This window comes from Pelatocladus sp. BLCC-F211 (assembly GCF_041928655.1).
Classification (GTDB): Bacteria; Cyanobacteriota; Cyanobacteriia; order Cyanobacteriales; family Nostocaceae; genus Pelatocladus.
The window spans coordinates 1-57671 of sequence record NZ_JBHFLM010000030.1 but is presented as its reverse complement, the minus strand read 5'-3'; the positions used below and the strand labels follow the sequence as shown (position 1 = coordinate 57671).

Below are 57671 nucleotides of genomic sequence, written 5' to 3'. Positions count from 1 at the left end.
ATCAGATATGAATTGTAAGTTGTACCATTTTGTAGACCGAATTCAATATCAAAGCGATCGCGATCCCAATCAAGCGAACGAATCGCTGTTGTGTTAGGAGCGATTTCGACAGTTTGTATAGTAAGTCGTTTATGTTGAGGGTTCTCTGTAAGAGCTACCATTAGTCGTCTCCAAGCACAAATCATCAGTCTGCTTTTCTGACTCTATTTTGCTCATAATTATTTTTGTAAAGTTGTTCAAAATAGTCTTTTTGGAAAAATTCAATTTGTAGCTAAAGTGTCTGTTTTTTGGCATAATTAATAACCGAAAAACTATAGTTACTTCTCTGTTTTTTGAGCGTAAATTATAGCAGAGAATCAGTGATTTATTCTATGATATTTTCCTACATAAAAGTAATCAAAATAATGTTGCTGCTCCAAATTTTGTAACGAAAATCATCATTTTGGCAACCGTTGTATCTAATTTAAAATTTTGGTGGAAATAGAGAACGGGAAACAGGGAATAGGGAATGGGAAAACAATGTGTGTATTAATTATGTCTGAGTATTTAAGAGTTATTTAAACCCATTTAAATGCAATACCCGTGAATGGAATTCTCAAACCGCCTTTGAAGTCAGAATTTATAAATCTTTTTTCAAGTCTCTAATTTCCGATTGATCGGTGGAGTTTTTTTCGTTTAAATTTGCACATTTTGATTTTGACAACACGGAGATTAAGAAGGTTTCTTCTCTTAACCTGAATTTACTTACCGCGTTGCACATCTAGTGGATTTTATGGTGCAATTCATAGTTTTCCTCATTTTTAAGCAGCAAAATTTCCATTAGTTACAATTAGAAAAGTTCGTTGCTCAAATTGTTAGGGTTGATGCATAAGCAGGTGTATATCAAGTGCTTCTTCTGTCCTTAATAAACTTTTGCAAGACAACCCTTTAAGGAAATTATCGTGTTGAAGAGGAAAAAGGCTTAACTTATTTATGCAAACAGCAGTCTGTACTTTATATGAAGGTGATTACCACTACGGTGTCGCAATTTTAACTAATTCTATATACAATCATGGCTTTCGTGGTATAGTTTGGGTCGGGTATCGTGGGCATTTGCCACCTTGGGCTAAACCACTAAAAGATGAACAAGAGTATCAAGAGTTTTCTGTGGCAGAAGCTTGTGCAATCCGTTTTGTAAAGTTAAACACCTCAAAACATTTCGGTTTTTATAAACCCGATTTCATGTATCAATTGTTAGACAAATATTGCCCAGAAGTTAACGCCTTATTTTATTTTGACCCTGATATTGTAAATAAGTTTAGTTGGGATTTTTATCAAAAGTGGGTAAGCCGTGGCATAGCTCTGTGTGGTGATATGTGGTATCATGTCCCAGCAGATCATCCGAGGCGCTTGGCTTGGAAAGAATTTGCCAAAAGTAATGAATTTGTTTGCGAACGTCAGTTAGATCGCAATTATAATAGTGGCTTTATTGGTGTTCCTCAAAAGTATAAGTCTATCCTTTTACTGTGGCAGAAACTTATAGAAATTGGAGATGCAGCACGACACTCGGACATCAATGATGTTTTTTCTACGAGAATATTTGATAATTATCCCTATCTTGATGGTGACCAAACTTATTTAAACTTAACACTAATGTTGACTAATTATCCACTAAGTACAGTAGGTCCTGAGGGAATGGACTTTCTGCCTGGTGGTAATATCATGTCTCATGCGGCAGCTTGCATCAAACCGTGGCGGAAAAAATTGATTATTGATGCTTTGAGGGGTAGTCCTCCTAGCATAACTGATAAAGTATATTGGCGACATACTCAAACACCCATTCAAGTTTATTCACAAGCAACATACTCATGGAATAAATTTGCTCTGCGTTGTGGATCTATGATTGGCCGTTTCATGCGTCGCCCGCCAATTTAATCAAAAAGCTGATGAAAAAGTTGTTGATTTATAACTTTAGTTCACGGCTTGTTACCTCCTTAACAACAGTCAGAAATTGCTGCATTACTGGTGTGATTTCTTCTTTTTTCCACACCACAGCTGTTTCTACGAACGGTGTTGTTTGAGCGATCGCTCGATACACAACACCCTGACGTTGCAGATTTTGCAACGAAGCAGGTACAATTGCTATTCCCATTCCAGCCGAAACTAACCCAATTATTGTTTGCATTTGAATAGCTTCTTGAGCAACTTTTGGTGTGAAATTAACTTCCTCACACAAAGCCATTATTTTGTCGTAAAGTCCAATTCCCAAATGACGCGGAAATAAAATAAACAATTCCTCCGCAAGCGATCGCACTGCAATTTTTTCTTGTTTAGCTAAAGGATGATTTGCAGGTAAAACCACAACCAAATTTTCTTGCTGAATACACTCCCAAGCAAAACTATCATCTTCTAAAGGTAAATGTACAAAACCAACTTGAAGACGATGATTTTGCAAAGCCTTTTCTTGTTCTGGTGTCGTTAACTCCTGCAATATTAATTCCACCCCCGGAAACTGCTGGCGGAAAGCTTGCAAGATAGCAGGTAAGACATCATAAGTTACAGAACTAATAAATCCTACCCGCAATTGTCCTGTTTCACCCCTACCAGTGCGCCGTGTTAACTCAATCGCCTGCTCAAGTTGCGCCAGCAGTTGATAAGCTGACTGTAAAAATACCCTTCCTGCTTCCGTCAACTGTACCTGTCGCTTAGTTTTGCGAGCAAACAATTCCACCCCTAACTCAGTTTCCAGTTGGTGAATTTGCTGACTTAAAGGTGGTTGCGCTATGTGTAATCGTTCAGCAGCTCGGCTGAAGTGTAGTTCTTCCGCCACAGTAATGAAATAGCGCAGATGTCGCAGTTCCATCGTTTTAATATTTTAAAAGTTTCAATTATCAATAAATATATATTGGACATCTGAAAAATATCTACATATGATACTCATACAAGAGTTAATACTCCCGTCAAAATACTCATAAAATCTCTAATTTTTCTCTGTGTTATCTGTACCTTTGTGGTTAAAAAAATATCTATTAATCGCAAGTCCTAAAATAAAACACTGAGAGAACAGGAAGCGACGAGTCAGTTTACTCAACTTCTTTTTATATTCTTCACGGGGAAGACCAGTGTTTAAGTATTCAAAATGTAGGATATACCATAATTCAAAAGCTTCATTAGAGTAAGCAACATCAAAGCCCTGAACTTTAGCATTTTGTATTGCATTATTAAAGTCTTGTTTAGACCATGAGTCTCGATCAAATACACACCAAATCTGATCATATTCATCTTGGCTGTGTAGCTCTTTTGCTTTCTCTACCAAGCGGCTAGGGTTTGCACCTATCCCATGAACAGCGATAACTAGTCCTGGAGTACGAAAGCTTCTAAAGTAGTTAGGTTCAGTCTCTTCCCCTTCGCAGACTATCAGAAACCTTTTTCTCAACTCTCGAACATCAACCTTTCTGCGTGAGTAACCTCGATAAGAAGCTCCTCGTGAGTGTTTATTATTGTGTTGTAAATTCCTCTTATTCATGAGAGATGCTCATCAACTGACGCAAATCTCCTATGAAGGGAATAGCACCATATCTACCCTTGATATAGTTAGTTTCAAAGGAAGCATCGTTGCGAACTTTATATTCAACTAAAGAATATAAATCTGTTGCACCATATAGATTTTTCTCAACAAACCAAATTTGATCTCGGCGAAAAATTGTATTACTTAGTAAATTAGTATCATGGGTCATGAAGATTAATTGGGCATTCTTAGGATTCGCTTCTTGAGAATTGAATAACTCAACAATAGCCCGACTTATTAAAGGATGAAGCCTAGCATCAAATTCATCAATAATTAACACATTACCTTCTTTGAGGGTATCTACGAGAAGCCCAGATATGGCAAAAATCTTTTGTGTTCCTTCTGATTCTTGATTTTCTAAATCAAATAATTCCAGAGAAATTTGATTTCCACTTTGGTCATACTTTGGATGGGCAGTTCTGACTGTTCTTACTTTCCCATTTTTACCCAAACTTATAACGAATTCTTTCAATTCCTCTGGCATTGCTTCAGGAAGAATATCGGGAGATAATTTACTTTCTGTAACTTCAATCTCCTTAATACCCAAATCCAACTTTTTAATTAGTTTAACAATTTCGTCCCTATCTTGATTTTTCAATAGACAATTTACTGTGTAACCACGGTATCCTCTATCATCAAGCCCAGAAATAAGGTTCAATCTTTGATTAAACCAATCTAAAAATTTTTCAGCTATTTCAACATTAAACTGAGCGCAAACTGACAAAAAAAGTGCATTATGTCTAGTTTTTTGTTGTATGCCATCAGCCTTGAATCTTTTGGAAGCCCAAGACCTAATATCATTTTCATGACGTTCAAAGAGTTTTGTTTCTCTTGAAGTTGGTACATAATACAGCCATTCTGAAATTACTCTGTCACGAGTTACTTCAAAACCATATCTGTACTTTCGCTTATCCATTAAGAAGGCAATTTCAAAAAAAGATGGCTCATTTTCAGTTTCCGTACTTAAACTAAATGACTCTACGGATATTTTTTCTGTACTTTGAGTTTATTTGGAAGAATTGACTGTAAACCATGCCATAAAACCGAGTGCTTTAGCAAGATTACTTTTGCCACTAGCGTTTGCTCCATATATGGCCGCACTTTTAAGTAAATGAAGTTCCTCGTTAACCTGAAATACATTATTTTCATCGAGATTCTTATCTTTAGACACAATGTTTGCAGCCACCATACTAAAGGTGACTATTTGCTTAAATGATCTATAATTGCCAACACTGAACTCGATGAGCATGGTAGCACTTGATGCTTAAAAAATATATTTGTGATTTTTTCGCAAGTATTTAACTTAAGGATAGCAAATATTGACCTGTGAATGATAGCACATAGAATGCTTTAAAAAGCGATCGCACTCATACTAATTTAGTAGTACACATCACATTACTACTTACAGTCGATACGCGACTAGATAAAATCGAGGTATTTTTTAAACGGACACCAAGCACATCAGAATTATGCCTAAGAATTTGAATAGAAGAACATTCATCATGGCATCCCTAGCAACAGGTTTCGCTGTCGCAACTCATCCTGTGACTGCTCAAACAATCAAAACAAGTCCCACAGGATTAGTTGCAGGTGAAGTCAAAATTCCTGTTGCTGATGGTACTATTCCTGCTTACCGGGCTATACCTGCTTCTGGTACTAACTTTCCAGTTGTCTTGGTAGTTCAGGAAATTTTTGGTGTTCACGAATATATTCAGGATATTTGCCGTCGCTTTGCCAAATTGGGATATTTAGCGATCGCCCCAGAATTATATGCTCGTCAGGGAGATGTTTCTAAACTCAATGATATTCAAGAGATTATTAGTAAAGTGGTGTCAAAAGTTCCTGATGCTCAAGTATTATCTGATTTAGATGCAACCGTTGCTTGGGCAGCAAAATCAAAAGGCGATGTGAACCGTCTCGGAATTACAGGTTTTTGCTGGGGTGGAAGAATTGTTTGGCTTTATGCAGCCCATAATCCTAAGCTGAAAGCTGGAGTTGCTTGGTATGGACGTTTGGTCGGTGAATCTACACCACTTCAGCCTCAATATCCCATCAATGTTGCAGCCTCACTTAAAGCCCCTGTACTAGGATTGTATGGAGGTAAGGACGAAGGTATTCCCCTAAGTACAGTTGAAAAAATGCGACAAGCTTTAAAAGCAGCCAAACAACCATCTGAGATAGTTGTTTACCCAAATGCTCCCCACGGCTTTCATGCTGATTACCGTCCAAGTTACCAAAAGGAAGCGGCTGAAGATGGTTGGAAACGTCTCCAGGCTTGGTTTAAGGAACATGGGGTAGTTTGAGGTTGAGATGGAAGGCGATCGCTTGTTCAAAGGGGTGTAAGCGCTTGTACCATCAAAGAAGTCTTGGTCAATAAAGAACTATGGTAGGAAAAACAACACGGCGCAATTTCTTAATGACCAGCGTGGCTGCTGCTGGTGGTATTGTGGGAGCAAATGCCTTGGAAAAAGATACTTCCAACCCTACTAAATTACCAGCCCTGATGCCAGAACGAGTGCTAGGACGCACAGGGGTAAAAGTTCCCATTTTCGGTTTGGGAGGCGCAAGTGCAAAAACACCATTAGACAAACAGGATCGAGAACGTGATGCTGTGGATATTATTGAAAAAGCACTCGAACTCGGTATTCGTTACTTTGATACTGCTGCCAGTTACGGGACAAATGAAGATTATTTAGGCAAAGTACTGCCATCTTATCGGCAAAATGTGTTTTTAGCTACTAAGACAGGTAAAAGAGACCGAGATGAAGCATGGCGAGAACTAGAGAGTTCACTGAAACGCCTCAATACAGATTATCTTGACTTGTGGCAATTGCACCATGTCTCTTACGCAGAAGAAATAGATACTTTATTTAGTAGTTCTGGTGCTATTAAAGCTTTAGAAGAAGCTATGCAGCAAAAAATTGTGCGATTTGTAGGTATCACCGGACACCGTGACCCACAAATTATAGCCGAAGGACTACGTCGCTTTCAATTCCACACAACTCTGATCCCTATCAATGCTGTTGATAAACACCATTCACATCCGTTTATTCCTGTTGTTCTACCCCTAGCACAGCAACAAAACTTAGGTGTGATTGCAATGAAAGTTCCTGCTTACGGGAAGTTGTTTCAACCAGGTGGTTTGAAAAATATACAGCAAGCTTTAGGATATAGTTTGTCTCAACCAGGGGTTCATAGTTGCATAATTTCAGCTGATAGTGTACAACAGCTAGAAGAAAATGTGAAAGCAGCACGTTCTTTCCAACCCTTAACTTCTAACCAACTTGCAGCAATTGAACAACGCACTGCCAGTATCTGGAAAGATAGTACATTTTATCGATCTTGGGACTAGTGGTCTGGCAAGTCAACGCAAGTTGGTTTCGTAGTGTAGACGCGGTAGCGGCTTCCCATACCCCGTAAGGCGTTCCTGTAGGGTAGGGTACGCTTAAGCACTCATAAAGGGCTAAAATCCTAACTACGAAGCCATTCTAAAATTCGATTCCATGCCCACCAAGGATCAGGATCTTGTGCTTGGTATTGACAATCTCTACTGCTGATGTAACCTACATGACCACCGTAACGGGTGAGTAATAAATCTATCATGGGATTAGCAGCACAGGCTGATTGTAAATCAGGTACGATCGCTGGATCAAAAAGAGGATCATCTTCAGCATAAATAATCAAAGTCGGTTTTTGCAGATTTGGTAGTAACTGCAAAGCACTGCTGGTGTCATAATAGGCTTCCACTGAGGGAAAACCCAAGCGTTCTATGACTAATTCTTCGTCAAAACTCCAGATACTATTTACTCGTGCGATCGCTTCTGGGTCAATACTATCAGGATGATCTGCATAAATTTGCCACGCCAGTTTTTTGAGATTACGCGCGATCGCCTTTTCCAGATAGCGACCTAAAGGATGCTTAACTAAATAGGAAAGCGATCGCCGAGAATCCAGACTGGGACAAATTACCGCCGCACCACCAATTTCTTTTTCCTCTAAACCCAAACTCTCTAAATCTAAAAATACAGAAGTCTTCTCTCCCCCAACTCCCCCATGTCCCCCAACTCCCCCCACCGCCCACAGCGCCAATTGTCCCCCTAAAGAATATCCCGTGAACCAATACTTTCCTGGACATCCCATAGCTTTAGCCGCCGCAGCAATACGGATAAAATCTTCACCTTCGTACAAGCCATCGCTGGTCAACATCGGCGATAATTGGGCTGTCCTGCCGTGAGCGCGCCAATCAAATAACACGACTGCATAACCTTGGGCGTAGGCTTTACGTCCTAGCAGCTTGAGAAACCATTGATTCTCTAACTCACCTGTAATACCATATGTTCCTATGATCGTACCGCAAGCGTTTTCAGGAATAGCTATCCAACCAAAAATCGGTACGCTCTGTCCACCGATAAAAACCTGTTCTTGATAGGGCGGCTCTGAGTATTTCGTCGTTTGTTCCCAGTTACGCCCAGCAAAAAGGGCGGTGTAGAGAGTCATGGCTACACCGTTTCGCAAAAAATATGGTGGATTGTATGACCAGTAACACATTCGCTTTAGGATTTAGTATAGCTTGGACTTATTTTTAAAATCTTTGAATTTTAATCTTTATGTTAGATTTAAAATATTTTTTATAATCTAATGAAGCATCTTTGTATTTCCCAAAGGTTCTTATTTATCCTTAATAAGTAGTAATTATTTTTTAATAATGCCGAGGATTCTAGTCATAGACGATGACCCAGCAATTTCAGAGTTAGTTGCCGTCAACTTAGAGATGGCTGGCTACGACGTCAGCCAAGCAGAAGATGGAATCAAGGGTCAGGCGCTGGCTTTACAACTCCAGCCAGACTTGATTATGCTCGATCTGATGTTGCCTAGAGTAGACGGATTCACTGTTTGTCAGCGCTTGCGGCGAGATGAGCGTACAGCTGAGATTCCTGTGTTGATGTTGACAGCACTCAGCCAGACTCAGGATAAAGTAGAAGGCTTTAACGCTGGCGCGGATGACTACCTAACGAAACCGTTTGAAGTTGAGGAAATGCTGGCGCGGGTGCGTGCTTTACTGCGGCGTACTGACCGGATTCCCCAAGCTGCAAAGCACAGTGAAATTCTCAACTATGGGCCTTTGACCCTCGTTCCTGAACGGTTTGAGGCAATCTGGTTTAATCAAACAGTCAAACTGACTCATCTAGAGTTTGAGTTACTTCACTGTTTGCTTCAGCGACATGGCCAAACTGTTTCCCCAAGTGAAATCCTCAGAGAAGTTTGGGGATACGATCCAGATGATGATATTGAAACCATTCGAGTCCACATTCGCCACTTACGAACCAAACTAGAACCAGATCCTCGCCATCCCCGTTACATCAAAACAGTATATGGCGCTGGATACTGTCTGGAGTTGCCTAGTGTTCCCCAATCAAGTGAAGGTGTCTCTACATCAAAAGTCGATTGATCTTGTTAGGACTATTGTGTAAATGTTGTTAAATTAGTGTTGGAATTGGCACTCGTATGTTGTCATCACTTCAAGAGTGCCAATGAGATTTTGCGTGTATCAAAACTTCTAATTAATTGGTGCGATCGCATCACACCGGGGTCTAAATTAGCGATGATTCCAGTATCTCCTTGTTAGCCTACCAATTTACTTTTTGCTAACCCTGCTTTTGATTAGGCTATGCATGACAGCCACAGCCTTGATGACCACAACCCTCTCCATTGGGATGACCATTCGCACAGCTTTCTCCACAATAAGGCTTGCCATCTTTGATCACAGCATCAGTTAGAGAAACTATACAAAGGCAAGATTCACAAGCGCATTTCATCTGAGTCACAGTTGTCATAGCAAGCACCAAAACAAATTTGCTTTCAAGTCATTAATATATGACACCTGAACATAAATTCAGGTATTAACTTTAGATATAGCAGGAAAATCTTAATAATTTGGATAAAAATGTAGTATAAGTTAATAAAATTGAGAATAGCTAAAATTTATGCACCATCATCAATAACAGTATTTCTGAATTTACTTGTCGGTATCGATTTATTAATTGCTTTCAATCGCTACTTTCTATAAGCAATAAATAGGCAATATTTTGTATGATCAAAACTCATTGTTTGAAATCATTACTTTACTGAGTGTAAGCATTCGGGTTCCATTTTTCCATAAAGCGATCAGGATTTTTGAGTTCAGTAAATCCAAATTGACGGTAGAAATCTTGAGCATCTTTAGTTGCAAGTAACCATCGACGCAATCCTAGTAATTCTGGATGGGAAACAATTGTTTCGAGCAGCCACTTGCCTAACTCCTGACCACGAAAAGGTTCTAAAATAAATACATCAGCGATATAGGCAAAAGTAGCATAATCTGTTATTACACGAGCAAAGCCAATTTGTTGCTTACTTTTGTATAGACCAAAGACAAGCGAATTTTGAATGGAACGCTTCAGAGTTTGAAGTGGCAACCCTTCTGCCCAGTAAGAAGTCATTAAAAACTGATGTATAGTATTAATATCTAAGCGATTTATATCTGTACTGATCGAATATTCGCCTTGTTGCCACTCTGTAATCATAGGTTGATTGACATAGATTTATTACCTACTATCTTAGTATTTTACGCAATATATATAGGTTAAAATAAAATAGGTTAAAAGAAAAAGGTAAAAGGGAAAGGAATTGAAAGAACAGCGTTTACCCTTTTACCTTTTGTCTGAAATAAATGTGAATGCTCAAAGAAAACTCTAGGAAGAATTATTGATTGTTATTTGGTGCTGGTGTTGCGGGAGCAACTTTTACTTTTTGTGCATCCACACTTTTCACACCTTTAATTTGTTGTGCTAGAGCGGGAACTTTATTTAGTTGCTCTTGAGTAGGAACTGTTCCAGCTACTTTCACAACGCCATCTTCCGCATCAACCGTTAATTGGCTAGCTGGTAAATTTGCTTCTAGCTTTCCGCGAACTTCGCTTTCTAGATCATCATCATCTCTATCTGCATCACCGCCAGTCGTATTATTACGTTGCTCTCTGGCGCGAATATCTGACTCAATTTGGTCTTTACGAGTTTGGCTGGTAGCGTCTTGTTGGTTTTGTTGAGCTGTTTCTTGCGCTGGTGCGTTAGCGTTTTCACTGGTATTATCAGGAGCATTTGTGCTGGTTCTAGAGGGTGGTTCGCAACCTGCTGCACCAATAACCAGAACACCACCAAGCAAGAATGGAATGAGTTTTTTCATTTGTTTTTCTCAACTGAAAATTTTTTTTGCAATTATTTTGATCTGTGTGCAAGGTTGAAGAGCAAACTTAACAGTTAGAGAGCATTATCACGACGATCAACAATAACTACCTTGGGATCATTGTCAACAACGTTTGTACGATCATAAGTAGGAGTAGTATCAACCTCAGAAGTTGCAGGATTTACATAACCACCGTGAGCATCAGCAACATCTGGTGCATTATAGATACCAAACTCCTCGATCCCCCGATTTATGAGAATACTTTCAGCGCGGCGGATTTCTGCTTCTGTACCTTCTACCATGACTAAATAATCACCACGAGAAACGCGCTCATTGTAAACTCTAGCTCGTTCTTCAGGGATTCCCAAACCAACTAATGCGCCTAATAACCCGCCAGCTGCTGCACCAATACCAGCACCCGCAGCAGTTGTAGCTAAGGTTGTGGCTAATTCGCCTGCTAGTAGAATTGGCCCAACACCGGGAATAGCTAAAGTACCCAATCCTACGAGTAATCCCGTCAAACCTCCTAAAATACCACCTGTAACTGCTCCCGCAGCAGCTCCTTCATCGGCTTTATTACCGACACCTTTTTGTGTGTCAACACCAGCAACATCACCAGTGCGATCGCTGTCTTTAACAATTACAGAAATTTTATTCATGTTAAAGCCAGCATCTCTCAGTTCTGTGAGCGCATGTTCAGCTGCGTTACGGTTAGAAAAGACTCCAACTGCACGTTGATGTTTTCCCACAACCATTTTGTACTCCTCCATAAATTAAGTAATAAGCTTGTTTGTGATTACTACATACTGTTTTGCCTTGTTTTGAGAAGATTTCCATCGTTCTCAGGTGTAAGCAGTTGATCTATCAATAGAGAGGTTGTTTTAGGAAGATGAGAAATAATCACCAACCATTGACTATTGACAAATGACCAATGACCAATGACAAATGACCAATCATCAACGGAAATTGCGCCTGTATTGTTCGGTTATACGACTTTCGTTATGGTGCAAATATCGATAACCTCGTAAGTAACAGTGAAAAAGTAGTGAAAGTCAAAACTCTGCCTTAAACGCTGGATGTCGCTGTTGAACTAAGGGGTGAATACTTGTGTACAAATGGATTTTGCCTAGTCTGAGCGAAGTATTAGCCGATAGTAAATCAACTATGGGTTTTTGTTCATCTGCTAAGGCTCAACAACAGTGGCGCTTCTGCGTGGCGGCTACACAACAGTTGCTATTAAATGCCTTAGAAACGATTGATACGGATGTAACACAAGGATTGATTTTAGCTGCGCCAGCACCTTTGTTTGATCATCCTAAATTAACTACAAGTTTTCAGTCAATAACTTTTACAGCAGAACCGTTTAATCGTTTGGCACTAATGCCATTTCAGATGTCTGATCAAGAAGTTGCGATCGCAGCAGATGCAACTGTTTACAATGAATCAATTTTACCTCTGCTAAAAACAGATCCATTAGCAAATGAACAGTTTTGTCTCATTTTTACGAAAAAATTTAGATTGATTTTAGTACTAACAGAAGAAAACGGTCAAAAAGCATTCTCATTTTCTTTTGATTCGGAAGTCGTGCAGCAGGCGTGGCGGGCGTTGAGCGCTAGGGTAATGTTGAGCAATCCTGATTTATTTGCTGAACTAGAAGAGACGGTACAAAAATACTACCCTACCGCCCCAGATTATCGCATGGTCATGCAGTTTAGCCAATTTTTGCTCACAGAATTACCAGAACAAGAAAATAAAGGCTGGGAAACTGCAACTAAGGAAACAGTAGAAGGAAATGGTGAACGAAGTCAAAAAACTGAGGTTAATTCTCACCACCCCTCATCAGCAAAACCTGATGTAGAAATGCTGCAAGCTTTTGCTCATGAAGTTCGTACTCCTTTGACAACCATTCGCACTATCACTAGACTATTGCTGAAACAGCGCGATTTACCTGCCAACGTCATTAAGCAATTGAAAATAATTGATCGCGAATGTACCGAGCAAATTGACAGGATGGAATTGCTGTTTAGAGCAGCAGAACTAGAAACATCTGCTACAGGTAAAGCGACAAGCACTCAACTAACTGCAATGAGTCTGGAGCAGGTGTTGCAGGCGAGTATTCCCCGTTGGCAAGAAGCAGCTACTCGGCGTAACTTGAAGCTAGATGTAGTTTTACCCCAGCATTTGCCGACTGTTGTTAGTAATCCTACCATGCTTGATCGAGTTCTCACAGGTTTAATGGAAAATTTTACCCGTAACTTACCTGCTGGTAGCCATATTCAAGTGCAAGTTATTCCTGCTGGTGATCAACTAAAGTTGCAATTACTACCTCTACCTCTGGTGGGAGACAACGATACATCAACTGTATCAACCTGTACACCACCGATTCGCAAAGCTCTTGGTCAATTACTGATGTTCCAACCAGAAACAGGTACAATCAGCTTGAACCTCAATGCAACTAAGCATTTGTTTCAAGCGATTGGTGGAAAACTGATTGTGCGTGAACGTCCCCGTTATGGAGAGATTTTAACAGTTTTCTTACCCCTAGAAGGAGCGGAAAACCAAGAGCATTCAAAATTCAAAATTCAACGTTCAAAAGTATAATAACGCTGCAATTTGTAGATGTTGGCGATCGCTAGCATCAACGTTTTTTGCCCAGGGGGAACTTCAGGTTAATATCCGCATTCCTTTTGTTCTGAGGTTATAGATCCCTGAGTTCGCAAAATTTGTCGGGGATCTGAACACCCGCGACTCATCATAATTAATGGGACAGATCACTACGTTGCTGTCCCTCAAGGGTTTTCAGCCTGACTTCCTTATACTGATCAATTGGTTATCGCTAGAAACTGCCAATATGTCTGCGTGGCTTAGGGTGCTAACTGCGATCGCGGAGTTTCTGCCAATATTTTTGGTTTTTCCTGTAATGCTCAATTGGTAGCAAAAAATACCAATCAGGTTGGTAATGCCTGATAATGTTGGTAATATTATACCAACTGTTAATTCCAACCAGAGAGTCTTGCACTAAAACCGTGATTTGTAAATGAAAAGAAAACAATTTTTAACATTTATTGGCATCGCACTAACTAGCTTGATTTTAGCAGTTGGTTTAGCATTTATTTCTTCTTCTGTAGTAGCACAGTCAAACACTGAGTTACTTGTGTCTGCTGCTGCGAGTTTGAAAGATGTGATGGAAGAAATTAAGACTGACTACCAAAAAACTAAACCTAATGTCAACATTAAATATAATTTTGGAGCTTCTGGTGCTTTGCTGCAACAGATTCAGCAGGGAGCGCCTGTAGATATGTTTATCTCTGCTGGCAAGAAGCAGATAGACACCTTAGAACAATCAGGGCAACTAGTTGCAGCTACTCGTGGCATTTTAGCAAAAAACCGTTTGGTTTTGATCGTGCCACAGAATGCCACAGGTGTTAGCAGCTTTAACAACCTCAAAGATGCCAAGATCAAGAAAATTGCTATTGGCGAACCAAGAAGCGTTCCTGCTGGACAATATGCAGAAGAAGCCCTAAAAAAATTGGGTATTTACGAATCAATCAAACCCAAGTTTGTTTATGCTAACAATGTACGCCAAGTTTTAGCAGCGGTAGAAAGTGGTAATGCTGACGCGGGCTTGGTTTACCAGACTGATGCCAAAATCTCCAATAAAGTCAAAGTCGTCGTGGCTGCTGATGAAAAATATCACTCTCCGATTGTCTATCCATTAGCAGTTTTAAAAAGAACTAAAAATCTACAACCAGCAAAAGACTTTCTTCAGTTTCTATCCAGTGAACAAGCTAAAACTGTACTACAAAAATACGGCTTTATCTTGCCTTAATTTCTTGTTCCTGCACTCTGCCTTTTAGAACTATGCCACAAGATTTATCTCCCCTTTGGATATCGCTGAAAACATCCTTACTTGCTACTTTGATCACCTTTTTTATTGGTATTGCTACTGCATACTGGATGTTCGGATATCGTGGCAAAGGTAAATCATTAATTGAAGGTATTTTAATTGCACCCTTGATTTTACCTCCGACAGTAGTCGGTTTCATCCTACTAGTATTTTTTGGTAAAAATGGGCCGGTGGGAAAACTCATGCAGAGTTGGCAATTAGACTTCAGCATAGTTTTTACTTGGTATGGTGCAGCGATCGCAGCTACGGTAGTTTCTCTACCTTTAATGTATAAAACTGCCTTGGGAGCCTTTGAACAAATTGATCAGAATTTGTTGCGGGTAGCTAGAACTCTCGGTGCAACTGAATCAACTATCTTTTGGCGCATCAGTTTCCCCTTAGCATTTCCTGGTATATTAGCAGCAACAACTCTCGCTTTTGCGCGTGCTTTGGGTGAATTCGGTGCAACCTTAATGCTAGCTGGGAATATTCCCGGACAAACGCAGACGATCCCCATGGCGATTTATTTTGCTGTGGAAGCTGGAGCGATAGAGGAAGCTTGGTTTTGGTCGATCGCTATTATGGTGATTTCTTTATCTGGAATCATTGCTGTCAACTATTGGCAAGAAAATAGAAGAGGAGAGAGGAGAAGGGGACAAGGGGGACATGGGGGACAATGGGGACAAGGGAGTGAATTATTTGGGTTAGTTACACAATCTTCAAGTAGTGGACTAATTGTAGATATCGAAAAAATACTTCCTGATTTTTATTTAAAAGTTTCCTTCAGTGCTGATCACCAGCCTCTAGGTTTGCTGGGAGGTTCCGGTGCAGGTAAAAGTATGATTTTGCGCTGCATCGCTGGCATTGAGACACCTACTAAAGGCAAGATTATTTTGAATGGTAGGGTCTTGTTTGATTCGGAACAAGGTATTAATGTTCCTAGTCGAGAACGCCGTATTGGTTTTGTGGTTCAGAATTATGCTCTGTTTCCTAATATGACGGTGGCACAAAATATTGCTTTTGGTTTACCTGAGAAGATGTCTGCAAATGCCACTAAGCAACAGGTAGAATCACAATTGATAGATGTGCAATTGTCGGGTTTTGGCGATCGCTATCCGAGTCAACTTTCTGGAGGACAACAGCAACGGGTAGCGATCGCACGGGCTTTATCCAGTCAACCAGAAGCATTACTATTAGATGAGCCATTTTCGGCGCTTGATACGTATCTGCGTAGTCAACTAGAACAACAAATGATAGAAACCCTGGCTGATTACCAAGGGATTACTCTGTTTGTGACACACAGCATGGAAGAAGCTTACCGGGTTTGTCCACATCTATTAGTGATGGAGGATGGCAAAATCATTCAGCATGGGACAAGATATGATGTGTTTGAGCGACCTACTACAGTTACAGCTGCCCAGTTAACAGGCTGTAAAAATTTCTCTACTGCTGTAGCTGTTGAGTCTGGGCAAATAGAAGCTGTGGACTGGGGTTGTAATCTACAGGTGCTTGAAACTATCCCCGATGAATTATCTCATGTGGGCATTCGCGCCCATCACATCACCTTTACCAATGACTCTAATCAAAATAATACTTTTAGATGTTGGCTGGTAAGAGCTACTGAAACTCCACACCGGATGACATTATTCTTGAAGTTGCATTCCTCTCCTACTGATTATCATGATTACCATCTGCAAGCAGAAGTTTTTAAGGAAAAATGGGCAACATTCAAAGACAAGCCTATGCCGTGGTATGTGCGTTTAGATCCATTACGATTGATGTTAATGGATTGACGTCAACTGAAACTCATCTGAGTTGAGTGACACCACAATATTTTCAGACTCTACTTGAATGAGCCAGCGATCGCTCATCTTTTCATTGATAATTACTTCGCGAGCGCAAACAACTCCCGTTTTTCCGGCGACATACTCCGGATACAGAATCAAAACAACGTTTCCTACTTTAATCTTTTGTGGATTTTGCAATCGCGTTTTTAGCTTGATATTATATAAACTGATAATAACTTGACCAATAGGCATCAAACCTTAAATTAGCAGAAAAAACTGTATCATATGTATCATTTATCTAATTTTGTTTGATACAAGATCAAACATACTCAGTAAGATAACGCAGTCAACAAGTATCCAAAATTTGCTGTCAGAAGAAGAGTAATTACTACTTTCAACAAGTATGTCATTCTTAAAATAAGTAAGGCGAGCAACATCAGGATTTATGGCATCTAAATTGCGATCGCTGTTCAACAATTCCAGCTGGATTGGTGTGGCTTTATCTTTCTACGCTTTTATTGCAATTGGTATCACTGAGGGAGGGTTGGGTGTTCTCATACCCTCGATCCAAGCCACATTCAATCTAACTTCTGCAACCATCACCTTACTTTTTCTTAGCCAAGTTTCTGGTTATATATTCGCTGCACTCACTAGCAGTCTTCTTAGCAGTCATATTGGCTTGGCGCGGATGTTGTTACTAGCGTCTTTTTGTCTTACCTGCGCCCTTGTTTGCTACGCTGTTTCTCCTTATTGGTTATTAATGGTTGCAGCAGGTACATTCCTTGGTTTAGGAATTGGCTTGATTGATGCTGGTATTAATACGTATATTGCTAACCACCAAGGTAATGCTGATTTAATGGGTTTACTGCACGCTTTTTATGGTATTGGGGCGTTACTAGGCCCAGCTGTCGCTACAACACTGCTAGCAATGAACCTCAATTGGCGGAGTGTGTATTTTGTCATTGCTACCGTTGTTGGTTTAACAGTACTAGGGATGCTATGGGCTGTTGTGTATAACTACAGACCACTAACTAAACGGACTAGTGTTACAGATACGAGTGCCACAGCTAACTTAAATGTAGCCTTGAGAACACCTACAGTATTGTTGGCTGGATTCTTATTGTTAGTCTACGTAGGTACGGAAGCCTCAGTAGGTAACTGGGCTTACAGTGTTCAAACAGTAAGCCGAGATACACCGGAGATACTTGCAGGCTATAGTGTCAGCGCCTATTGGTTAGGATTAACCTTGGGACGTTTAGCTACAGGGCGTGTAGTGAGATATCTCGGTGCAATCCGGACTTTGGATAGTGCTTTGATGTTGCTGGGAATCGGTTTAACAGCTTGGTGGCTGCTACCGCAACAATTATTCAGTTTACCGATAATTGGCTTTGCTTTGGCTCCCATTTTCCCACTGACAATTTGGTTAATGCCGCAACGAATACCTACTGCAATTGTACCGGCGGGAATTGGTTTTATGACAAGTGTTGCTAGTTTGGGGGCTGCGGGAATTCCGGCGGGTGTTGGCGCTGTTGCAGCTCGTGTGGGTTTGGGGATTATTCCACTTTTGATGATTCCTTTAGTAGTAATCATGGTGATTTTGCATCGTTGGCTGGTGAAGCGAGCGGGTGCTAGCCAAACTTGATGCGATTTACTTCTTCCAAGGTAGTTTTGTTCCCATCTCGGTCATTGCTGAGAAGATCAGATACAGGATAAGTACACCTACGCCAATCAAGAAAAGCACAAAGTCGTGATTCATATCATGTTTGCTTGAACAGTTATACTATCCGCCCGTGTCGGTAATTGGTAAGAGTTTGAAAAAATTAGGATGCTATCGATGCGATCGCTTATCCTCTCAAAACAACAACACCCAAGCTTCTATTCGCTGAATTATTTCCTCTCTTTGATGATACTAATTAGGGTTGAACTGAACAATTACACACTCGTCGTGCAATTCAAGCAGTTAAATTACCCTCTATTTACTACTATTTTGAGGAAATGTTAGCGTTCGTCTTGGGTGTTGGTGTTAGTTGGCTAGACAGATGGTTAAACAGCGTTTTTTACCTCTTAACTAAATTGAACTTTTGCACTCAAGGCTGTTGTTTGTCTGCCAGGGAAGCTTTATAGCTTCAATTATTAATTTATCACTTCTAGCGATAGGTGAATTAAGTATGAAACTAAACTTTACTTTAGTTGATAGACTATACTAAACCTCGTCTACTTTGAGAACTGTAGTTTTGTAGGTTGGATTACACTCCGTTCCACCCAACCTACATAATGTCCTTTTTGAAAAACTCCTCTTTTCAAGATGGACGAGGTTTATTATCTTTATAAATTTGTTAACTACGTTCAGATTACCTTGAGAAGTTTTCGCAATTTCACAGCAAACCTTCCCCACCTTGCGAAGCGCTGAGAGTGGGGACTGTCGCGAGACGCTCAACAAAGGCGTTTAAGCTAACTCAAGTCACTTAAATTTGCATCTGAACTGTTGCAGTTGGCTACCAATCCAAGTAGCACCCCTCGCTATACATTCAGGACAAACATCACCGTAGGTGTCACCTTTGTCACTGCACACAATTAATCTCGCTGCTTTCGTCTGAAACAAGCGATCGCATACTAAACACATTTGGTTTTTTGTTAACAAGCTGTTACATTCTATTTGAAACTTCATATTTTCACTTCCTAAGAAAGTTTTTAAATAAAAACTTATTTGATCACATAAATATAATATTAGTTTCTACTTTAACAAGCTAAAAACATTATTAAGTATTTGCGATTAATTTATTTTATATCAAAATTAGAAATCGGCATTCATAAACATTATCTTTGTAATTAAAACAACATTATTCTTAAACTAATAATACTTTTAAATAAAAATGCCCCAGAATTTCTGAGGCAAATTTAAGTAGCTGCTTAAAGAGAGGTTTTGCTCTTCTCAAGATATAGCTTAGATTATAAAATCATCTGTTTTAAATAGCAGCTTCCTAAAGAGGTAGCTTATACAATTAGTTTTATTTTTGATAAAATTTGACTAGAATTTATAGATGATATTTGTGAAATGAATAACTTCAACAACCCTATAATCAAGGAATTGCTCTAGAAAATATTCATTTTTCTTTTATTATCGCTGTTCTCACTATAAATATATTTATTGCTACCAATATGTTCATTCAATACATTTTTCGTATATGTAAGCACTTAATAATTTAATATTTTTTCTAACTTTAGTCGGATTAGAGTTAACTATTGATGCGAATATATTGGTTTTGAGGTAAAGTCAAACCTATTATCAACGTGATAATTGGTGTCCAAAGTGATGAAAGAGGAGTCAAGTCTAAAAAAGACTTTTACTCCTCTATTTTTTAAAATGATTATATTTTAATCAAGTCTTAAACTATAAGAAATGACTGCAAAAAATATAAACAAGTCGGGATATGGCATTGCCACAACTCTAAACGGACGCAGAGGAAGAATAAGACTATTTCGATAGCATCATCCGATAAAGCGTCAAGAATCACCGTCTCTTTAGAGCGGTGAGTATGTCAAATTAGCTATTTCTTTCTCGAACACACCAAGCGCCCGAACCACAGCCTGATCCATGTCGTAGTACTTATATTCAGCCAGCCGTCCAACAAAGATTACCGTACCATTCAAGTTATCTACCTCTTTGAGGTAAAGAGCTAGCCGTTCACGATTCTCTTCACGAGTTATAGGATAATAGGGGTCGTTTTTCCCTGGTACATAAGCTTGAGGATATTCCATTACTAAAGTAGTTTTGGGTAAAGTTTGTCCCGACAAGTATTTTTGTTCAGTAATGCGGGTGATGTCGTAATCGTTGGGGTAGTTGACCGTACCTACCTCTTGATAATATTCTTGCTCTAAAGTGTCAAATTGAAAGCGCAAACTACGATAAGGCAACTCGCCATACATATACTCAAAGAAAGTATCAATCGGTGCGGTACAGATTATCCGGTTAAACTTAATGTCATTGATAATTTCCTGATAATCTGTGTTTAGGAGTACCTTGATGTTGGGGTGAGTCAGCATTCGGCGAAACATCTCGGTATAACCGTGTTTTGGCATAGCCTGATATCTATCCTGAAAATAACGGTTATCCCGACTGATATAAACCGGAACACGTCCTGTTACTCCACTATCCAATTGCTCAGGTTTTAATTCCCACTGCTTGATTGTGTAGTGCAGGAAAACATTCTCATAAATGTAGTTAGCTAAAAACTCTAAATCTCCACTGGCGCTTTCACGCAACTTGAGAATAGGGACTTTTATTCCAAAACCGAAGTGTTCTAAAAGCAAATTTTCCAGCTTCTGTGCATAGTGTGGAGGAAAAAGAGCATAGAGGGAATTGAGATTAAAAGGAATAGGTACTTTCTTTCCTTCTACTACTCCCAGCACATGATGATAGTAGTGTCTCCACTCAGTAAATTGAGAGAGATAACCCCAGGCTTTTTTAGACTTGGTGTGGAAGATATGAGGGCCATACTTGTGTACTAAGATGCCATGCTCGTTGTAGAAATCGTAAGCATTACCACCGATATGATCCCGCCGTTCCACAATTAGCACTCGTTGTGCTAATTGAGTTGCAATCCGTTCAGCTAGCACGCAGCTTGAATACCCAGCCCCTATAATCAGCCAATCTACTTTCATGATGCTTCTCCTTGCTTGACATAGTTTGGGTGTTGAAACTTTGTTTTACTTTTGAGGTTCCAGATACTTCTGCCAAAATTGCATAGAGGTTAAATCATTGAATGCTTTTTTCCACTCTGCACTGACACTTGACCATCTCAAACAACTCTTAATTGCAGAGTTAAACCAGGTAAATAAAATATTAAGACCAGCTTTTTGATCGAATTCGTACTGATAAGAGTTAGGATTTTCGTCTATCACATAAATAATTCTTTTTTTAGCTAACCCTTTACAGATAGAATCACGTTCTTTTTCTTTAACACTATATCGAATGATCACACTCTCATCATTAATTAGAAATTGCGGAAGTAAATGACCATTCAGTGTTAACAAAGTCAGCATTTTTTGGAAAATTCCGGCTTTAGTAAGTTGATAAAATTCACTCTTTAAAACTGAATTATCCAGTATAGTTTGGTTTTTATAACTTCTACTGAGTTCCGAAATTCTAGAATGCAGAATCTCTGGATAGTTGCTGGTAATGAAATTAGGCCCTTGCATATAATCTTCAAAAGCTTTAATTACCATTTGTGCGGAGTTGTAATCAAAAATACATAAAGAATAGAGTATAGATTGTGTGAAAGCTTTAACTGTTTTCACATATTCTAATGAGCTATGAATTGAATTAGTTATTAAGTGATTGCGAATGTAATAGTATGAATCCCAAATGGGTCTTTTAGCATAAAAGGGTTCGTGCCACACAGCTATAGACGGAAAAGCCACTATTGCATTATCAAAATGTTCGTTGATTCTTAAACCAAATTCCATGTCATCTATTTTGATAAACAAGGGAAGTGGTAATCCAATCTTTTCGACAATTTCTTTAGAGAAAGCAAAAAACCAAAATCCCCCATAATCTATATTGTCTTCTAACAACAGTGAGGTAAGTGTGGTGATATTTCGTAAATCAAGATTGTGCTTGAGAGGATAGCCAGTGAATTTATCTTGCTTAATGTTTCCTTCATCGTCGATGGATTTGTTATATATTGCTCCTGCTTCATATAAGATATGTTTTTTGTATAAATCGAGCATACTGCCAGCTACAGCAAAATCTTTCTTTGCATACTCATATAAAGAAAAAAGCCTGTAAATAGCTTCACTGTCTAACTCTATATCATCATCCATGAACAAGAAGTGGGTATAAACTTCTTCCTGTAGCGCTTCAATCAGTCCTTTAGTAAAACCGCCACTTCCACCAACATTGCGATTATAAATAAGCTTAACTTTATAGTCTTTGAAATCACTATCATTTAGAGTTACGCCATTGTCCACTACAAAGATTTTGAAATTTTTATCCTGCAAGAAACTGTCTTGCAAAATAGTATTGACTGTCTTTTTTAGATAAACTTCTTTTTTGAATGTACAAGTGATGATCGCTAGTGACACATCCTGATATTTTTCTTGTTCAGTTATAACTAACCCTTCTGTAAATAAACCTTGTTGACTGAAGCAAGTTATTTCTAGATAAATCCGACCAGCTTCTTGATTTTGCTTGAGATATGGCAAGGGAAATTTTACATAATCTGATAATCTACAACTTTTAAAAAATTGACTGGTAATAACTTCTATTGTACTTGATTCAGAAGTTTCTCTATAAGCACAAACCTCAAAATCTCCCTCTAATCTCAGTAAATAATAGAGTGAATGAATCGATGTATATTTTGTATAGAATTTCTCGTATAATGAATTGAAATATGTATTCAAAGATATGGTAATATCTTCATATAAAATGATTTGGTTTTTGTCTTCATTAAAATTGATTGATACATCATTAGAAACTTTGAAATATAAATCAGAAATTTCAGCAGTTTGAGGAAATTGTACTCTGTTCACTATATTCATATGCTTCCTACCTTTTAGGCGTGTTTCCTAAAAAAATTAGTTTAGGTTCTGTTACCGTCGGAATCTCTAAGCTTTAATTGGTACTTGCTGTAATATCATTTCACGAAAAATATGATACGAATGTAGGTTGGGTTGAGGGACGTAGACGCGCCCTGCGCGGCTTCTCGCAGAGTAACCCAACACATCAAAGTCTTATAATTGTTGGGTTTCACTCCGTTCAACCCAACCTACGCGTTTGTTTCATTTTTTTCTGGAATTGGTATAAGTATTGGTGAATGTAATCTACAAAAGGTTGATAGGCTGCTTGAGGAGAAAGCTTGGCGATCGCATACTTATGAGCTTGTTCCTCCATCCATTGGCGCTTTTCTGTTTTGGTTAGCACCATGTGTATGGCTGCTGCGAAATCTTCAGGTGTATCTGCGACAAGAACAGCACTACCTACAGCCCCACCCAATCCTTGAACGCCTACACTGCTGGAAACGCAAGCACGACCATAGGACATAGCTTCTACGAGTTTGATTTTCAATCCGCTACCAGCCAGCAAAGGAACCAGACAGACTTCAGCAGCTTCGTATTCCGGTTTCAAATCGTTTACTCTACCTAAAAAGCGAACATTTGGATAATTTCCTTGAATTAAATCACACACACTACCGCATACGTGGAGGCTAGAATTGGGCATTAACTCTATAACCCTTAGCCACACATCCTCAAGAAACCACTTAAGACCGTAGTAGTTGTGATCCACAGCATTACCGACAAAAAAGCAACGACCAGGTACTTGCTTAACATTATGATAATTATTCACCTCCGCAGCCTTGGGCAGACAAATCACCTCAGACTCTGGTGCCATTTGCTTAAGGTCGTAAGCATCTTCTTTCTGAATTGCTAACACTACCTGCGCCTTGCGTAACAGCATGGCTTCTGCTTGCCAATCCCAATTGCCTGCATCTATGAAAATGCCTATTTTCTTGAAATTAGCAAATCTTTTGTGAAAAATATCGTGAGTGAGGATAACTTTTAGAGCAGTTTCATTGGGAGGAAAGGCATCTAAAATATTAGCTAAAAAAACATAGTTAACAATTAAAATATCTGGTTTAAACCTATAAAATTGAGTTTTAGCAAAATCAACTTCTTCTGATGTTGCTAGAAGCTCCTGCCATTCTCGAACATGGACGTTTGTAGTAGTCGCCTGCTGCTTTTGTTTTTGTAGTAGTCTTTTGAAAGCGTCTCGAACGGCACGATAAATATTTTTTTGCTGTTTGGGAAGGTAAAGATAAACTAACCGTAATGGTACAGTAAGCCAATCTGATAATGAGTTAAATCTAAGTAAAACACGAGCAATTCGTAAGTTATTACGAATCCATATTTTGTCAGTTGTTGCTAATGCATTCGGAATAAAACTCCACGGAAATTTCTGACCAGGGAAAGGATCAAGCGATACAAACCCAACTTCACAACCCGCTTTTTGCAAGTAGCGTATGAAATCTAGTACATACATGTTACTACCACTTGCATAATTAATGGGAAAATTTCTACTAATAATCTGGATCTTTATTGGTCTATTTAATCCATGTTGTGTTTTTAAATTACTCATAAAAAATAATCTTTTTACTTTACTATATTGATCAGTTAAAACTTCAATTACAGATTATGAGAAGAAGTTTGTATCAATTTGTGCCAAACTTCTAGGGTTTCTTGTACCATTCTTTCTTCAGAAAACTCTTGAGCGAGTGTTTTGGCATTCTTTGCCATCTCCTTCATAGGATCAGGATTTCTGAGTGACCATCTCAATTTCTCAAGCAGATCGTAGGTATCTCCAGTTTTAAATAACAAACCGTGAACTCCATGTTTAATTACCTCTGGAATTCCACTTGCATCTGAGGCAACAATTGGTAAACCATATGCCATTGCTTCAGCGATCGCATGAGATTGACCACCTTCATAGTGGGTTGGAAAAACAAACAGATTAGCGGCTTGCAACCACCTACGAACATCAGATCGATAACCCAGAATGAAAACTTTGCTCTCAACACCGTACTCTTGTATTTGATTGGATAATTTTTCCCTTTGCTCACCTTCACCAATCCAGACAAATTTCACATCTGGGAACTCTTTAACAATATGGGGAATGATTGGAATGATATCCATGTAACCTTTTTGCTCATGTAAGCGTCCTACTGTGAGAAGAATTTGGCTATTTTCAGAAATTCCTATTTCCTTTGTTAACTGAGTGTAGAGTTCTACATAGTTTGTTTGATTTGTGCCAGGAATGGGCTTGATACTAGCACCGTTATAAATGCAGAGTATTTGATGTTCAGGAATTTGAAATAAATTAGCCACAAGTTTACGATTGTTTTGGGAAATAGCTAATAATTTTTGATTCCTATTCCTTGCCCAGGCATATGCTTTTAATTTCTTGGGACTATAATTTTGACATATAGGTGGAACTAGTCCAAAACGAACAATAGTTGGTACTTTTAGAAATCCACAAGCCATAATACTGCCAAAACAATATTCAGGTAACGGAAGAATAATTTGTACAATATCTGGTTTCACTTTAAGCAGTAATAAAATTGTTCGCACAAAGTATGGTAAATCTTTTTTAAAAATTACTTGATTATGATACTGTTTTTCATCAATTTCTAAACGATGATATTGTACACCTGCTGTGATAAAATCTTTAACTAAAGCTTTTGTGCCATCAGATTTTGGAAATGCTACATGAACATTCCAACCTAATATTACAGATGCTGATGCAATTTTTAAAGTATATTCTTCTACTCCACCACGTATAATTGATGGAATGATCAGTAAAGCTTTCATGATTTCATTTTTTATGTTTGAATATTTTTATTTAATTTCCATGTTCTTGGCTGATAAAATAAGCATTGACTCATATTGATATATTCATTAACTCTAAATTGAAAAACCTCGACTGCATCAAGATAATTGTGTCCAGGTTGACCGATGAGTACTTTCATAATATATAAACCAGGTTTCAAGCTAAGATATGGCATCTGGAGTTGAATTTCTTGCCTTTCTGGCATGAGATTAAATTTCACCTGATCACTAAAACTACTCAATCGGAGAATAATTCCTCCCTCTCCAAATTTTTCTTGAATTAAAATAATGACACCTACATGTTCGATATAATTATGAGCTTTATATCCTATGCAAAAAACAGTGGATTGACCACAGATTGGTGATGCTATTATTTGTTCTTGATTATCTTTAAAACACAGATAAGTAATATCCAATCCTAGACTTTCATTTTGAGATTTTTCTGGTAGGAATAATGCGTTTGTATAGTATTCTGCCTGTTCCCTTAAAAAAAGATCAGCTTCGTACTTACTCATGATTAAATGAGGTTCTCCAGATGCAATTACATTGCCAGATGAAAGGTAAACTGCCGTATCACATGCCGTTAATATCACATTTGGATCGTGAGAAACTAGTATTAGAGATGTGCCATCTTTGCGTAACTCAGCAAGACGGTGAAAGCATTTAACTCTAAATTTCATATCTCCGACAGCTAGCACTTCATCAACCAGTAAAATATCTGGATTTGTATGAATTGCACTGGCAAACCCTAACCTTGCAGCCATCCCAGAACTATAACTCTGTACAGGCGCATCAATTGCATCTCCAATTTCAGCAAACTCTACAACTTCATCAAATCGTTCATTAATTTCCTTATTTGACAAACCCAAAATTGACATATTGGCATAAATATTTTCTCGCCCTGTCAAAATAGGATTGAAGCCAGCACCTAAAGCAATCAATGGTGCTACCCGACCATTAACTTCTACAAAACCAGTATCAGGTTTAATCAACCCTGCAATCATCCGTAATAAGGTAGATTTTCCACTGCCATTTTTACCAACTAAACCAAGTGCTTCTCCTCGGCGCAATTGAAAATTAACGTCTTTCAACGCCCAAAATTCTTTTGGTCGAATAATATCGTTTTTCTCTCGCAAACCAAGGACTTCAGAAGCGATATCTTGAATACCATAGAGTAGCGATCGCTTTAAATCTCGACAAAACTTTTTAGAAACATCGTTAACTGAAAGAACAATTTCATGATCATCTTTGTATGACTTTGGTGAAATTTCTTGCTCATTGATCTCAATCATGATTAAGAACTCATTCTCTCAACTACATAAGGCATCGCTAGACGATAAATAATCCAAGCTAAAAGTAATCCCACAATTGCAATTAGACTGGCGATCCAAAATCCTTGAGGATTGGATATTACACCTGTTGTTGCCAACTCCCGTGTTGTGACTAACAAAGGTGTAACGGGATTTAGATTGACAATAGTGCCGAATACGCCATGATTGGGAACTGGATAAACTACTGGCGTCAGAAATAGCCAAAATCCAGTTATTAAGGTTAGTCCAATGGAAAAATCTTGATAGAGAGCGCTGAGTGGAGCTAACAGCAGACCAAAAAACGTTCCTAGCAATACTAAATGAATTAATGCGACGGGCGCTAAAAATACGCTCCAAGTTATAGGAATTTTAAACCAAATAAACAAGCCCACAATCAGAATTAGTTTGATGCCAAAATTGAAAAAAACTTCACCTAATTTGGCAATAATCAGCGCTTCTCTAGGGAAATTAATTCTAGAGAGCATCATTTTGGCAGCGGTTACTGCTTGAGGTGGACCATTCAGTGCTTCGACAAAAGTTTGCCACAATGTCATGCTGAACATGACGTAAGCAGGATAGGGTAAGTCCGTAGCACCAAGATTGACAACTCCACCTCCTTGGGCAAGGGTAAAGCCAACTGCCATGATAATCGGAGGTATAATTGCCCAGAAAATACCTAAAAATGACTGACGGTATTTGGCGCTGATATCTCGAATCATGAGCCGCCAAGCCAACTCTCGTGAGCTTAACAAGTCTCGTCCCATTTCTTTGAATAATTGAAGCGGACGCCTCATTTGACTCTCAGGTCGATGCACTACCTTATAAACTTTGGGGGTTAAATTTTGAGTCTGTTTCGAGGATTTATTTTGTCTCAAATAACGCTGACTTTTGTGCATTATTATTAACTATTTACTGCGGTGAATAAAAAGCATAAGATCGCAAAATTAATTGAGTTCAGCTCCTAATAATGGATGAAATTGCTATCAGATTGACACACCAAACATGCGTCGGCGAAAGATTTGAGTCAAGGATCGTACTCCATCGTAGCCATTAGCACCAAACCAACGTATCATTGCGATCGCTAGACTCAAACGTAGATATTTCTCGCTGTAACGTACTTGAGGATAGTGTAAAAGAGCTTGCTGACGGAAATGAATTGCTTTTTTCCAATCTCCATCGTCTACAGAAAACCATGCTAAACCAAAGAATATACTTGCATAACACCAATTTCTCAAATACAACTGCTCTAAGGAAACTGATGCAAATGTTTTCTCAATAACTGCGCGAATATCCTTAATCATTCCTTGACGATTTCTAGAGAAACTGTTAGGAAGTTGACGATAGCGGAGTAGAGGTTCCTTGACAACTGCAATGGGATAACGAAGAGCAATACGAACCCACATGTCTAAATCTGGTGCATAAGCTAAATCCCGATCAAATAGCCCAACAGTATCAAAGCAAATACGTCGAACCATTGCTGAACTTCCACTAGCAATTGGGTCATTTACAAGAAGTTCATCCCATATATTACCTTCTAAATGGGAAGCAAAAATTCTACCTGTAGGATTGTTTTCTTTATCAACTAAAAGTGTCCAAGTATATACCAAACCTACTTCCGGTTTTTCATCTAAACAACGTACCTGTTTTTCAAGTTTTGTTGGCTCCCACAAATCGTCCGCATCCAAAAATGCGATATATTCTCCTTGAGCATGAGCAATACCAGTATTGCGTGCTGCGGAGACACGTTGGTTTGCTTGCGAAATTAATTTGACTCGCGAATCTCCAATATCAGAAGCCCATTCCACAATATTATCTGAACTGCCATCATTAACAATAAATACTTCAAAATCGGTGAAAGTTTGCTGCAAAACACTTTCTAAAGTTTCTGGTAAAAAAAACATAGCATTATATGCAGGAATGACAACAGATACTTTAGGCATATTTCAACTCCTTTTAGTTAATTCACACCCTTTATCTTCAGATAAAATCATGCAATTATGTAGCTAATAAATTTAGAGAATTGTATTATCTATCTGATAAATTTTTGGTATTCTTCAATTGCTCTGTTTGAATATTGCTCCCAACTTAAATCTTTTTCTTGAAAACTCTGTGCTGCTTGCCGCTTTTGCTCCAGTACCTTTGAATTAGATGCAAGTAATTTTAATAGTGAAGCGATCGCATGATAATTTCCTGGAGGTACTATATAACCAGCAGGATACTCTTCTATATTGTTTTCTAATTTAATCGGCTGTTCACCTTGCATTCTCAAAGCATCTTCACCACCAGTATTTGTTGTACAAATCAGAGGTAAACCACAACCTAAAGCTTGAGTTACTACATACCCAAAACCATCTTCAATACTGGGCATAGCAAAAACACTACTATTACGGTAGTAGTCTGCTAACTTTGGTTCAGGAATGTGTCCAAGACATTTGACTCGCTCATCTGCTCCAACTAATAATTGAGGCGTTTCTGGTGTGGCTCCCCCAATTAATAAAAGCTCACTGTTGGGAATATTAGCTTGCATAAAAGCTTTGACTAAATAATGAATTCCCTTACGTACACTCAGGGAACCTGCATAAACTACTCGAAAAATATTATCCTGCTTTTTCCCAGGATAAAAAGTTGCTATATTTGTTCCAAAGGGATTGTGAATCAAGCTTTCTTTAGGAAATTCTTGCTCAAGAAAGCTGCGTTTAGCAAAGAAGCTAGGAACCGCTACTCGGTCAGCTAAATTATATTCCCGCAACTCTTGGTTGACAATTTTTGGATGAATTTCTGTGCAAACTAATCCTAGTTTTTGATATTCCGCTTGCAATAATTGTAATTGCACTTTGATATGTGAGGAACTACGCTCTAGAACAAAAGGTATGCCGTTTTGTTTAGCCCAATATAGTGCAGGTTCAGAAAAACTTGACCATCCATGAATTAGTGTACTACCTTCTAAATAACCAACAACAGCATGACCAAAAAGGCGATATAAAAAAGGCTGTGACTTCCTAATTAAAGGATCTCCACCTATTTTTTGGATAGCTTTATTTAATAGCAATGTCAAAGGTAAGCTTACGACTTTATGATCAGGTACACCCCAATAACGAGTTTTGAATTTAGGGTAATTCGTGATTAGTCGATGCAAAACACCGACTTTATGAAGTTCCCTCGCCAGTTCAATTGCGTGCCATCGACCACCAACAATAATGCTTACTTTCATGTTCATATTAATAGTGCTTTGATGAAATGAAATACTATTGAGTAATACCAATTCTTCGTGAAGCTGCATAGAATTTTACCCCTCCCCTAACCCCTCCCCGCTTGCGGGGAGGGGTCTTTGTATGCGTCTTCATATTAAATTGGTGTAACAGCTAATCTCCCTAATACACGTCGGCGTAAAACGTAAATTATCTCCATGACTTGGTTGTAGTTATCAGAACCTAAACAACGCATCAGCGCGATCGCTAAACTCAAACGAAGATATTCTAAGGAGTAGCGTTTCTGAGGGTAGTAGATAATAGCTTGCTGCCAAAATTGAACTGCTTGCTTATAGTCTCTATCAGTACTTTGCAAACATTTCCAAGCTAGACACAGGTTTGCTTGATAATAGCTGCGATTCTTCAAGTACAGTCGCTCTGAAGGTGCAGAGTAGAATACTTTCTCAATAAATAAAGGAAAGCATTGCGCCATTAATTGCCAGTTTTTGGACAAGCTAGTAGAAAGTTGGCGATAGTAAGTCAAAGGTTCTTGAAGCACTGCAAAGGGATAACGAGAAGCAATGCGAACCCACATCTCCCAATCTTCAACCGCCAGTAAATTGCAATCAAATAAACCGACAGTTTCAAAACAATCGCGACGAATCATAGGTGAGCTACCACACTCAATGATGTTGTGTTCAATGAGCTGATTCCATACATCACCTTCAGCTTTGCTAGCAAATACTCTTCCTGTAGGTTTTCCAGTTGGATCGATTAAGACTGTCCAGGTATATACCAGTCCTGCTGCTGGATAATTATCTAGACAAAGTACTTGTTTTTCTAGCTTGGTTGCTTCCCATAAGTCGTCAGCGTCCAAAAATGCTAGATACTCTCCTTGAGCATGAGCAATACCAGTATTACGTGCCGCAGATGCTCCTTGATTTTCCTGAGAAATTAGCCTAACTCGCAAATCTTGTACTTGAGAAGCCCATTGTTGGATGGTATCTGAACTACCATCATCAATAATCAACACTTCAAAATCAGTGAAACTCTGTCTGAGAACACTCCCTACTGTTTCCGGGAGATAAGTCATCGCATTATAAGCCGGGATAATCACAGAAACTTTGGGCATATCTTGGAAAATGCTACTTGGTTAGAAAGAACTTGATTGTGTACCTTGATATAGAGTTAGCAATTCTCGGTCAACGAAGCTTTTCTTTGATACTTTTAGAGATTCTAAATTGAGTATTTTCTAAAGTTTTAATTTTGGTATGCATGAATATATTCCTCGATATTAACTTGGATTGCAAAGCTCTTTTTTACCTGCAATCGTCTCAAAAATAATCACAAAATCAAGGACGAAGAAAAGCAATCTATTTTTGATAATCTTGTACTGGGTAATTCCGGCAGCATGTAGCAGACTGTGTAAATCTCGAACAGATAACAAGTACATATACTCTCCAGATGCCCATTCCTTACCAGTAAAGTGTAGATAGCGATCAAAGATTTTTTTGGGCAAAAAATGTAAGAACAGGGTGCGCGTATGCACTTCGATAGGAAAATATCTGTTTGGTGTCGTAATAAATCCGACTTTTGCTACTCTTTTGATCTCTTTTAAAAATAGAATTTGTCTTTCCTGATTACCAACATGTTCTAACACAGCATTTGACCAGCAAACATCAAAAGATTGGTCTGAAAATGGAAATATCTTGCCGTCGTAAACAATAGTTTTTATTTGCGGATACCGAGCGTTAAACTCTTGAGATTCGTCAATACTAAGAGCAGTAATTTGATCTGGATAAGGATAATTTTTCTCTAAAAAGTTATATGTCTGACTAAATTCTTTATCTGTAAAACCGCAATCCAAAATGGTAGTTTCAGCAGTGGGTTGAATCGCATTTAAAAATAACTGCCATTTGCGTCTGCGATTCCATCCAGAGATTTTGTAGGCAAGGGACATATCATCTATTCTCCTGTTGAGGATAATGAGATTACTGTAATTCGTTCCAATTCCAGCCAGCGATCGCATACGTAGTCCACCAGTAGAAGTAAAAAGCAGTACCACTCCAGACGTTGTCTGTAAGCATTCCTACGGTTGTGGCGATCAAGACAGCTAACAAGACCCAGCACAAATCGCGTTGATTACTCTCACCAGGTGCGTGCCAGAATAGTTTGAGCAGATGTAGACCTTGAATGACAATAAAGGTAACAAAAGTAACTAGACCCACTATTCCCCCTTCTACTAAAGCTCGCACATAATCATTGTGAGCAGGAACAGGATAAGGACTTAAACTGTAGTAGTTAGGAAATCCGTTGCTTGTTCCGAGACCGTAACCAAAGAGCGGTGAATTCTGCCAAGATTGCAATAAATAATGCCATTGAGAAATCCGCCAGTTGAAACTGTTAAAATCCGAATTTGATAACACAATTGCTCGCGATATGTCTATGTCTGAGTTCAGCAAAGGTGTTTGCATAATCTGGTTTAGACGTTCGCGTCCGTAGTCTGTGCTAAAAAACAGGGCTGCTAATACAACAATGACTATGACTCCAGCGATCGCATTAGACAGTTTTAACTTAGGTAAAATTGAGGTCAAAAGAAACGTTGCGAGCATCACCAAACCAAATACAGCACCAGTAGCTACATAGAGATTGGCAAGTAGACCTAGTAAAAGAATCCAATACCAGTGCTGTTTTGCTGAACGCAACTTCCAGCAAGTTAGAGCGATAAACAGTAGCAGGTAAAGTACAAAATTATTGGCGTGAGCAAACGTACCATGAATTCGCACATGAGATAATAGTGAAGACAATTGCTGCATTAGTCCTAAGATCATTGGTGGGATGAGTGAAATGAATAGCAGGGAAATAATCTTCTCAGGATGTAGTCGCTCCCGAAGTTGCATGACAAGCAGATATACCATTAACCAAGAAAATAGTCGCGTCCATTCACGGATATTATCTAGCAATGTAAAAGCACCTAACCCCAATCCTCCTAAAATGCATAGTATTGGCCAAATACCTTGCAAAATCACCCATCCAGCAAAGAACCACCAAAACCAATCAGTTTGTATAGGTTGACGTGTCAATAACTTTATCGTCACATATAGCAAAGTCAGGACATCTAAAGCTATGGCAAATGCAGCGGGTATTTGTTGAGCAGAGAAAACATCAAGAGAACTACGCAGAATCAATAAACCTAGTACCGCTTGCTCAAACCTGGTAAAGAATAAGATGACTAGAGGAATCGCCACTAGAGCCAAACACAGGTAAAGAGGTTTAGCACCTGCGAGATATCCTGCTACTATACCAACTCCTGCACCTACGAACCCAATCAACAGTGGTAAAACAGAAGAATGTCTACGTTGATTAGTCAACATAATTAGCTAGATTGCAAATGGTTTTTAGCAACTTTAGGCGGAACTACCCTCACTCAAATGTCTAGATGGTGTATAACCATTAACGGGATAGCGGTAATATCGTTCAGTCTGCTGTGTAATTCCATTGACAACTACTCCTATGATAGGTATTTGATTATGTGTTAATTCTGATACTGCTTTTTGCAGAACTTCTTTAATTGTGAAATTGGGACGTGTAACTAACAAAATGCCGCCACTTTGCCGTCCTAATGTCTGACCATCAGCACAAGCACTCAGAGGAGGAGTATCTATAATCACAAAATCATACAGGCGAGTTGCTTCTATAATCACAGACCTCATAGCCTCTGACTCTAGTAAATGTGAGGGACGTCCATACAAATCACCACAAGTCAATACAAAGAGGTTAGCTATATGAGTTCGTTGCACCGTTTCCTCTAAGGATCTTTGTGAATCAATCACATCTGTAATTCCTGGCTGGGGAGCTAAGTTAAATAATGTATGCAGCACAGGACGACGCAAATCTGCATCAATTAGCAGTGTGCGTCGAGATAACATGGCGGAAATCACAGCCAGATGTGAAGCAACTACCGATTTACCTTCTCCAGTGATAGTGCTACTAACAACAATTGATCGCAAAGGCTCAGGACTACGAAACTCCAGGTTTTTCAATAGAGTGCGGTATGGCTCAACCAAACCAACATGATCTAAAAATCGTCCAGATGGTTCAAGAGCGATCGCATGATCTGGTAAAGATGGTAATACTGCCAACAATGGTAGCTTTAGTAAATCCTCAGCTTCGGAAGCATCCTTTAAAGTATGATCCATAAGCTCTAGTAACAGAATAATACCTGTAGCTAAAGCAGTTCCAAATACAATTGCGATCGCCAATACGGCTTTTTTATTGGGTAAGGACGGTTCTTTTGGTGGTTGTGCTGCTTCAATAATTTGGATATTACCAACCAGTTGAGCTTCAGCAATCCGTGCTTCTTCCAGTTTGCTTTGCAGTAACTTCAAAGATTCCACAGCTTCTTCCCGTTTGCGTGTGAGTGGAGTCAACTGTTGCTGTTTTATTGGCAATTGTGCTAGACGAGCTTGGAGATTATTACGATTAGCTTGGACAGACCGAAACTTCTTTTCAATAGCCAAGCGTTCTACATCATTAACAATCAGTTCAGAGGTTAAGTCTTGGCTGATTTTATCGCCTGCTACAGAGCTAGAGGAAATAGATTTACTTCTAGGCGATACACGAGCTAATCCTTGGAAGTACAAAGCACGTAAACCGTTTCGTTGTCCCAGCAGATTCATAACAATCGGATGACTATCTGTTAAGGACAAACGAGCTTGAACTAGTTTAGTTTCGATCTCTGCTAACTTAGTGCGTAACGCCTTGAGTTCTTCATCTTGACCACCACGCACTGCTGCATAAGCTTGATTCAGAGCTTTGGCGTCGGTGACTTGTCGCAGTGAACCTTCCTTAGAACGCAATTCTTGAAGTTGAGCTACAAGAGTATTCTCCTGCTCTTCCACAGTCGCTAAACTATTCACCAGACTTTTAGTTTGCTCATCAAAGGAGACAATACCACTACTTTGTCTATATTTATTTTCCTTCTGTTCAGCCTCCTCTACCCGCTTGCGAGCATCAGGAACCTTTTTTTCTAAGAATTTGCGGACATTTGCAGCTTCTTGACGGATAACTTGAGTATTATCCTCAACCATTGCTTGAGAAATTGCATTGACGACTTTGGTTGCAAGTGTAGGGTCTTTGTTGAGATAGCTCACCTCCAAAATATTAGTAGCGGGAACAATTTTGACCTTCAAGTTTCGACTCAGTTGTCCAACTGTCAGTTGATTTTCCAGTGAACTAAATCCTGATTCCGCAGCAACCTTAGCTAGCGCTTTTTGAAGAACCCGTTGCGATTTGATTAATTCTGCTTGGTCAGCTAGGGGATTAGAATTTCCTGATGTACCCGGACTGAGTTGAGTCAGATCACGTCCCAATTCCGAAACGCTTACCCTTTTTTGATCAAGTATTAGTCGCGTCGATATTTCATACAGCCGTGGGGTAATTATAAGGTAGGCGATCGCTCCACCAATAACAGCAGCAAATGTCACTAGAGCAGGTAAAGCACGCCGCTTCAATATAAATGGTAAAGATGATAAGCCTTTTTCCATAATTTTTGGGGATTGGGGATCAGGGATCAGGGATTGGGGACAAGGGGGACAAGGGGGACAAGGGGGACAAGGGAGACACCGGGGACAAGGGGGACAGAATGACTAATGACTAATGACTAATGACTAATGACTAATGACCATTGACTAATGACGAATGACTATTGACTCTGGACTATTGACTACTAGTTCAGGGGAGTTCAACAGAGTTGTATATAGTTTCAAGGTTTCTGAGGTAATGTGATCCCAACCGTAGTGAAGCTGTACATGTTTTTTTGCATTTTCAGCCATTGCAGCCATTTGTATTGGGTGATTAATAGCCCAATCTAGAGAACGAATACAAGAGTTGAGGTTTCCAACTTCAAAAAGCATTCCCCGTCCTCCACAAATCAATTGCTGATGGGGTGGAATATTACTTGCTAATACAGGTATACCTTCTTGCATAGCTTCTAACATCGCCAGAGGAAGTCCCTCTAAATCAGAAGGTAGGACAAATAACCCCGCACCTCGGACAATTTCCCACAAACGAACACCTCTAAGTTCGCCTGCGAATACGATATTAGGATTATTCGCTATCTTTTCTAACAATTTTGTGGTGAAGGATTTTGTATCGCTGACACCTCCAGCAATAACTAGTTTCCATCCCTGCGGTTTCAAGATGTTGAAGGCTTCAATAAGTAAGTCAGGACGTTTTTCTGGTACTATTCTGCCTAAAAATAGAATGTAGCGTCCTTTAATTAGTCCTAGCTGAGTTGCATAGGTGAAATTTGGGTCTGACTCACCGTAGCTGGCTGGAGCATTAGGAATGTAGACTGTCTCCCGATTATAGGTTTGTAAAAAGTAGGATTTGAGGGCATCAGATACCACAATAATTCCATCAGCAAAACGTACTGCTGCCTTCTCACCCATCTGGATTAAGCGAGTAGAAAAATTGCCCCACTTGGCACGTTGCCAATCTAATCCCTGACAGGTGACTACTACTTTGGCTGAGGTGGTAATTTTAGCTAAACCAGTAAACAGAGATGGGCCCAGAGCATGGAAATGAATAATATCGTATTTTCGACCAGTAGCAGCGATCGCACTTAATGCTGAGGTCAAAAAAGCATCCACACCTTTGATCTGCAAACCAGGTAAGGAGATGACTCGAACTCCTTGAAAATTATGATGAACAAGCCAGGAAGCTTGGGTATAGGAACAGCGAGCAAATAAATCCACAGTGTTACCCTGTGCTGTCATGCACGGATATATTTCTGCACAGTAATGTTCGATCCCACCCTGTCTAGGAGGTAGACCTTTTGCACCAATCACGGCAATCTTCATACCAACATACCAATCAGTTGTGCTTGTGCTTTAAGCCTCTTTAATAAGAGTCAATTGGATTCATTCCAGCGTTGCCACATTTGACTGTAGACTTCGTTAATCACAGTCTGTGCAGCATAAGGCTTTGCAATTTGTGTACAAGACTCAGTTAGATAATTTTCTGGATGCAGCAATACTTTGTGTAAGGCATCTGCTATAACCTTGGGAGTGCGTTCTTGACAAACAACTCCAGTATTAGTTGTCAGAATTTTTGGTGTTTCACCGCATCTAGTCGTAACTACGGGTGTTCCGCTAGCAAGTGCTTCCAGCGCTGCTAAGGGTAAACCTTCGTATGCACTGCTGAGAACAAAGACGTTGCTGATTCGATACAAGTGTGCCATGTGCGTTTGATCTACTGCACCAAGCATGGTTACTTGCTCAGATAAGCCTAATTGATCAATTTCTTCACGGACAATTTTTGCTAATTCGCCATCACCTGCTAAGAGTAAATGAATATTGCCAATATTCAACGCCGCAAATGCATGTAGCAACAAAATCGGGTCTTTTTGTGGGTGTAATCTACCAGCAAACAGCACAAAACGTGTATCTTCTGCTAATCCCAAATGAGATGCTAGTTTACATCTTGATGCTTCTCGTTCTTCCTTCGTTAACGGGTAGAATATTTCATTATCAAATGAATTTTTGATGTAAGTAACACGTTCTGCTATTTTTGGGTAGCGCTGTCGGTACAGTTCTGCGGTATCAGTGTTACATGAAAGAATTTGGTTGAATTGTCCAAGTAATATTTTTTCCAATGCAAAATAAGCTGCGGGAAATCTTCGCCACAGAATCGCTTTTTTGTCACCCGCAGTCTGTATCTGTGTCCGAATATCATTATGAACAAACAGAGTTTTCTCCCCATACCAATTAAGGGCTGCTAAGGTTGGTTCTAAGCGATGAAAATGCATGAAATCTGAAGCAAAGCAATGCCCTAAAAGAGCAGTTGTATATTTCAATGTGGTAGGTATCAAACTTCTAAAATTGTCATTTCGCAGAGTAAATAAAGGTAGGAAATTAATTACCCTACCAGCTAATTCTGCTTCTTGCCAATTAGCTACAGTTTGCTGGCGATCGCATCCTGTTCCTACTAAGCGCACCTCAAATTCACTGGGAGCGTACTTAATAAAGCTCTTGATTAGTGTCTGAATTCCACCAATTGTGGTATTCCAAGGATTAAATTGATAAAAAATAGTCAGAACAGGTTTACGCATGAGATGCACCCTGCACATTTAATGTGCAATTAATGAGGTGTTTTTATGACTAAAAGTTCTCAAGAAATATTGGCTACTTTTTTCATCCGAGTTGAAATTTTAGATTTTGAATTAATGAAACATAGGTAGCAAACCTATGTCGCCACATTGATTGTTTTTCTCATTCTGGAATCTGGAGGCTTGTACCCTGACCGGAATTATCAGTCAGTTCTGTATTTTTTTAATCTAAAGACATTGATGATTTTTTAATTCCTCCGATAGTAGGATTGCGTGTTAAATAGATTTTTTGAAACTGTTTAGAAAATACCTACGCATAGCCATAAAACTAGATTGCTCTTGCATATACACTGAGCAAGCTTTTTAATTCATAAAACACGCAAACAAAAATTTATTATTTTTTCATCAATGCTTTATTACGCCTTTAATTAAAAATCGTAATCTTTTTGAAGTTGAATTTCATTCAGTTCTACAAACCTTTACAAAATCTTTATACAAAAGTTGGAACTGAGATCAATTGCTAGAAAAAAGTAGTCTATTTAACTAAATATCAGTTAAAAATAGTACATGCACCAAAATATTTGTATGTTAACTATAAAGATTTAATAAAGCTTTGTGACTCAAAAGTTATAAGTATTTGGAAATAAAATGATATATCAATTAACAGCTAAATATCATTTTTAATTAAATGCCTTCGTGATGAAGGGAAGAAACACTAGCCAAAATCTTGATTTTATAAAGATTTTGGCTAGTGTTTCTTCAGAGTAAATAAATATAGTTTAATTCTGCTGTTGCACCGTTGTTTTATATTCATTGTCGTTAGTTTGCATAGCTGATACCTTGGTTTGTGGAGACAAAAAAGAAGTGGGTAGTCCTCCATCACGCCCACCTACTTAACCTTCTGCGCCATACTGGAGCTTTGTGTATCCCTCACTTAGCTCCTTTTCTATACCTTGAAACTCAGCTTGACCTCTCCCCGGCTTAAAAGCACGGGGATTCTAAACTGTTGACAAACTTATCGTGTTCGTCAACAATTGCAAATTCACGATCATAGTGTATAGCACCACTAGATAGGACTCTTGCTGCCTCTACTTCAACACCATCTAGTGATTTAACGTAACGCGAAAGTCCCTACCTTCAGCGAAGTAAGGTAGGGATGAATAGCGGGAAAATGCGAAAACTTCTCAAATGTTTTTGTAGCAAGATCCCGAAGGGTACGCAGTTCAAACAGTGCAGAGAGGATTTGAGCATTTTCCAATTAATCGTTTGGTACGTCTTGAGACTGTATATATTGTTTGATTTTTTCAATAGGCGCACCACCAGTAGAAGCGACATAATATGAACTTGACCAAAATACAGATTTTCTATAGAACGTAGATAAATGTTCTGAAAATTCTTTTTGGATAATTCTACTAGACGCTGATTTTAGACTACCCACAAGAGCAGATAGATTGTTATCAGGATGAAAGTCAATTAGTAAGTGAACATGGTCTACTTCTCCTGAAAACTCAATCAATCTGCATTTTGTTTTTATGCAGACATTTGCAAATATTTCATGTAACCGTTCCAAAATTGGCGCGGTTATTGTTTTGCGTCTGTACTTGGTCACAAACACAAGATGTAGGTGAACAGAGAAAACCGAATGAGAGCCTTTTCTAGGAACCACTTGACAAGCCTACATGTCAACTGTAGTTTCATAAAACAAACTCAAAAAGGAGGCAAATAAATCAGTGGCTACAAGACGGATGACTTTCAGGTTATACCCAAACAAACAAATAGAACAGTCTTTGAGGTATCACCGAAAGTTACACAAAGACTTGTACAATGCTGCTGTATATAACAGATTTACTCAATATCAAAAATTCAATCATTCTGTTAGCTATTTTGAACAACAGAACTCATTACCTGCTTTCAAGGAAGTTTGGACAGAGTACAAAGAAATCAATTCTCAGGCTCTACAAGCTACATTAAAACGTGTTGATTATGCTTTTGAACGTTGGTTCAAAGGTTTAGGTAAACGTCCTAAATATAAATCAATACGCCATTATTCCGGTTGGACGTATCCGGCTAAATCTGGGTATTCTGTAGAGTCTAACGGTGCAAATGGGTATATTACCTTGTCTAAAATTGGACGTATAGTAATGCGAGGAAAAGCTAAGTATTGGGGAACACCTACTACTTGCACCATCGTTTACAGAAATGGCAAATGGTACGCCTCTATCACTGTTGATGTTTTATACCAAGTTTTGAAAACAGAAATTTTACCAACTGGTGCTATTGGCATAGATTTAGGGTGTAATTCAGCATTGTCAATTACTGATGGTGAGAATCACCAACAAATTGAAGCGCCTAAATTTTTGAGGAATGCTGAACAACTAATCAAAAAAGCTTCCAAGAGTAAAAGACGGAAGCAAGCACCAAATAGAAAGAAAAAAATCAAAGCTTCTAGAAGATGGAAGAAAGCCCAAGTCAAGGTTAGCAAGATAACTCGTAAGGTTGCTAATCAGCGTCAGAATTGGGTACATCAAGTTGCATCAGAAATAGTAAGCGGTAATAGCTTCGTTGCAACCGAAAAACTAGAAGTTAAAAACATGACCAGTAAAGCGTATATTGGTAAGCGCAAAAAACAAAAAGCAGGTTTGAACAAATCAATACTTGATGTTGGTTTTGGAATCCTACGCAGTACCATCAAATACAAAGTTGAACAAATTGGTGGTGTATTTGTAGAAGTTCCTACCAAGAAAGTAAAGCCTAGTCAGACTTGCCCAAAATGCGGTCATCAGCACAAAAAAACTCTTGATATTAGAGTCCATAATTGTGCTATTTGCGGATATCAGCAAGACCGTGATATTGCTGCTGCTGAAGTAATGCTTTATTGGGCTAAAGGTAATCTGACGGAGTTAGGAACTAGCTTCGTAGACGCTGAGTCGCCAAGCTCTACCGTAAACACTCGTAAAATTGCGGGAAGTATGCGGCAACTAGGGGCAAAGAAGCGTCAAAAATCCAAATCTACTGGTCTGGTTTCAGAAACCCAGACCACGGGCGTAGTAGGTCTGGGTAGTTCATTCGGGTAGATTAAAATCTTAGCAGCGTATGGCATGAGTTTTGAGTTGATTGTTGGTCAATAGTCAATAGTCAATGGTCAATGGTCATTTGTTATTATTGGGCATTGGGCATTGGGCATGAATCAGTGATCACTGATCACTGATCAAATTAAACTGGTAACTGTTAACTGTTAACTGATAACTGAGAAGTTGTCCCCCTTGTCCCCTATTTCCCAATCCCCAATCCCTGATCCCCGCTTACGGATACAATGGCGACTTATCAATACCGCCAACGTGATCTAGGGGCCAAAAACGAATTACAGCACGACCAATAATATTTTCTCTGGGAACAACACCCCAGCAGCGACTATCGTAACTGCTGTTACGGTTGTCACCTAATACTAAATAGGAATTGGCAGGTATGGTTACAGCTTTAGATAAAAATGGTGGTTGTGGCCCGGAAGTGCAAACATTGACTACTGTCTGCTGTGAAGGCGAAAGATATTTATTTTCTGTAAGAGGTTGATTGTTGATAAAAACTTTACCGTTTTTGAGTGCTACTGTTTCTCCTGGTAAACCAACAATACGCTTGATAAAAGCATCTTGATATTGTTCTTGTTGTAGCTCTTTTGTGGGTGAAAATACTACAATATCTCCCCTTTGGGGATTAGAAAATTTATAACTTAACTTATCAACAATAATCTTATCTGCTTCCCACTGATTAGGCGAACCATGTAGGGTTGGTTCCATTGAACCAGATGGAATCCAACGGGCTTCGGCTACGAAGGTACGAATACCCAAAGCCAACACGATGCTTAATACAATTGTTCTACCTAGTTCTCCTATCCAAGAACTATCAGGTTTTTGACTAGAGTTGTTGTTATCAGACACTTGATTTTGCATGAAATTACTTGACTAAAAGCACAAGATACTATTTCTATTTTTTCTGTTTAGGAACGCGAACTAAATAAAAAACACTATCTCATCCTCTGCGGGGGAGTTCAAAGAGGGTGTGTCGTAGGCAGTGCGAGGTAAATTTATAAATTAGTTGCATGTTATTTAATCCACAATCCTTAGAGATGCTATATCTGTTAATCTTAACCGTAGAAAGCGAGTTTTTCAGTTACATTGTCCAATGTACAAGCTTGCAATGGAAAGTGGGAGTCAGAAATTCAGGAGTTTAGGTAGTTCATAACTGAATTATTTATTTATGCTTAAAAAATAAACTTGTGTTTGATGAGTGACAAAAATTCATTACTAACAGTCAAATAAAGTCTAACCTAAAAGAATAATTCTTGTTAATTACAGTTTTGGTAGGTATAAGAGTATAAGTTAACCCCAAGTAGTGTTGTAATTATGATCTGATTTTTTCTCTTACACTCCTATAGACTGCCCCTAAAAAGGGCTTTGTGAAAAATATCTCTTGCTTTAACACTTGAATATCCATGTCATCTTCAACTAGTTTACTAATTCGGCACGCTCGGATAATTTTACCCAATGGAGAATTAATGATTGGGGATGTGCTGACGCGCGATCGCCTGATCGTCGAAATTGCACCAGAAATATCCACAGAACAAACACTAATCAGAGAAATTGACGCAGAAGGGTTAACTTTGTTGCCAGGAGTTATCGATCCACAGGTACACTTTCGTGAACCAGGATTGGAACATAAAGAAGACTTGTTTACTGCAACTTGTGCGTGTGCAAAAGGTGGAGTAACTTCCTTTTTGGAAATGCCAAATACACGTCCCCTGACAACTACCCAACAAGCACTTGATGATAAACTGCAACGCGCTCAGAATAAATGCCTAGTGAACTATGGCTTTTTTATTGGCGCAACAGCAGAAAATCTCCCAGACTTGCTCTTGGCAAATCCAACTCCAGGAATCAAAATCTTTATGGGGTCGATGCATGGGCAGTTGTTGGTGGATCAACAAGAGATTCTAGAAGCAATATTTGCTAAAGGAAAACGTTTAATTGCTGTTCACGCCGAAGATCAAGCCAGAATCAACCAAAGACGCCAAGAATTTGCTGGTATTCATGACGTCGCAGTTCATTCTCAGATTCAAGATAATCAGGCGGCACTTTTAGCAACGCAGCAGGTATTAAAATTGTCACAAAAATACCAGCGACGTCTGCATATTTTACATATGTCTACGGCTGAGGAAGCAGAGTTACTGCGTCAACACAAGCCAAGTTGGGTGACAGCAGAAGTCACACCACAACATTTATTTTTAAATACAAGTGCCTATGAAAAAATTGGTACATTAGCACAGATGAATCCGCCTTTGCGATCGCCCCACGATAACGAAGTTCTCTGGCAAGCTTTGCATGATGGCATTATTGATTTTATTGCCACCGATCATGCACCCCACACCTTAGAAGAAAAAGCACAATCTTACCCCAATAGTCCTTCAGGAATGCCAGGTGTAGAAACTTCTTTACCTCTAATGTTAACAGCCACAGACCAAGGACGATGCACTCTCGCCCAAGTTGTTAACTGGATGTCTACTGCTGTAGCCAAAGCATATAATATCCCCAACAAAGGAGCGATCGCACCTGGTTATGATGCTGATTTAGTCCTTGTAGATTTGCAAACTTATCGTCCAGTTTTGCGCGAAGAATTATTGAGTAAATGCGGTTGGAGTCCTTTTGAAGGTTGGAATCTCACCGGATGGCCTGCTTACACAATTGTCGGTGGTGAGATTGTTTATGAAAAAGGCAAGTTGCATACACAAGTGCGCGGACAAGCCTTAAGATTTGGTGAGTAAAGGGGATCGGGGATTGGGGAAGGTAGGGGTCCCCTCTGGGGATAAGGGGCAACGGGGACAAGGAGGACATGGGGGACAAGGGAGAATATTTTTGATTGATTCACCGCGTCTGTTCCCCGCTCCCCGCTCCCCGCTCCCTATTCATACCGTTGTTCAACAATACCTACTAGGGATTGCAAATCAAATTTTTCATCTTCTCCACTCAAGCAAATTCCCGCACTCATTACGGTTAAATCTGTTTTAGAAATAGCGCTGGTGTGATATTCGCCGTCAGCAGTTGTCCAGTTTACAACCCAATGATCTTGGCGATCGCGAAATTCATGTAATTCTCCACCACCCATTTGCAATGCTTTTTGCAATAGCTTTTCATCACGTTGTGGTTGCTGCAAAGCTGCGAATTCTTTGGTTTGTTGAGCAACTATTTCGTATACTGTCCGCATTTCTGGTGTCAAACCCTGAAAGTGGAGTTTGTCTGGTGGTGTGACTTGTTTGAGGTGTTCTCGCAGTTTTTCAGTAACTAACGGATCAGCACGGCGATCGCATTCGTCAAACCACCAAGCAGCGCCATCAGTGCGGGCAATAATTACCTCAAATTTGGCTCCCTCTGTAACTAAATTTACTGCTACAGGTCGGCAATATCCACAGCGTTGCCGCATATCAGCCTCGTTGACTGGGTAAGCTAACCAAGTTTGCGATCGCAATGGGTGAGCAAGTCGTAAACGCAGTGGTTTAAGGTATTGTAGATATTCAGCAATTTGCGGTAAGTTAGGTTCTTCAACTACCGTCGCGATTTTCTCATCTACTGGTTGAAAGATACCCCAACCTTCAAAGTTACGAGGTTTAGGATTAAATGTATAAATTATTCCTGCCACTCTAGTTCGTACTTTGCCACCACGCAGACAGGGTGCGATAAAGTGGGTGGAACGTATGTTATTTTCCTTGGCAGCGAGTTGGTTAATTAGCTTGCGGATATCTGTCATGTTAATAATTTTTATAATGCAGTTAAGTAGGTAGGTAAAAATAAAGCTAAATGGGAATATTCTCTACTTAGATTCTCGTTAAAGATTTTTTGCTGGGCTTCTTTCAAACTACGCTAACATAATGCAAATATTCAACAAGTAGTGTTTTGTTTACCCACATAACCACATAAATCAAAAAGACAGTCGATGAGTAATCAATTTTCAGAGTACAATCCTAGCGGCATCGGACAAATCAATAGCAACCTCTTCGGTTTACCTTTCGATTATGAGTCTGCAAATTTAATTGTCTTTGGTGTCCCGTGGGAAGTTACCGTTTCCTATGGTGCAGGTACGGCGAATGGTCCACAAAGAATCCTGGATGCTTCACCACAATTAGACTTGTTCGATTTTGATCACCCTGATGGATGGAAACAGGGAATTTTCATGGCAGAAATTCCCCAGGATATCGTAGATAAAAATGCATACTATCGTTATTTAGCTGCAACAATTATTGAACGCTTAGAGCAAGGTCAACAATTAACAGATACACCAGATTTAACTCCTGTGATCACAGAAATTAACCAAGCGAGTCAACAGCTCAATCAATGGTTATTTGCACAGTGTCAAGAAGCTATTAATCATGGTAAAAGAGTTGCGGTGATTGGAGGAGATCATAGTTCACCATTAGGTTATTTTCAAGCATTAGCAGCTAAATATTCTAGCTTTGGTATTTTACATATAGATGCCCATGCAGATTTACGAAATGCCTATGAAGGATTTGAATTTTCTCATGCTTCTATCATGTTTAATGCTATGAAAATACCGCAAATTTCCAAATTAGTACAGGTCGGTTTGCGTGATATTTGTCATGATGAAGTGGAAATCATTAGTCAATCCAATAGTCGCATAGTTGCTTATTACGACTCAATGATGAAACAAAAACTTTACTCTGGAACTACTTGGATTGAAGTATGTCGCTCAATTATCGGTCATTTACCCGAATACGTTCATATTAGCTTTGATGTTGATGGTCTTGATCCAAAACTTTGTCCGAGGACAGGTACTCCTGTTCCTGATGGATTAGAATTAGAGCAAACTTTTTGTTTATTTCGGGAATTAGTAAAAAGCGGTAGAAAAATAATTGGTTTTGATGTGTGTGAAGTTGGTGATGCTGAGTGGGATGGTAATGTCGGGGCGCGGATTGTTTACAAGCTAGCAAATTTTATGGATTTATCTCAGAAAAGATAGTTGAAGCGATCGCTGTTATGATTGCGTAAATTACTGATAGAAAAAAGCAATCAGCATATTGAAAAGTTCAAGAGCCTATTTGCTTACTGAATCTACCGAAATGAGTGTGTGATCTACCGAAATGAGAAAGCATTTAAGCCAAATGAGAAAGTAATCAGGCTTTTTGCTTGTTAAATCTACCAAAATGAGAAAGTAATTAGGCTTTTTGAGTAAATCTTAAGTAGGGTGCGTTATGGCTTCACTATCACGCACCATAGTATTGCAAAACAAAATTAAGTACCATTACAGAATTAATTACACATTCTTCAAGTCGTTAAGAGTTCCCTATTCCCTGTTCCCTGACTTCCAACTGAGTCTTCTGCCCTTCGGTTTGCCCATCAGAAAGCTTTTGACGTAGAATTCCCTTATCTGCGTTTTGGCTCTAGAGGACAATTTTGGCTTCTAAACAATAATTTTTGCTTATTATAAATATTAATATTCCTAAAGTAAAATGCATTTGACTCCAAAAAGAGATTCCAAAGCAAATATCTTGGTAGTAGATGATACCCCTGATAATTTGCGACTTTTGTCAGCAATGCTTACTGCACAAGGTTATGAAGTTCGTAAAGCTTTAAGCGGCAAAATGGCGCTTACTGCTTGCCAAATGGTTTTGCCAGATGTAATTTTGTTAGATATTAATATGCCAGAAATGGATGGCTATGAAGTTTGCAGACAGTTAAAAGTTAATGATAGCACTTGTCGAATTCCAGTTATTTTTATTAGCGCTCTTGATGATGTTTTAGACAAAGTAAAAGCTTTTGAGGTTGGTGGTGTAGATTATATTACTAAACCCTTTCATGGAGTAGAAGTTGTATTACGAATAGAAAATCAGCTAAAACTATGTTTATTACAAAATAATTTACACGAAAAAAATATCTTATTACAAAAAGCTCTTGATGATTTGCAAACTTCTCAAGTTCATATGATTCAACGAGAAAAGATGGCAGCATTAGGGCAGTTGGTAGCAGGAATTGCTCATGAAGTTAATAACCCTATTAGTTTTATCTACGGCAACCTTGAATATGTTGGTCAATATGTACAAGATTTAATAAATTTAATTGAAGCGTATCAACAAGAATATCCATCACCCACATTAAATATTCAAGAAATAGTTAAACAAATAGACTTAAATTTTTTGATCAACGATCAACAAAACCTCATGGATGCAATGTATAGGGGAGCAGAACGTATCCGTTCTATTGTTGAAGCACTACAAAATTTCTCCCGGCTCGATGAAGCACAAATGAAGCGTGTAAATGTCCATGAAGGTATAGATAGTACTGTAGTAATGTTGCAACACCGACTTAAGAAAACAACAAATCGTCCTGCAATTACAGTATTTAAAGAGTATAGTGATTTACCCTTAGTTACTTGTTATGCTAGTGAACTTAACCAAGTATTTATGCATCTATTGAATAATGCGATCGATGCTTTGGATGAGTCAAATGTCAATAGTCAATTGTCAATGGTCAAAGATTCTGAACTATTGACTATGGACTTTGGACTATTGACTAAACCCCAAATTCACATTCGCACGATGCTGACAAACTCGAATACCGTAAAGATTTGTATCGCTGATAATGGTCCTGGTGTATCTAAATCCGTGCGATCGCGAATGTTCGACCCATTTTTTACTACAAAACCACCAGGCAAAGGTAGTGGACTAGGATTGGCAATTAGTTATCAGATTGTCGTGCAGAAACATCAAGGAAAACTCACCTGTAACTCACTAGCAGGGCAAGGTACAGAGTTTATCATCGAAATTCCTCTCCAACAAAGCGAATTAAATTAGGCAAATGCCTACAACATTTTTCTGTCACATAGCATAATAGATAATGTGACTGATCACCTCAACCCCTTGCAATCCCTTAAAGAAGGTCAGTGGTTCAAGCTCATTTGCGGAGCCAGCTTTCAACACCTGCCTGCGGTCAGAAGTTTAACATTGGCCTACACACTAGCAGGTGCTGATTGTATAGATGTGGCTGCCGATCCGGCTGTAATTGCCGCAGTTCGAGAGGCGCTACAAATTGCCGCTGAGTTTGCCGAAGACGCACAAGCACGAGGCTTTGCCAACAAAGGAAAGTCACCTTTTTTGATGGTTAGCCTCAATGATGGGGAAGATCCGCATTTTCGCAAAGCAAAATTTGATTCTACAGAGTGTCCTGCAAATTGCCCTAGACCATGTGAAAGAATTTGCCCTGCACAGGCAATAAAATTTAGCAATACACCAGAGCATTTTTCAGGAGTGATATCCAACAAATGCTACGGTTGTGGTCGTTGCATACCAATCTGCCCATATGGTATAATTAATACAAATTCTTACGTAATAACACCAGAAGCGATCGCACCATTGATTTTGTCAGCTGGGGTGGATGCCATAGAAATTCATACACAAGTAGGACGTTTAAGCGAATTTCAGCAATTGTGGCAAGCAATAGCACCCTGGGTTGAACAATTGAAGTTAGTAGCAATTAGTTGTCCAGACGGAGAGGGTATGATTGATTACCTACATGCTCTGTATGATGCGATCGCTCCACATAATTATGCCTTAATTTGGCAAACCGACGGACGGCCGATGAGTGGTGATATTGGCGATGGCACCACCACAGCCGCAGTTAAATTAGGGCAAAAAGTCTTGGCAGCAAAACTACCTGGATACGTGCAGTTAGCAGGCGGCACTAACAGTTACACCGTTGCTAAGTTAAGGGCGATGGGATTGTTGAGGAAAGGAGGACAAGGAGGACAAGGAGGACAAGGAAGAATTTCTCCCATATCTCCCCCCTCCTCCTTGTCTCCCGTGTCTCCCTTGTCTCCCCCCTCCCCCTTGTCTCCCATTTCCGGGGTCGCCTACGGCAGCTACGCTCGTGTATTGCTGTCACCAATTTTAGAGCAGTTAGAAGCAATGGAGGTGAATGACACCAGTGTCAAAACAACTGTCCGCCTAGAAGATGAACCAGAATTGCTCTGGCAAGCTGTTGGACTTGCCCATTCTCTTGTTTCCCAGCTCAAGTTCCAGCAGTAGGGTACGGGCAAAACCTCGTGTCCATAAAAGCATATCGCTATCTCTAAAAACGTCACCATAATAAGCATGACGATTACAGAAGATCTCCAAAAATTGTTAGATATTTTGCCCCAAGACCTGCGGCAAATATTAGAGAAGCATCCCCAACGAGATAGTTTAGTGGAAGTGGTTTTAGATCTGGGCCGTCGTCCAGAAGCCCGCTTCCCTCATCAAGCTGAGTATCTGAGCGAAATAGCCATCACTCAGAACGTGATCGATGATTGTATTCAGCGAGTGGGAAGCTTTGGCGGAGATAACCGAGCCGGAATAGAGCAAACTTTGCATAGAATCAGTGCCATCCGTAACCGCACCGGTAAGATTATTGGCTTAACTTGCCGTGTTGGTCGAGCGGTGTTTGGAACCATCGGCATGATTCGCGATTTAGTAGAAACTGGTAAATCGATTCTGATGCTGGGACGCCCAGGTGTGGGTAAAACCACTGCCTTACGAGAAATTGCCCGTGTTTTAGCGGATGAGTTGAACAAACGCGTGGTGATTATTGACACCTCTAATGAAATCGCTGGTGATGGCGACGTTCCCCATCCGGCAATTGGGAAAGCCAGACGGATGCAAGTTGCTCATCCCGAATTACAACATCAAGTGATGATTGAGGCTGTGGAAAACCACATGCCAGAGGTGATCGTCATTGATGAAATTGGCACAGAACTAGAAGCTTTAGCCGCTCGTACCATTGCCGAACGGGGTGTACAGTTAGTAGGTACTGCCCACGGAAACCAAATTGAAAACTTAATCAAAAACCCGACTCTTTCGGATTTGGTTGGTGGTATCCAAGCTGTGACATTAGGGGATGATGAAGCTAGACGCCGGGGCAGTCAAAAAACTGTTTTGGAACGTAAAGCACCTCCAACTTTCGAGATTGCCGTGGAAATGCTGGAACGCCAACGCTGGGTAGTCCATGAGAGTGTCGCTGACACAGTAGATAGTTTGCTCAGAGGGCATCAGCCTAGTCCACAGGTGAGAACTGTTGACGAAGAAGGCCAAGTTAAGATTAAACGCCAGTTAACACCTTTGAATGGTCGTTCCCAAACTCTCGCTAAAGAAGAGTCATTTGTACCAGCACGACAGTCAAACGGCTGGCGCTCATCTGGACAAATGCAAGCATTACCGCCGCCAGTTACCACACAACCAACCAAGTTAAGTAGGCATAATGAATTTGACCGCTTACTAGATGAATCTTTCAATTACTTTGGTGGCTTCGATGATGCTGATAGCAAACTAGCAGGACCAAATGGTGAAGATTTGCCACTGCATATCTATCCCTATGGTGTCAGCCGTAGTCAATTAGAACAAGTAGTTGAAGTGTTGAATTTACCAGTGGTCTTGACAAAAGATATCGATAGTGCTGATGCAATTTTGGCATTGCGATCACACGTCAAAAACCATGCTAAATTGCGGCAAATGGCTAAAGCCCGACAAGTGCCTATCCACATGATCAAATCCAGTACCATACCGCAAATTACCCGTGGTTTGCGGCGGTTACTCAACATCGATGATCCAGAGGTGACTGACGATCGCGAACTGCAATTATTCCTCCACAGCGCCACTGATGATGAAATTGACGCCTTAGAGGAAGCCAGATTAGCAGTCGAAAATATTGTCATTCCCAAAGGACAACCTGTGGAATTATTACCCCGTTCTGCTCAAGTGCGGAAAATGCAGCATGAGTTGGTGGAACACTACCGCTTAAAATCCAATAGTTTTGGGGAAGAACCAAATCGGCGTCTGCGGATTTACCCAGCGTAATATTGTTTGACAAAAATCCTCATACATATTGGATTTTTGTAGGGGCGTAACCCAATACGGTTATGTGTAGAGACGCGAAATTTCGCGTCTCTACATGACTACAAACTAAACTCCGCAACATCATCTTCACCCACATCTGTATCTTTGCCCACGGCAGTAGGTTTAAAATCAGCACCATGAATTAACTCATCAAAAGGCTTGCTAGGATTTTGATAAATTATATTTAAAACACTCAGAAAATCTCGGACAATTTCGCCCGGAGTTAATAATGCTGCTGCACCCAAGCGATTAACAATTTCTTGAACAAATTCTTTTAAATTAGAACTTTTTAATGTCTGTGTATAAGCAAAATTCAGAGCATGGATTTCTGTTAATGTTTGCAAAAGCAACAGAATTTCTTCTTGACTTAAAGGATTGAGCCGCATCACAGGCCCTAAAAATTCTTGTACACCAGATTGAGTCACAAAACGGCTTTCTTTTGTTCGTCGGCGCCAAGCAGGGTCTGCAAATAGTCCACGATTTGGATCTTCTAAAAATTTTGTTGTTCCACCTACAAACACTCCAAGATTTTCTGCTTTACACTGCATGGTGTCGTTGAAAATTGCTAGCAGCCTGTTATAATTTTTTTCGCGAGTGACAGTAGTGGGAATTTGATATATATTTGCTGCTTCATCCAGCAAGACTACCAGACCTTTGTAGCCAATTTCCGCAGTAAATTTAGCGATTAATTTAATATAATCATACCAACTATCATCATCAATAATTACCCGCACTCCTAAAGCAGCTTTGGCTTCTGTTTTAGTGCTATATTCTCCTCGTAACCAACGCAAAGCAGCATTTTTTAGCTCATCATCATCCAGGCGATAACCACGCCAATAAGCAATAATCACATTGCCAAAATCAAAGCCATGAACTAAGTCTTCTATATACTGAATTACTTCCCTAATTTTGGCTTCTACTTGGTCATCAAAGCCATCATCATTGGGACGCATTCCGGTTTCTTTGGCAACTTCTTGTTGAATTTTACTAATCCATCCCTCTAAAATTGCTACTAAAGCACCGCCATCAGGGCGAGTTTTTGTCGCAAGGCGACTCATTAATTCTCGATAAGTTGCTAAACCTTCGTTGTTGCTTCCTGCTAGTCGGCGTTCTGAACACAAGTCAGCATCAGTAACTACAAAACCTTGTTCCATTGCACGATTGCGAAGTAACTGGAGCATGAAGCTTTTACCGGAACCATAGTTCCCAATTATGAAGCGAAAAGCTGCTACTCCTTCTGCAATGTCATTGAGGTTTTGTAATAGGCTTTGTAGTTCTTTTTCCCGACCTACTGCTATATGTTCTAGTCCCACCCTTGGTACAACACCCGCGCCAAGAGAATTTATGATAGCAGTGGAGACTTTTTTCGAGATTTTGAGCTTTACCATGTAAATTCACCTCACCTCCATGTATTTTAGCTTGAAGGTGAGCTTTGCTTTCATGTAGGATAAGGTCAAAAAATAGGGATGTAGGGGAAAGAACCTAAGAAGCACCTCTATAATTATTGCCCCAAGGCTTCGCTCCTACTTAATGTTTTTGTAGATTGCGATCGCTCTTTCCACGTCACTTTTATACTCTGGATAAATTTCTGGAGTTGTTACATTTGGATCAATGAGCAATTCGCCAATCGTGTTATTAGCATTTTCATTGATAGAATCAATTAATAAATTTGGCATAGTAATATTAGCTTCAGCTATTTTTTTAATAACTGCATTCGGATTCTCATTTTCTATGATTGCTTTTAATACCTGAATTTCTGAGTCAGATAAATGATTTAGTAAACTAGACCATTCTGACGAGAATTCCTCTAGATTATTTGATGTCTCTAGCTCATCTACTGTATCAAGTAAATCAGCAAACGGAAAAAGTTCTACATCTTCTTCCTGATTATTCCCTAATACATTACTGGAATCTAAATTTTCTATTTGCTGTAATAATTCCCATACTTGATTTTGTAAATGATCGCGTTCATCTTGCAGTAAGGAAATTTGACTTTCCAATTGTTGGAGTTGGTTTTGTTGATCTACTACTTGTACTTTTAAGGAATTTAAATTAATTTCTGTCTTTTCTGTTTCTAGCTTTTTGTCGAGCAACAATTTATTTTGTTGCTGATTTTCTGCTTCTAGTTCTTGAACTTGAAGTCTCATTTCATGCAATTTTTCTTCTAGTTGGGGTTTAAGCCTTTCTAGAAGAGTTAAGTTACTTTCTAAGTCTTGCCTCTGCTGCAACAGTTCACAAAGTTGATTATGTAACTGATTGATCTCAGCTTTAGAAACACTACAATTTAATTCCAGTCGGCGTTTTTCTGCATTGATAGCCGACAAGGAATTGTTCTGTTCTAATTTTGTTTTTTCTAGTTCTGTAATCTCATTTTGTAAAAGAGTAATTTGTGATTCCAACTGTTTTTTTTCGATGACATAATTGCTTAACTCACGGTTAAGACTATCTCGTTGATTTCGACGTTCATTTATTTGATTTTGTAATTTATTTGATTCTTGATATAATAGAGAATGTTGAGTTTCTAATTGATTGACTTCTGCAACTACACGAGATTTTAAACCCTCCAATTCTTTAATACGTCTGTGGAGAGAATCTAGAACTAGCATTTCACTAGCTCGGCGTCGCCTGTCTATAAACAAAGCTGCGAGATAAGTAGAAAATATTGTGATGACGCCTGTGAAAAAGGCACTTTTAACATCCCAACTAAAGACTAAACCAAGTCCAAAACTCGCACCAAAGGCAACTACACCGAGAATAAGTCGATTACTTACTGTTGCTGACTGCATATTGCTGGTTTTGAGCATTTTTCTTTCTTTTGACTTTTAATTTTTAACTTGGATTGCAGCAAGATTCATATCTGCTTTTAAAAAATCTACAAATTGTCGTGCTGTTCTTCCAGAACGGCCATTATGACGAGTTGCCCATTGTAAAGCTTTGTATTCTAAATCTGACTGACTGATATTAATTCCTGCTAAATCCGCAAGATGCCGGATAATTTTTAAATAAGTTTTTTGATCAGCTCCTTCAAAAGTGAGAGTAAGACCAAAGCGATCGCTAAAGGAAAGTTTTTCCTGCATTGTATCCCAGGCATGAACTTCATCATGATCGCGGGGATCTGGTCTATCAGCGAAAAACTCCCGCACTAAGTGACGCCGGTTAGAAGTAGCATACACCACGATATTTTGGGGACGTGCAGTTAAATTCCCTTCTAACACCACTTTTAACGCCTTAAAAGCATCGTCATCTTCCTCAAACGAAAGATCATCAACAAAGATAATAAATTTATGCGGTACTCCTCGCAAATGTTCCACAATCAGTGGTAAGTCTTGCAATTGTGATTTTCCCACTTCCAACAGTCGTAAGTTACTCTCTCCATACTCATTTAGCAAAGCTTTCACTAAAGAAGATTTACCAGAACCACGACTACCATAAAGTAATACGTGTAGAGCCACCTGTCCTGACAACAAAAATTCTGTATTTTTCAACAAAGCTTCTTTTTGCGACTCATAACCCACAAGCTCGCTTAATTTAACTGTATCAGGATAAGATATACCCAAAAACTGCCCATTTTGCCAACGTAGAGCCTTGTACTCTGCAAATAAACCTGTACCGTATTGTCGATAGTATTTAGCCAAAGCTTCTACAGCGTCTGACCAATTTTCTAACTGTTGTAGAGAACTAATCAACTGCATTTCTACACTTGCTATCCCATCCTGGTCTAGATACCACACTACTGGTGAAACAGGTAAATGAGCAATATTTTGTACCCATTCACTCAAAACAGCGCTGCTACATTCATACAAATGTTGGAGTGCGAGTAAATCATGTTTAGCTGCTGCTACCAAAGCACTTGGTAAATTCTCAAACTCTTGCTGTTGAGCTTGTTTTGTAAAAGGATTCTCAGCTTTGAGAATTTGAGTAATTAGATATTCTTCCCAGTTTTGATTTTTTGTTGCTAAGGCTCGAAAGTAACTACCATAAGCTTGTAGACAACTCCTAGCATCCGCTTCACTATAACGAATCGCTTGCAACAGATCAAGAAATGCTATACCTACTTCCGTTTGCAGGACAGATTGGTAGAGTAGAAGAGAAGCTGCTTGGCGTTGGAGAAATTGAACCTTTGCGTAAGACGAATTACTTGCCGTAGGCATGACTTGACTATCCATCTATCAATATGGGTTATTTAGCTAAACAGCTATGCTAAATTGTCTGCCGGAGCTTGCAGGAAAATTAAAATCTACATAGGTTGTAACAATGAATTTAGGTATTGTTGCCGCCCTTGTTTATGGCATATTGACAGTAGTGGGTGGTATTGTAGGTTACATAAGAGTTGGTAGTAATATGTCACTTTTTAGTGGCAGCATCAGTGGTTTAGTACTCATCTTTTCGGCTTTTATCCAAATTCAAGGTCAAAACTGGGGTTTGGCTTTAGCAGCTATTGTTACAGCTATGTTAATAGTTGTTTTTGCATTTAGATTAGCTAAAACACGTAAGTTTATGCCTGCGGGATTGATGACAATTTTAGGTATGTTGACACTAGCGCTGATTGTACATCAATTTCAAATTATGAAATTAGGTAGGGGGGATAGTCAGTTATCAGTTGTCAGTTATCAGCTATCACAATTTAAAATTTATTTCTTCAGAGACTATTAAGGACTTTGAAATTACTTACATTTGCACTTAACGTTTGATTAAATTTTTATTTAGTTAGTTAAATTTTTGTTGCGAACCACAATAGCTTTATCGGGGAACCGGTGTTCTATGTCATCATGTCACAATAGAACACGTATCCTTTTTTATCCACAGGGAATCAAGCATGGCTCTCCGTCTAGGTGATACAGTACCGAATTTTACCCAAGCCTCAACACATGGCGACATTGATTTTTATGAGTGGGCGGGTGACAGCTGGGTAGTGCTGTTCTCTCACCCCGCAGACTTTACCCCAGTTTGCACTACTGAGTTAGGAACTGTTGCCAAACTCAAACCAGAATTTGATCAGCGCAATGTCAAAGCGATCGCCCTGAGTGTTGATGATGTTGAGTCCCATAAAGGTTGGGTAGGAGACATTGAAGAAACCCAGAACACCACCCTTAACTACCCAATTTTGGCAGATTCTGACCGTAAAGTTTCTGACCTTTACGACATGATCCACCCCAACGCTAACGCTAGCGTGACGGTACGGACAGTATTTATCATTGACCCCAGCAAGAAATTGCGTCTGACTCTGACTTATCCTCCCAGCACTGGACGTAATTTTGATGAAATTTTGCGAGTGATTGATTCACTGCAACTAACTGATAACTACAGCGTCGCTACCCCTGCTGACTGGAAAGATGGCGATGATTGCGTGATTGTTCCTTCACTCAAAGATCCTGAAGTACTGAAGGAAAAATTCCCCAAAGGTTATCAGGAAGTCAAACCCTATTTGCGGATGACTCCCCAGCCAAATAAATAATTTATTTGATCAATTTTTCGTCATTCCATCAGATGTAGAGACGTAGCAATGCTACGTCTCTACAAACCAATTTGTGGGTGAACGAACGAGGGATCAGACCCACCATTCGCGAGCTGTGTCCTAGAAGGAGCGGGAGGAACCGCCATCTTTTGGTGAGGTTTTTTATCTAACGTTTCTCACCAAAAAATTTGGCTGACCACAGGTTTTTTGCGATCGCCTCAAAATCTCTGCACTACAAATACCTGCTTTTCTATCTTTGGAATAGCAAAAGAATACTTCTTTCAAAAACCTTCCTGAATCAGAACAGTAAGGTGCTATTCCATCAGCATTAAATTGATTATTGGCACTCACAAAAGCACTTTTGAGGTCTTTGATTGTTGTGCGGAAGGGTTTTGTCGGACGATTATAAGCTGTGGGAATCACAACAGAATCTTTTAATTGTTTGGATAAAGTTAGATATTGTGCAGGAGTCATTCCCGAACAAGTACCATGTTTTTCCCACTCGTGATCGTAAAGTTTATCACTGGGAAACAAGCCAGGAAATTGCCGTTTTAGTTGTGGCGGTAATTTTTGAGTCGAACAATTACTGGGATAGCCTTGTTGATATTGAGGCCACAAACCATGTAAAACAAAACCAAGCTTCTTACCGGATTTACACTGCTGGCGATCGCGATTACCATTGGTTACGCAATAATCTGGCGACCAAGATAATGTCAGTACGTGAACTACCTACACTGACCTTGCGGTACAGTGTAGGCTTCCCAATTCATTGGGGATTGCCTCAACCTTCGTAGATTTTTTACGTCCCGAAGACTTTGGTCTTACATCCCCTCGGTGGGCAGAAGAGCTAGTTCCTAACTC

At 39.3% G+C, this 57671-nt stretch carries 46 protein-coding genes and 3 pseudogenes (1 of these 49 running past the window's edge); 16 read left to right on the top strand and 33 right to left on the bottom strand.

Annotated features, from left to right (window positions below; genetic code table 11):
- Positions 1-161, bottom strand: partial view of a diflavin flavoprotein gene (locus tag ACE1AT_RS02970; RefSeq protein ID WP_374865824.1) — the beginning only. The gene continues 1561 nt to the left of window position 1, outside the view; 161 of the gene's 1722 nt are visible here — the first part of the coding sequence; the start codon lies at positions 159-161; the stop codon falls past the left edge of the window.
- 811 nt (positions 162-972) lie between these two features.
- On the opposite strand from ACE1AT_RS02970, the gene ACE1AT_RS02965 reads away from it, so the two are divergent.
- Positions 973-1914, top strand: a complete 942-nt coding sequence (locus ACE1AT_RS02965; RefSeq protein WP_374865823.1) for a hypothetical protein — start codon at positions 973-975, stop codon at positions 1912-1914.
- 28 nt (positions 1915-1942) lie between these two features.
- On the opposite strand, the gene ACE1AT_RS02960 is transcribed toward ACE1AT_RS02965, so the two are convergent.
- From ACE1AT_RS02960 to ACE1AT_RS02950, 3 genes and pseudogenes are all read right to left on the bottom strand, one after another.
- Positions 1943-2842, bottom strand: a complete 900-nt coding sequence (locus ACE1AT_RS02960; protein WP_374865822.1) for a LysR family transcriptional regulator — start codon at positions 2840-2842, stop codon at positions 1943-1945.
- Positions 2843-2959: 117 nt separating this feature from the next.
- Positions 2960-3505, bottom strand: a complete 546-nt coding sequence (locus ACE1AT_RS02955; protein ID WP_374865821.1) for an RloB family protein — start codon at positions 3503-3505, stop codon at positions 2960-2962.
- Positions 3498-4586: pseudogene (locus tag ACE1AT_RS02950) on the bottom strand (ATP/GTP-binding protein). Before ACE1AT_RS02950 ends, ACE1AT_RS02955 begins: the two are co-directional and overlap by 8 nt.
- 430 nt (positions 4587-5016) lie before the next feature.
- Between ACE1AT_RS02950 and ACE1AT_RS02945 the strand changes: the two are divergent.
- Entirely contained in the window at positions 5017-5850 is an 834-nt protein-coding gene (locus tag ACE1AT_RS02945; RefSeq protein ID WP_374865820.1) for a dienelactone hydrolase family protein, read from the top strand.
- Between the two features lie 80 nt (positions 5851-5930).
- Positions 5931-6899: an aldo/keto reductase gene (locus tag ACE1AT_RS02940; protein ID WP_374865819.1), complete on the top strand. Its 969-nt coding sequence runs from the start codon at positions 5931-5933 to the stop codon at positions 6897-6899.
- Between the two features lie 119 nt (positions 6900-7018).
- On the opposite strand, the gene ACE1AT_RS02935 is transcribed toward ACE1AT_RS02940, so the two are convergent.
- Positions 7019-8095, bottom strand: coding sequence for a YheT family hydrolase (locus tag ACE1AT_RS02935; protein ID WP_374865818.1), 1077 nt, complete (start codon positions 8093-8095; stop codon positions 7019-7021).
- A gap of 157 nt (positions 8096-8252) precedes the next feature.
- Between ACE1AT_RS02935 and ACE1AT_RS02930 the strand changes: the two genes are divergently transcribed.
- Positions 8253-8996: a response regulator transcription factor gene (locus ACE1AT_RS02930; protein WP_016863919.1), complete on the top strand. Its 744-nt coding sequence runs from the start codon at positions 8253-8255 to the stop codon at positions 8994-8996.
- Between the two features lie 217 nt (positions 8997-9213).
- Here the strand turns inward: ACE1AT_RS02930 and ACE1AT_RS02925 are convergent, their stop codons facing one another.
- The 4 genes from ACE1AT_RS02925 to ACE1AT_RS02910 all read right to left on the bottom strand — a co-directional run bounded on the left by ACE1AT_RS02925 (position 9214) and on the right by ACE1AT_RS02910 (position 11523).
- Positions 9214-9381, bottom strand: a complete 168-nt coding sequence (locus tag ACE1AT_RS02925; RefSeq protein WP_374865817.1) for a metallothionein — start codon at positions 9379-9381, stop codon at positions 9214-9216.
- 288 nt (positions 9382-9669) lie between these two features.
- Positions 9670-10110 (bottom strand): GNAT family N-acetyltransferase, encoded by a 441-nt coding sequence (locus tag ACE1AT_RS02920; protein WP_374865816.1) that lies wholly within the window; start codon positions 10108-10110, stop codon positions 9670-9672.
- A 178-nt stretch (positions 10111-10288) separates the two neighbouring features.
- Positions 10289-10768 (bottom strand): BON domain-containing protein, encoded by a 480-nt coding sequence (locus ACE1AT_RS02915; protein WP_374865815.1) that lies wholly within the window; start codon positions 10766-10768, stop codon positions 10289-10291.
- A gap of 74 nt (positions 10769-10842) precedes the next feature.
- On the bottom strand, positions 10843-11523 hold the full coding sequence (locus tag ACE1AT_RS02910; RefSeq protein ID WP_374865814.1) for a general stress protein: 681 nt from the start codon (positions 11521-11523) through the stop codon (positions 10843-10845).
- 352 nt (positions 11524-11875) lie between these two features.
- On the opposite strand from ACE1AT_RS02910, the gene ACE1AT_RS02905 reads away from it, so the two are divergent.
- The 3 genes from ACE1AT_RS02905 to modB all read left to right on the top strand — a co-directional run bounded on the left by ACE1AT_RS02905 (position 11876) and on the right by modB (position 16447).
- Positions 11876-13369, top strand: a complete 1494-nt coding sequence (locus ACE1AT_RS02905) for a sensor histidine kinase (protein ID WP_374865813.1) — start codon at positions 11876-11878, stop codon at positions 13367-13369.
- A 436-nt stretch (positions 13370-13805) separates the two neighbouring features.
- A complete protein-coding gene (gene modA, locus ACE1AT_RS02900) occupies positions 13806-14597 on the top strand; it encodes a molybdate ABC transporter substrate-binding protein (protein WP_374865812.1) in 792 nt (263 codons plus the stop codon).
- A 32-nt stretch (positions 14598-14629) separates the two neighbouring features.
- Complete coding sequence (gene modB / locus ACE1AT_RS02895; protein WP_374865811.1) at positions 14630-16447, top strand: molybdate ABC transporter permease subunit; 1818 nt, start codon at positions 14630-14632, stop codon at positions 16445-16447.
- Here the strand turns inward: modB and ACE1AT_RS02890 are convergent.
- The gene (locus ACE1AT_RS02890) at positions 16436-16693 is read right to left on the bottom strand and encodes a hypothetical protein (protein ID WP_374865810.1); all 258 of its coding nucleotides are present in this window, start codon (positions 16691-16693) and stop codon (positions 16436-16438) included. The two genes, modB and ACE1AT_RS02890, sit on opposite strands and share 12 nt — an antisense overlap.
- 193 nt (positions 16694-16886) lie before the next feature.
- Between ACE1AT_RS02890 and ACE1AT_RS02885 the strand changes: the two genes are divergently transcribed.
- Positions 16887-18083: a sugar MFS transporter gene (locus ACE1AT_RS02885; RefSeq protein WP_374865809.1), complete on the top strand. Its 1197-nt coding sequence runs from the start codon at positions 16887-16889 to the stop codon at positions 18081-18083.
- 819 nt (positions 18084-18902) lie between these two features.
- On the opposite strand, the gene ACE1AT_RS02880 is transcribed toward ACE1AT_RS02885, so the two are convergent.
- The 17 genes and pseudogenes from ACE1AT_RS02880 to tnpA all read right to left on the bottom strand — a co-directional run bounded on the left by ACE1AT_RS02880 (position 18903) and on the right by tnpA (position 40096).
- Positions 18903-19109, bottom strand: a complete 207-nt coding sequence (locus ACE1AT_RS02880; protein WP_374865808.1) for a hypothetical protein — start codon at positions 19107-19109, stop codon at positions 18903-18905.
- A gap of 854 nt (positions 19110-19963) precedes the next feature.
- Entirely contained in the window at positions 19964-21103 is a 1140-nt protein-coding gene (gene glf, locus ACE1AT_RS02875) for a UDP-galactopyranose mutase (RefSeq protein ID WP_374865807.1), read from the bottom strand.
- Positions 21104-21148: 45 nt separating this feature from the next.
- Positions 21149-22981 carry a glycosyltransferase gene (locus tag ACE1AT_RS02870; RefSeq protein WP_374865806.1) on the bottom strand — a complete coding sequence of 611 codons (1833 nt, stop codon included), beginning with the start codon at positions 22979-22981 and terminating at the stop codon, positions 21149-21151.
- Positions 22982-23198: 217 nt separating this feature from the next.
- Positions 23199-24575, bottom strand: a complete 1377-nt coding sequence (locus ACE1AT_RS02865) for a glycosyltransferase (protein WP_374865805.1) — start codon at positions 24573-24575, stop codon at positions 23199-23201.
- Positions 24576-24622: 47 nt separating this feature from the next.
- Positions 24623-25804: a glycosyltransferase family 4 protein gene (locus ACE1AT_RS02860; RefSeq protein ID WP_374865804.1), complete on the bottom strand. Its 1182-nt coding sequence runs from the start codon at positions 25802-25804 to the stop codon at positions 24623-24625.
- An 11-nt stretch (positions 25805-25815) separates the two neighbouring features.
- Positions 25816-27114: a polysaccharide ABC transporter ATP-binding protein gene (locus ACE1AT_RS02855; RefSeq protein ID WP_374865803.1), complete on the bottom strand. Its 1299-nt coding sequence runs from the start codon at positions 27112-27114 to the stop codon at positions 25816-25818.
- Between the two features lie 2 nt (positions 27115-27116).
- A complete protein-coding gene (locus ACE1AT_RS02850; protein ID WP_374865846.1) occupies positions 27117-27896 on the bottom strand; it encodes an ABC transporter permease in 780 nt (259 codons plus the stop codon).
- 219 nt (positions 27897-28115) lie between these two features.
- The gene (locus ACE1AT_RS02845) at positions 28116-29072 is read right to left on the bottom strand and encodes a glycosyltransferase family 2 protein (RefSeq protein ID WP_374865802.1); all 957 of its coding nucleotides are present in this window, start codon (positions 29070-29072) and stop codon (positions 28116-28118) included.
- 89 nt (positions 29073-29161) lie between these two features.
- Positions 29162-30412, bottom strand: coding sequence for a glycosyltransferase family 4 protein (locus ACE1AT_RS02840; protein ID WP_374865801.1), 1251 nt, complete (start codon positions 30410-30412; stop codon positions 29162-29164).
- Positions 30413-30477: 65 nt separating this feature from the next.
- Positions 30478-31452, bottom strand: a complete 975-nt coding sequence (locus tag ACE1AT_RS02835) for a glycosyltransferase family 2 protein (RefSeq protein WP_374865800.1) — start codon at positions 31450-31452, stop codon at positions 30478-30480.
- A 162-nt stretch (positions 31453-31614) separates the two neighbouring features.
- Positions 31615-32385 (bottom strand): methyltransferase domain-containing protein, encoded by a 771-nt coding sequence (locus ACE1AT_RS02830; protein WP_374865799.1) that lies wholly within the window; start codon positions 32383-32385, stop codon positions 31615-31617.
- Positions 32312-33694: an O-antigen ligase family protein gene (locus ACE1AT_RS02825; protein WP_374865798.1), complete on the bottom strand. Its 1383-nt coding sequence runs from the start codon at positions 33692-33694 to the stop codon at positions 32312-32314. The genes ACE1AT_RS02830 and ACE1AT_RS02825 overlap by 74 nt, the downstream gene beginning before the upstream one ends.
- 33 nt (positions 33695-33727) lie before the next feature.
- Positions 33728-35866 carry a GumC family protein gene (locus ACE1AT_RS02820; protein ID WP_374865797.1) on the bottom strand — a complete coding sequence of 713 codons (2139 nt, stop codon included), beginning with the start codon at positions 35864-35866 and terminating at the stop codon, positions 33728-33730.
- A 144-nt stretch (positions 35867-36010) separates the two neighbouring features.
- Positions 36011-37183 (bottom strand): glycosyltransferase family 4 protein, encoded by a 1173-nt coding sequence (locus ACE1AT_RS02815; RefSeq protein WP_374865796.1) that lies wholly within the window; start codon positions 37181-37183, stop codon positions 36011-36013.
- A 50-nt stretch (positions 37184-37233) separates the two neighbouring features.
- Positions 37234-38433 carry a glycosyltransferase family 4 protein gene (locus ACE1AT_RS02810; protein WP_374865795.1) on the bottom strand — a complete coding sequence of 400 codons (1200 nt, stop codon included), beginning with the start codon at positions 38431-38433 and terminating at the stop codon, positions 37234-37236.
- 978 nt (positions 38434-39411) lie between these two features.
- Positions 39412-39534: pseudogene (locus ACE1AT_RS02805) on the bottom strand (MOSC domain-containing protein); the annotation flags it as partial.
- Positions 39535-39688: 154 nt separating this feature from the next.
- Positions 39689-40096, bottom strand: coding sequence for an IS200/IS605 family transposase (tnpA, locus tag ACE1AT_RS02800; protein ID WP_374865794.1), 408 nt, complete (start codon positions 40094-40096; stop codon positions 39689-39691).
- Positions 40097-40175: 79 nt separating this feature from the next.
- On the opposite strand from tnpA, the gene ACE1AT_RS02795 reads away from it, so the two are divergent.
- The gene (locus ACE1AT_RS02795; RefSeq protein WP_374865793.1) at positions 40176-41504 is read left to right on the top strand and encodes an RNA-guided endonuclease InsQ/TnpB family protein; all 1329 of its coding nucleotides are present in this window, start codon (positions 40176-40178) and stop codon (positions 41502-41504) included.
- Positions 41505-41732: 228 nt separating this feature from the next.
- On the opposite strand, the gene lepB is transcribed toward ACE1AT_RS02795, so the two are convergent.
- Positions 41733-42377: a signal peptidase I gene (gene lepB, locus ACE1AT_RS02790; RefSeq protein ID WP_374865792.1), complete on the bottom strand. Its 645-nt coding sequence runs from the start codon at positions 42375-42377 to the stop codon at positions 41733-41735.
- A gap of 542 nt (positions 42378-42919) precedes the next feature.
- Here lepB and ACE1AT_RS02785 point away from each other — a divergent pair.
- Positions 42920-44245 carry a dihydroorotase gene (locus ACE1AT_RS02785; RefSeq protein WP_374865791.1) on the top strand — a complete coding sequence of 442 codons (1326 nt, stop codon included), beginning with the start codon at positions 42920-42922 and terminating at the stop codon, positions 44243-44245.
- 137 nt (positions 44246-44382) lie between these two features.
- On the opposite strand, the gene ACE1AT_RS02780 is transcribed toward ACE1AT_RS02785, so the two are convergent.
- Positions 44383-45225 (bottom strand): hypothetical protein, encoded by an 843-nt coding sequence (locus ACE1AT_RS02780; protein ID WP_374865790.1) that lies wholly within the window; start codon positions 45223-45225, stop codon positions 44383-44385.
- Between the two features lie 186 nt (positions 45226-45411).
- Here ACE1AT_RS02780 and speB point away from each other — a divergent pair, with 186 nt between their 5' ends.
- The 4 genes from speB (at position 45412) to ACE1AT_RS02760 (ending at position 51316) form a co-directional block, all read left to right on the top strand.
- Positions 45412-46452: an agmatinase SpeB gene (gene speB, locus ACE1AT_RS02775; protein ID WP_374865789.1), complete on the top strand. Its 1041-nt coding sequence runs from the start codon at positions 45412-45414 to the stop codon at positions 46450-46452.
- A 490-nt stretch (positions 46453-46942) separates the two neighbouring features.
- On the top strand, positions 46943-48283 hold the full coding sequence (locus ACE1AT_RS02770) for a response regulator (RefSeq protein WP_374865788.1): 1341 nt from the start codon (positions 46943-46945) through the stop codon (positions 48281-48283).
- Between the two features lie 45 nt (positions 48284-48328).
- Positions 48329-49513, top strand: coding sequence for a circadian clock protein LdpA (gene ldpA, locus ACE1AT_RS02765; RefSeq protein ID WP_374865787.1), 1185 nt, complete (start codon positions 48329-48331; stop codon positions 49511-49513).
- Between the two features lie 66 nt (positions 49514-49579).
- Positions 49580-51316 (top strand): R3H domain-containing nucleic acid-binding protein, encoded by a 1737-nt coding sequence (locus ACE1AT_RS02760; protein ID WP_374865786.1) that lies wholly within the window; start codon positions 49580-49582, stop codon positions 51314-51316.
- 98 nt (positions 51317-51414) lie between these two features.
- Here ACE1AT_RS02760 and ACE1AT_RS02755 read toward each other — a convergent pair whose 3' ends face one another.
- The 3 genes from ACE1AT_RS02755 to ACE1AT_RS02745 form a co-directional block, all read right to left on the bottom strand.
- The gene (locus ACE1AT_RS02755; protein ID WP_374865785.1) at positions 51415-52743 is read right to left on the bottom strand and encodes an ATP-binding protein; all 1329 of its coding nucleotides are present in this window, start codon (positions 52741-52743) and stop codon (positions 51415-51417) included.
- Between the two features lie 135 nt (positions 52744-52878).
- On the bottom strand, positions 52879-54159 hold the full coding sequence (locus tag ACE1AT_RS02750) for a tellurite resistance TerB C-terminal domain-containing protein (RefSeq protein ID WP_374865784.1): 1281 nt from the start codon (positions 54157-54159) through the stop codon (positions 52879-52881).
- An 18-nt stretch (positions 54160-54177) separates the two neighbouring features.
- Positions 54178-55521, bottom strand: a complete 1344-nt coding sequence (locus ACE1AT_RS02745) for an ATP-binding protein (protein ID WP_374865783.1) — start codon at positions 55519-55521, stop codon at positions 54178-54180.
- Between the two features lie 88 nt (positions 55522-55609).
- On the opposite strand from ACE1AT_RS02745, the pseudogene ACE1AT_RS02740 reads away from it, so the two are divergent.
- Together ACE1AT_RS02740 and ACE1AT_RS02735 are read left to right on the top strand one after the other, a co-directional pair.
- A pseudogene (locus tag ACE1AT_RS02740) lies at positions 55610-55927 on the top strand (TMEM14 family protein); the annotation flags it as partial.
- Positions 55928-56171: 244 nt separating this feature from the next.
- Positions 56172-56810: a peroxiredoxin gene (locus ACE1AT_RS02735; RefSeq protein WP_374865782.1), complete on the top strand. Its 639-nt coding sequence runs from the start codon at positions 56172-56174 to the stop codon at positions 56808-56810.
- A 162-nt stretch (positions 56811-56972) separates the two neighbouring features.
- On the opposite strand, the gene ACE1AT_RS02730 is transcribed toward ACE1AT_RS02735, so the two are convergent.
- On the bottom strand, positions 56973-57527 hold the full coding sequence (locus ACE1AT_RS02730; RefSeq protein WP_374865845.1) for a ribonuclease: 555 nt from the start codon (positions 57525-57527) through the stop codon (positions 56973-56975).
- Positions 57528-57671: the final 144 nt, after the last annotated feature.

What these genes read in the sequence shown, in the direction of transcription:
- ACE1AT_RS02785 (WP_374865791.1), top strand. Translation starts at nt 42,920, where the DNA reads ATGTCATCTTCAACTAGTTTACTAATTCGGCACGCTCGGATAATTTTA.
- ACE1AT_RS02795 (WP_374865793.1), top strand. Translation starts at nt 40,176, where the DNA reads ATGACTTTCAGGTTATACCCAAACAAACAAATAGAACAGTCTTTGAGG.
- modA (WP_374865812.1), top strand. Translation starts at nt 13,806, where the DNA reads ATGAAAAGAAAACAATTTTTAACATTTATTGGCATCGCACTAACTAGC.
- ACE1AT_RS02860 (WP_374865804.1), bottom strand. Translation starts at nt 25,804, where the DNA reads ATGAAAGCTTTACTGATCATTCCATCAATTATACGTGGTGGAGTAGAA.
- ACE1AT_RS02925 (WP_374865817.1), bottom strand. Translation starts at nt 9,381, where the DNA reads ATGACAACTGTGACTCAGATGAAATGCGCTTGTGAATCTTGCCTTTGT.
- ACE1AT_RS02770 (WP_374865788.1), top strand. Translation starts at nt 46,943, where the DNA reads ATGCATTTGACTCCAAAAAGAGATTCCAAAGCAAATATCTTGGTAGTA.
- ACE1AT_RS02760 (WP_374865786.1), top strand. Translation starts at nt 49,580, where the DNA reads ATGACGATTACAGAAGATCTCCAAAAATTGTTAGATATTTTGCCCCAA.
- ACE1AT_RS02840 (WP_374865801.1), bottom strand. Translation starts at nt 30,412, where the DNA reads ATGCAGCTTCACGAAGAATTGGTATTACTCAATAGTATTTCATTTCAT.
- ACE1AT_RS02780 (WP_374865790.1), bottom strand. Translation starts at nt 45,225, where the DNA reads ATGACAGATATCCGCAAGCTAATTAACCAACTCGCTGCCAAGGAAAAT.
- ACE1AT_RS02945 (WP_374865820.1), top strand. Translation starts at nt 5,017, where the DNA reads ATGCCTAAGAATTTGAATAGAAGAACATTCATCATGGCATCCCTAGCA.
- glf (WP_374865807.1), bottom strand. Translation starts at nt 21,103, where the DNA reads ATGAAAGTAGATTGGCTGATTATAGGGGCTGGGTATTCAAGCTGCGTG.
- ACE1AT_RS02865 (WP_374865805.1), bottom strand. Translation starts at nt 24,575, where the DNA reads ATGAGTAATTTAAAAACACAACATGGATTAAATAGACCAATAAAGATC.
- ACE1AT_RS02935 (WP_374865818.1), bottom strand. Translation starts at nt 8,095, where the DNA reads ATGTGTTACTGGTCATACAATCCACCATATTTTTTGCGAAACGGTGTA.
- ACE1AT_RS02855 (WP_374865803.1), bottom strand. Translation starts at nt 27,114, where the DNA reads ATGATTGAGATCAATGAGCAAGAAATTTCACCAAAGTCATACAAAGAT.
- ACE1AT_RS02870 (WP_374865806.1), bottom strand. Translation starts at nt 22,981, where the DNA reads ATGAATATAGTGAACAGAGTACAATTTCCTCAAACTGCTGAAATTTCT.
- ACE1AT_RS02750 (WP_374865784.1), bottom strand. Translation starts at nt 54,159, where the DNA reads ATGCTCAAAACCAGCAATATGCAGTCAGCAACAGTAAGTAATCGACTT.
- ACE1AT_RS02910 (WP_374865814.1), bottom strand. Translation starts at nt 11,523, where the DNA reads ATGGTTGTGGGAAAACATCAACGTGCAGTTGGAGTCTTTTCTAACCGT.
- ACE1AT_RS02850 (WP_374865846.1), bottom strand. Translation starts at nt 27,896, where the DNA reads ATGGGACGAGACTTGTTAAGCTCACGAGAGTTGGCTTGGCGGCTCATG.
- ACE1AT_RS02745 (WP_374865783.1), bottom strand. Translation starts at nt 55,521, where the DNA reads ATGGATAGTCAAGTCATGCCTACGGCAAGTAATTCGTCTTACGCAAAG.
- speB (WP_374865789.1), top strand. Translation starts at nt 45,412, where the DNA reads ATGAGTAATCAATTTTCAGAGTACAATCCTAGCGGCATCGGACAAATC.
- ACE1AT_RS02965 (WP_374865823.1), top strand. Translation starts at nt 973, where the DNA reads ATGCAAACAGCAGTCTGTACTTTATATGAAGGTGATTACCACTACGGT.
- ACE1AT_RS02815 (WP_374865796.1), bottom strand. Translation starts at nt 37,183, where the DNA reads ATGAAGATTGCCGTGATTGGTGCAAAAGGTCTACCTCCTAGACAGGGT.
- ACE1AT_RS02890 (WP_374865810.1), bottom strand. Translation starts at nt 16,693, where the DNA reads ATGCCTATTGGTCAAGTTATTATCAGTTTATATAATATCAAGCTAAAA.
- ACE1AT_RS02885 (WP_374865809.1), top strand. Translation starts at nt 16,887, where the DNA reads ATGGCATCTAAATTGCGATCGCTGTTCAACAATTCCAGCTGGATTGGT.
- ACE1AT_RS02810 (WP_374865795.1), bottom strand. Translation starts at nt 38,433, where the DNA reads ATGCGTAAACCTGTTCTGACTATTTTTTATCAATTTAATCCTTGGAAT.
- ACE1AT_RS02915 (WP_374865815.1), bottom strand. Translation starts at nt 10,768, where the DNA reads ATGAAAAAACTCATTCCATTCTTGCTTGGTGGTGTTCTGGTTATTGGT.
- ACE1AT_RS02735 (WP_374865782.1), top strand. Translation starts at nt 56,172, where the DNA reads ATGGCTCTCCGTCTAGGTGATACAGTACCGAATTTTACCCAAGCCTCA.
- ACE1AT_RS02960 (WP_374865822.1), bottom strand. Translation starts at nt 2,842, where the DNA reads ATGGAACTGCGACATCTGCGCTATTTCATTACTGTGGCGGAAGAACTA.
- lepB (WP_374865792.1), bottom strand. Translation starts at nt 42,377, where the DNA reads ATGCAAAATCAAGTGTCTGATAACAACAACTCTAGTCAAAAACCTGAT.
- ACE1AT_RS02825 (WP_374865798.1), bottom strand. Translation starts at nt 33,694, where the DNA reads ATGTTGACTAATCAACGTAGACATTCTTCTGTTTTACCACTGTTGATT.
- ACE1AT_RS02755 (WP_374865785.1), bottom strand. Translation starts at nt 52,743, where the DNA reads ATGGTAAAGCTCAAAATCTCGAAAAAAGTCTCCACTGCTATCATAAAT.
- ACE1AT_RS02820 (WP_374865797.1), bottom strand. Translation starts at nt 35,866, where the DNA reads ATGGAAAAAGGCTTATCATCTTTACCATTTATATTGAAGCGGCGTGCT.
- ACE1AT_RS02955 (WP_374865821.1), bottom strand. Translation starts at nt 3,505, where the DNA reads ATGAATAAGAGGAATTTACAACACAATAATAAACACTCACGAGGAGCT.
- ACE1AT_RS02930 (WP_016863919.1), top strand. Translation starts at nt 8,253, where the DNA reads ATGCCGAGGATTCTAGTCATAGACGATGACCCAGCAATTTCAGAGTTA.
- ACE1AT_RS02845 (WP_374865802.1), bottom strand. Translation starts at nt 29,072, where the DNA reads ATGCCTAAAGTATCTGTTGTCATTCCTGCATATAATGCTATGTTTTTT.
- ACE1AT_RS02835 (WP_374865800.1), bottom strand. Translation starts at nt 31,452, where the DNA reads ATGCCCAAAGTTTCTGTGATTATCCCGGCTTATAATGCGATGACTTAT.
- ACE1AT_RS02940 (WP_374865819.1), top strand. Translation starts at nt 5,931, where the DNA reads ATGGTAGGAAAAACAACACGGCGCAATTTCTTAATGACCAGCGTGGCT.
- ACE1AT_RS02880 (WP_374865808.1), bottom strand. Translation starts at nt 19,109, where the DNA reads ATGAAGTTTCAAATAGAATGTAACAGCTTGTTAACAAAAAACCAAATG.
- modB (WP_374865811.1), top strand. Translation starts at nt 14,630, where the DNA reads ATGCCACAAGATTTATCTCCCCTTTGGATATCGCTGAAAACATCCTTA.
- ACE1AT_RS02920 (WP_374865816.1), bottom strand. Translation starts at nt 10,110, where the DNA reads ATGATTACAGAGTGGCAACAAGGCGAATATTCGATCAGTACAGATATA.